Annotated in this window: 53 protein-coding genes (2 of these 53 running past the window's edge); 36 read left to right on the top strand and 17 right to left on the bottom strand. The window is 71.6% G+C overall.

The genetic code is table 11. The features are described 5' to 3' along the window. The 3 genes from ACIQCJ_RS11865 to ACIQCJ_RS11855 form a co-directional block, all read right to left on the bottom strand. A protein-coding gene (locus ACIQCJ_RS11865) for a DUF2637 domain-containing protein (protein ID WP_402711253.1) crosses the window boundary here: on the bottom strand, positions 1-1,486 show its 5' portion. 188 nt of this gene lie to the left of the window's left edge; 1,486 of the gene's 1,674 nt are visible here — the first part of the coding sequence; the start codon lies at positions 1,484-1,486; the stop codon falls past the left edge of the window. Positions 1,487-1,649: 163 nt separating this feature from the next. After that, on the bottom strand, positions 1,650-2,357 hold the full coding sequence (locus ACIQCJ_RS11860; protein ID WP_355340604.1) for a DUF3558 domain-containing protein: 708 nt from the start codon (positions 2,355-2,357) through the stop codon (positions 1,650-1,652). Positions 2,358-2,394: 37 nt separating this feature from the next. Next, on the bottom strand, positions 2,395-3,306 hold the full coding sequence (locus ACIQCJ_RS11855) for a hypothetical protein (RefSeq protein ID WP_402711252.1): 912 nt from the start codon (positions 3,304-3,306) through the stop codon (positions 2,395-2,397). 168 nt (positions 3,307-3,474) lie between these two features. Here ACIQCJ_RS11855 and ACIQCJ_RS11850 point away from each other — a divergent pair, with 168 nt between their 5' ends. Further along, complete coding sequence (locus ACIQCJ_RS11850) at positions 3,475-4,668, top strand: RtcB family protein (protein ID WP_355340599.1); 1,194 nt, start codon at positions 3,475-3,477, stop codon at positions 4,666-4,668. A gap of 131 nt (positions 4,669-4,799) precedes the next feature. On the opposite strand, the gene ACIQCJ_RS11845 is transcribed toward ACIQCJ_RS11850, so the two are convergent. Beyond that, positions 4,800-6,527 carry a methyltransferase gene (locus tag ACIQCJ_RS11845; protein ID WP_402711251.1) on the bottom strand — a complete coding sequence of 576 codons (1,728 nt, stop codon included), beginning with the start codon at positions 6,525-6,527 and terminating at the stop codon, positions 4,800-4,802. 187 nt (positions 6,528-6,714) lie between these two features. Continuing rightward, complete coding sequence (locus tag ACIQCJ_RS11840) at positions 6,715-7,878, bottom strand: 4-hydroxybenzoate 3-monooxygenase (protein WP_402711293.1); 1,164 nt, start codon at positions 7,876-7,878, stop codon at positions 6,715-6,717. Positions 7,879-8,176: 298 nt separating this feature from the next. On the opposite strand from ACIQCJ_RS11840, the gene ACIQCJ_RS11835 reads away from it, so the two are divergent. After that, on the top strand, positions 8,177-8,725 hold the full coding sequence (locus ACIQCJ_RS11835; protein ID WP_402711250.1) for an isochorismatase family protein: 549 nt from the start codon (positions 8,177-8,179) through the stop codon (positions 8,723-8,725). A 92-nt stretch (positions 8,726-8,817) separates the two neighbouring features. Here ACIQCJ_RS11835 and ACIQCJ_RS11830 read toward each other — a convergent pair whose 3' ends face one another. After that, entirely contained in the window at positions 8,818-9,588 is a 771-nt protein-coding gene (locus ACIQCJ_RS11830; protein ID WP_391123983.1) for a GDSL-type esterase/lipase family protein, read from the bottom strand. A gap of 938 nt (positions 9,589-10,526) precedes the next feature. Between ACIQCJ_RS11830 and ACIQCJ_RS11825 the strand changes: the two genes are divergently transcribed. Then, positions 10,527-10,934: a nitroreductase/quinone reductase family protein gene (locus ACIQCJ_RS11825; RefSeq protein ID WP_402711292.1), complete on the top strand. Its 408-nt coding sequence runs from the start codon at positions 10,527-10,529 to the stop codon at positions 10,932-10,934. 21 nt (positions 10,935-10,955) lie between these two features. On the opposite strand, the gene ACIQCJ_RS11820 is transcribed toward ACIQCJ_RS11825, so the two are convergent. After that, on the bottom strand, positions 10,956-11,486 hold the full coding sequence (locus tag ACIQCJ_RS11820) for a MarR family winged helix-turn-helix transcriptional regulator (protein WP_402711249.1): 531 nt from the start codon (positions 11,484-11,486) through the stop codon (positions 10,956-10,958). A gap of 40 nt (positions 11,487-11,526) precedes the next feature. On the opposite strand from ACIQCJ_RS11820, the gene ACIQCJ_RS11815 reads away from it, so the two are divergent. Further along, positions 11,527-12,468, top strand: coding sequence for an EamA family transporter (locus tag ACIQCJ_RS11815; protein WP_391163527.1), 942 nt, complete (start codon positions 11,527-11,529; stop codon positions 12,466-12,468). Here ACIQCJ_RS11815 and ACIQCJ_RS11810 read toward each other — a convergent pair. Together ACIQCJ_RS11810 and ACIQCJ_RS11805 are read right to left on the bottom strand one after the other, a co-directional pair. Next, the gene (locus tag ACIQCJ_RS11810; protein WP_355340581.1) at positions 12,446-13,300 is read right to left on the bottom strand and encodes a hypothetical protein; all 855 of its coding nucleotides are present in this window, start codon (positions 13,298-13,300) and stop codon (positions 12,446-12,448) included. The two genes, ACIQCJ_RS11815 and ACIQCJ_RS11810, sit on opposite strands and share 23 nt — an antisense overlap. Beyond that, entirely contained in the window at positions 13,297-14,067 is a 771-nt protein-coding gene (locus ACIQCJ_RS11805; RefSeq protein ID WP_355340578.1) for an SDR family oxidoreductase, read from the bottom strand. Before ACIQCJ_RS11805 ends, ACIQCJ_RS11810 begins: the two co-directional genes overlap by 4 nt. Before the next feature lie 559 nt (positions 14,068-14,626). Here ACIQCJ_RS11805 and ACIQCJ_RS11800 point away from each other — a divergent pair. From ACIQCJ_RS11800 to ACIQCJ_RS11780, 5 genes are read left to right on the top strand one after another with little or no spacing between them, the layout of a single operon-like run. After that, entirely contained in the window at positions 14,627-17,548 is a 2,922-nt protein-coding gene (locus ACIQCJ_RS11800) for an alpha/beta fold hydrolase (RefSeq protein WP_402711248.1), read from the top strand. Next, entirely contained in the window at positions 17,545-18,504 is a 960-nt protein-coding gene (locus ACIQCJ_RS11795; RefSeq protein WP_355340572.1) for an NAD(P)-dependent oxidoreductase, read from the top strand. The genes ACIQCJ_RS11800 and ACIQCJ_RS11795 overlap by 4 nt, the downstream gene beginning before the upstream one ends. Continuing rightward, positions 18,491-18,892: a nuclear transport factor 2 family protein gene (locus tag ACIQCJ_RS11790; protein WP_355340569.1), complete on the top strand. Its 402-nt coding sequence runs from the start codon at positions 18,491-18,493 to the stop codon at positions 18,890-18,892. The genes ACIQCJ_RS11795 and ACIQCJ_RS11790 overlap by 14 nt, the downstream gene beginning before the upstream one ends. A 13-nt stretch (positions 18,893-18,905) precedes the next feature. Beyond that, positions 18,906-19,871, top strand: a complete 966-nt coding sequence (gene pheA, locus ACIQCJ_RS11785) for a prephenate dehydratase (protein ID WP_402711247.1) — start codon at positions 18,906-18,908, stop codon at positions 19,869-19,871. Between the two features lie 52 nt (positions 19,872-19,923). Continuing rightward, a complete protein-coding gene (locus ACIQCJ_RS11780; protein WP_402711246.1) occupies positions 19,924-20,958 on the top strand; it encodes a methyltransferase in 1,035 nt (344 codons plus the stop codon). A 243-nt stretch (positions 20,959-21,201) separates the two neighbouring features. Here ACIQCJ_RS11780 and ACIQCJ_RS11775 read toward each other — a convergent pair whose 3' ends face one another. Further along, positions 21,202-22,143 carry a LysR family transcriptional regulator gene (locus tag ACIQCJ_RS11775; RefSeq protein WP_355340561.1) on the bottom strand — a complete coding sequence of 314 codons (942 nt, stop codon included), beginning with the start codon at positions 22,141-22,143 and terminating at the stop codon, positions 21,202-21,204. 142 nt (positions 22,144-22,285) lie between these two features. Here ACIQCJ_RS11775 and ACIQCJ_RS11770 point away from each other — a divergent pair, with 142 nt between their 5' ends. From ACIQCJ_RS11770 to ACIQCJ_RS11755, 4 genes are all read left to right on the top strand, one after another. Beyond that, entirely contained in the window at positions 22,286-23,221 is a 936-nt protein-coding gene (locus tag ACIQCJ_RS11770; RefSeq protein ID WP_402711245.1) for an LLM class flavin-dependent oxidoreductase, read from the top strand. Then, positions 23,218-23,751: a hemerythrin domain-containing protein gene (locus tag ACIQCJ_RS11765; protein ID WP_355340555.1), complete on the top strand. Its 534-nt coding sequence runs from the start codon at positions 23,218-23,220 to the stop codon at positions 23,749-23,751. Before ACIQCJ_RS11770 ends, ACIQCJ_RS11765 begins: the two co-directional genes overlap by 4 nt. A 46-nt stretch (positions 23,752-23,797) precedes the next feature. Further along, positions 23,798-24,151 (top strand): DoxX family protein, encoded by a 354-nt coding sequence (locus ACIQCJ_RS11760; RefSeq protein WP_355340552.1) that lies wholly within the window; start codon positions 23,798-23,800, stop codon positions 24,149-24,151. Between the two features lie 160 nt (positions 24,152-24,311). After that, positions 24,312-24,788 (top strand): cupin domain-containing protein, encoded by a 477-nt coding sequence (locus tag ACIQCJ_RS11755; RefSeq protein WP_355340549.1) that lies wholly within the window; start codon positions 24,312-24,314, stop codon positions 24,786-24,788. 209 nt (positions 24,789-24,997) lie between these two features. Here ACIQCJ_RS11755 and ACIQCJ_RS11750 read toward each other — a convergent pair whose 3' ends face one another. Further along, positions 24,998-25,588: a hypothetical protein gene (locus ACIQCJ_RS11750; protein WP_223186742.1), complete on the bottom strand. Its 591-nt coding sequence runs from the start codon at positions 25,586-25,588 to the stop codon at positions 24,998-25,000. A 106-nt stretch (positions 25,589-25,694) separates the two neighbouring features. Here ACIQCJ_RS11750 and hemL point away from each other — a divergent pair, with 106 nt between their 5' ends. The 7 genes from hemL (at position 25,695) to ccsB (ending at position 33,699) form a co-directional block, all read left to right on the top strand. Beyond that, complete coding sequence (hemL, locus tag ACIQCJ_RS11745; protein ID WP_355340546.1) at positions 25,695-27,002, top strand: glutamate-1-semialdehyde 2,1-aminomutase; 1,308 nt, start codon at positions 25,695-25,697, stop codon at positions 27,000-27,002. Beyond that, positions 26,999-27,628 carry a histidine phosphatase family protein gene (locus ACIQCJ_RS11740; protein WP_355340543.1) on the top strand — a complete coding sequence of 210 codons (630 nt, stop codon included), beginning with the start codon at positions 26,999-27,001 and terminating at the stop codon, positions 27,626-27,628. The genes hemL and ACIQCJ_RS11740 overlap by 4 nt, the downstream gene beginning before the upstream one ends. Before the next feature lie 198 nt (positions 27,629-27,826). Then, positions 27,827-29,164: a hypothetical protein gene (locus tag ACIQCJ_RS11735; protein ID WP_391163518.1), complete on the top strand. Its 1,338-nt coding sequence runs from the start codon at positions 27,827-27,829 to the stop codon at positions 29,162-29,164. Positions 29,165-29,247: 83 nt separating this feature from the next. Beyond that, positions 29,248-29,856 (top strand): TlpA disulfide reductase family protein, encoded by a 609-nt coding sequence (locus tag ACIQCJ_RS11730; protein ID WP_355340537.1) that lies wholly within the window; start codon positions 29,248-29,250, stop codon positions 29,854-29,856. Position 29,857: 1 nt separating this feature from the next. Then, complete coding sequence (locus ACIQCJ_RS11725) at positions 29,858-30,646, top strand: cytochrome c biogenesis protein CcdA (protein ID WP_355340534.1); 789 nt, start codon at positions 29,858-29,860, stop codon at positions 30,644-30,646. 3 nt (positions 30,647-30,649) lie between these two features. Beyond that, entirely contained in the window at positions 30,650-32,581 is a 1,932-nt protein-coding gene (locus ACIQCJ_RS11720; RefSeq protein WP_402711244.1) for a cytochrome c biogenesis protein ResB, read from the top strand. After that, complete coding sequence (gene ccsB, locus ACIQCJ_RS11715) at positions 32,578-33,699, top strand: c-type cytochrome biogenesis protein CcsB (protein WP_355340528.1); 1,122 nt, start codon at positions 32,578-32,580, stop codon at positions 33,697-33,699. Before ACIQCJ_RS11720 ends, ccsB begins: the two co-directional genes overlap by 4 nt. Before the next feature lie 19 nt (positions 33,700-33,718). Here the strand turns inward: ccsB and ACIQCJ_RS11710 are convergent, their stop codons facing one another. Continuing rightward, complete coding sequence (locus tag ACIQCJ_RS11710; RefSeq protein ID WP_355340526.1) at positions 33,719-34,162, bottom strand: PLD nuclease N-terminal domain-containing protein; 444 nt, start codon at positions 34,160-34,162, stop codon at positions 33,719-33,721. A gap of 87 nt (positions 34,163-34,249) precedes the next feature. Here ACIQCJ_RS11710 and ACIQCJ_RS11705 point away from each other — a divergent pair, with 87 nt between their 5' ends. Together ACIQCJ_RS11705 and mqnP are read left to right on the top strand one after the other, a co-directional pair. Beyond that, positions 34,250-35,701 carry a menaquinone biosynthesis decarboxylase gene (locus tag ACIQCJ_RS11705; RefSeq protein WP_355340524.1) on the top strand — a complete coding sequence of 484 codons (1,452 nt, stop codon included), beginning with the start codon at positions 34,250-34,252 and terminating at the stop codon, positions 35,699-35,701. Between the two features lie 14 nt (positions 35,702-35,715). After that, a complete protein-coding gene (gene mqnP / locus ACIQCJ_RS11700; protein WP_355340734.1) occupies positions 35,716-36,633 on the top strand; it encodes a menaquinone biosynthesis prenyltransferase MqnP in 918 nt (305 codons plus the stop codon). A 77-nt stretch (positions 36,634-36,710) separates the two neighbouring features. Here mqnP and ACIQCJ_RS11695 read toward each other — a convergent pair whose 3' ends face one another. Next, positions 36,711-37,796 (bottom strand): hypothetical protein, encoded by a 1,086-nt coding sequence (locus tag ACIQCJ_RS11695; RefSeq protein ID WP_402711243.1) that lies wholly within the window; start codon positions 37,794-37,796, stop codon positions 36,711-36,713. A gap of 248 nt (positions 37,797-38,044) precedes the next feature. Then, positions 38,045-38,578 carry a rhomboid family intramembrane serine protease gene (locus ACIQCJ_RS11690; RefSeq protein WP_355340731.1) on the bottom strand — a complete coding sequence of 178 codons (534 nt, stop codon included), beginning with the start codon at positions 38,576-38,578 and terminating at the stop codon, positions 38,045-38,047. 214 nt (positions 38,579-38,792) lie between these two features. Between ACIQCJ_RS11690 and ACIQCJ_RS11685 the strand changes: the two genes are divergently transcribed. The 6 genes from ACIQCJ_RS11685 to ACIQCJ_RS11660 all read left to right on the top strand — a co-directional run bounded on the left by ACIQCJ_RS11685 (position 38,793) and on the right by ACIQCJ_RS11660 (position 43,029). Continuing rightward, positions 38,793-39,482 carry a UbiX family flavin prenyltransferase gene (locus ACIQCJ_RS11685; protein ID WP_355340518.1) on the top strand — a complete coding sequence of 230 codons (690 nt, stop codon included), beginning with the start codon at positions 38,793-38,795 and terminating at the stop codon, positions 39,480-39,482. A gap of 151 nt (positions 39,483-39,633) precedes the next feature. Continuing rightward, positions 39,634-40,089 (top strand): Lrp/AsnC family transcriptional regulator, encoded by a 456-nt coding sequence (locus tag ACIQCJ_RS11680; RefSeq protein ID WP_188281655.1) that lies wholly within the window; start codon positions 39,634-39,636, stop codon positions 40,087-40,089. A 68-nt stretch (positions 40,090-40,157) separates the two neighbouring features. After that, on the top strand, positions 40,158-41,321 hold the full coding sequence (gene mqnE / locus ACIQCJ_RS11675) for an aminofutalosine synthase MqnE (protein WP_391123817.1): 1,164 nt from the start codon (positions 40,158-40,160) through the stop codon (positions 41,319-41,321). Positions 41,322-41,365: 44 nt separating this feature from the next. Beyond that, positions 41,366-41,887, top strand: a complete 522-nt coding sequence (locus tag ACIQCJ_RS11670; RefSeq protein WP_355340512.1) for a GNAT family N-acetyltransferase — start codon at positions 41,366-41,368, stop codon at positions 41,885-41,887. Positions 41,888-41,975: 88 nt separating this feature from the next. Beyond that, on the top strand, positions 41,976-42,302 hold the full coding sequence (locus tag ACIQCJ_RS11665; protein ID WP_391051930.1) for a DUF4229 domain-containing protein: 327 nt from the start codon (positions 41,976-41,978) through the stop codon (positions 42,300-42,302). Positions 42,303-42,429: 127 nt separating this feature from the next. Further along, entirely contained in the window at positions 42,430-43,029 is a 600-nt protein-coding gene (locus tag ACIQCJ_RS11660; RefSeq protein ID WP_355340728.1) for a TetR/AcrR family transcriptional regulator, read from the top strand. Between the two features lie 54 nt (positions 43,030-43,083). Here ACIQCJ_RS11660 and ACIQCJ_RS11655 read toward each other — a convergent pair whose 3' ends face one another. Together ACIQCJ_RS11655 and ACIQCJ_RS11650 are read right to left on the bottom strand one after the other, a co-directional pair. Continuing rightward, positions 43,084-43,902 carry a MaoC/PaaZ C-terminal domain-containing protein gene (locus ACIQCJ_RS11655; RefSeq protein WP_402711242.1) on the bottom strand — a complete coding sequence of 273 codons (819 nt, stop codon included), beginning with the start codon at positions 43,900-43,902 and terminating at the stop codon, positions 43,084-43,086. Positions 43,903-43,913: 11 nt separating this feature from the next. Then, on the bottom strand, positions 43,914-45,188 hold the full coding sequence (locus ACIQCJ_RS11650) for a 3-oxoacyl-ACP reductase (protein WP_355340503.1): 1,275 nt from the start codon (positions 45,186-45,188) through the stop codon (positions 43,914-43,916). A 187-nt stretch (positions 45,189-45,375) separates the two neighbouring features. Between ACIQCJ_RS11650 and ACIQCJ_RS11645 the strand changes: the two genes are divergently transcribed. Next, the gene (locus ACIQCJ_RS11645) at positions 45,376-46,656 is read left to right on the top strand and encodes an acetyl-CoA C-acetyltransferase (protein ID WP_402711241.1); all 1,281 of its coding nucleotides are present in this window, start codon (positions 45,376-45,378) and stop codon (positions 46,654-46,656) included. A gap of 94 nt (positions 46,657-46,750) precedes the next feature. Then, complete coding sequence (locus tag ACIQCJ_RS11640) at positions 46,751-48,661, top strand: AMP-dependent synthetase/ligase (RefSeq protein WP_402711240.1); 1,911 nt, start codon at positions 46,751-46,753, stop codon at positions 48,659-48,661. Positions 48,662-48,755: 94 nt separating this feature from the next. Here the strand turns inward: ACIQCJ_RS11640 and ACIQCJ_RS11635 are convergent, their stop codons facing one another. After that, positions 48,756-48,959: a cold-shock protein gene (locus ACIQCJ_RS11635; RefSeq protein WP_330793863.1), complete on the bottom strand. Its 204-nt coding sequence runs from the start codon at positions 48,957-48,959 to the stop codon at positions 48,756-48,758. A 409-nt stretch (positions 48,960-49,368) separates the two neighbouring features. Between ACIQCJ_RS11635 and ACIQCJ_RS11630 the strand changes: the two genes are divergently transcribed. The 6 genes from ACIQCJ_RS11630 to ACIQCJ_RS11605 form a co-directional block, all read left to right on the top strand. Next, complete coding sequence (locus tag ACIQCJ_RS11630; RefSeq protein WP_355340492.1) at positions 49,369-50,220, top strand: menaquinone biosynthesis protein; 852 nt, start codon at positions 49,369-49,371, stop codon at positions 50,218-50,220. 104 nt (positions 50,221-50,324) lie between these two features. After that, positions 50,325-54,926 (top strand): RHS repeat-associated core domain-containing protein, encoded by a 4,602-nt coding sequence (locus tag ACIQCJ_RS11625; RefSeq protein WP_402711239.1) that lies wholly within the window; start codon positions 50,325-50,327, stop codon positions 54,924-54,926. Positions 54,927-54,936: 10 nt separating this feature from the next. After that, positions 54,937-55,251, top strand: a complete 315-nt coding sequence (locus tag ACIQCJ_RS11620) for a hypothetical protein (RefSeq protein WP_402711238.1) — start codon at positions 54,937-54,939, stop codon at positions 55,249-55,251. 13 nt (positions 55,252-55,264) lie between these two features. After that, complete coding sequence (locus ACIQCJ_RS11615) at positions 55,265-55,672, top strand: hypothetical protein (RefSeq protein WP_355340483.1); 408 nt, start codon at positions 55,265-55,267, stop codon at positions 55,670-55,672. Between the two features lie 18 nt (positions 55,673-55,690). Further along, positions 55,691-56,005 (top strand): hypothetical protein, encoded by a 315-nt coding sequence (locus ACIQCJ_RS11610; RefSeq protein ID WP_355340480.1) that lies wholly within the window; start codon positions 55,691-55,693, stop codon positions 56,003-56,005. Between the two features lie 53 nt (positions 56,006-56,058). Further along, positions 56,059-56,241, top strand: the 5' portion of a protein-coding gene (locus ACIQCJ_RS11605) for a hypothetical protein (RefSeq protein ID WP_391050442.1). 471 nt of this gene lie beyond the right edge of the window; only the first 183 of its 654 coding nucleotides appear in the window; the start codon lies at positions 56,059-56,061; its stop codon lies beyond the right edge, outside the window.

Below are 56,241 nucleotides of genomic sequence, written 5' to 3'. Positions count from 1 at the left end.
CGTCCTGCGAGATGCCGTCGGGGAATTCGAGGCCCGAGACGAATTCCGGCGCCGGAGGCTGCTCCGGCTCGGGTGCGGGCACCGCTTCCGGCTCCGGAGCGGCGTACTGCGGCTCGGGGCCCTGCTGGAAGCGCTGCTGCGCGGCGGCGGCGCTGCCGTTCAGTCCGGAACCGCCCAGCGGGCGCGACCGGTTGGGGCCGGCCGGGACCATGATCTGCGGCTGCTCCGGCTCCGGCTGCTGCTGGATCTGTTGGCCCTGCTGCCCCTGCTGCTGGGCCTGTTGCATCTGCTGCGCCATGAACGCCTGCTGCTCGCGCTGGGCCTGGAGCTGGGCGGCGGCGAACCACGGGCTGTCGTGCGCGCCCGGCATGTCCTGCTGGGGCCACTCCTGCGGGTACGGCTGCTGGTTGTACTGCTGATACTGCTGGAACTGTTCGAACTGCCGCTGCTCGTACGCCTGTTGGTGCTCGAACTCCGACTGCGGCTGGAACTGGCGCCCGTCCTGCTGCCCCGCCTGCTGTCCGGACGGTTGTCCGCCCGCGAGTCCGTTCTGCTGGGCGCTTTGCTGCTGCCGGGCCGCCTCCGCGAGGGCCGCAGCCGCCTCGGCCGCGAGGTCGGGAACGCCGTTCGGGAGGGCGTGGCCGTTCACATGGCCGTTCACCGCCCCGTTCACCGCCCCGTTGACCGTCCCGTTCGCGGCGGCCTTCGACGGCGCCGCCGTCACCGGCTCCGCGGCCTCCGCCGCGATCGGCGCGGCCGACTCGGGCCCGGCCGTCAACTCCTTGGCGGGGCGCGTGATCTCGATGCCCGCCGCTTCGAGTCCGGCGTCGGCCGTCTCCGCCAGCGGCACCCCGTACTTCGCCAGCCGCAGCGGCATGATCGCCTCGACCGGGGCCTTGCGACGCCAGGCGACGCCGTACCGCGCCCGCAGCCGCGCCCGGTAGACCAGGCGGTCCTGCTCGCGCCGGATCGTTTCCTCGTACGACCGCAGTTCCCACAGCTTCATCCGGCGCCACAGCCGGAAGGTGGGGATGGGGGCGAGGATCCAGCGCGTGATGCGCACCGACTCCATGTGCTTGTCGGCGGTGATGTCGGCGATCCGCCCGATCGCGTGCCGGGCGGCCTCCACCGAGACCACGAACAGCACCGGGATGATCGCGTGCATGCCGACGCCGAGCGGGTCGGGCCAGGCGGCGGCGCCGTTGAAGGCGATCGTCGCGGCCGTCAGCAGCCACGCGGTCTGCCGCAGCAGCGGGAACGGGATGCGCAGCCAGGTCAGCAGCAGGTCGAGCGCGAGCAGGACGACGATGCCCGCGTCCACGCCGATCGGGAAGACGTTCGCGAACCAGCCGAAGCCCTTGTCCAGGGCGAGCGAGCGCACGGCCGCGTACGAACCGGCGAAGCCGATCCCCGCGATCACCACCGCTCCGGTGACGACCACGCCGATCAATATGCGGTGCGTCCGGGTCAAACGTATCGCGGCCACCCGCGACCCCTCCTACCCCTTGGCTCCAGCCTCACTGGCGGACCGGAGCCGTACCGGCTCCGGCGGGCCCCAGACTGCCATACGGGTGAGAAGGAGAGGCGCGGCGTTGACGAACGAACGCCGTACAAACGCGCGAATACCGGGGCGAGGGGAGCGGGAGTTGTTACGCGTTCGCCGCCGCGACCGCCGCGACGGCCTCCTTGGCCGCCCGTTGCGCACCGCTCTGTACGTCGCCGGCCGACGGGTTCTTCTTGCCCTCGAGGCCCGCGCCGTTGAACTCCACCAGGACCACGACATTGCCGCTGCGGACGACCACCGAGTCGTTCTGCGAGGTGACCTTCGCGACGGTGGCCTTGCTGACCACCGAGGCCGCCTGGTCGCCGAGGCCGGTGAGGGTGGCGGAGGCCGCGCCGGGGACCTGGTTCAACGTGCCGACCTGCTCGGTGTACCGCTTCTTCGCCTGGTCCTCGGCCGTGCCGAGCGCGGTGGAGGACGTGAAGCGCTGAAGGGTGACCGACAGCCAGCGGTACTGGTAGCCGTCCTTGCCGTTGCCCGTCCAGGAGCAGCCGGCGCGCGAGGTGATGTCGTCGGACTTCACCGGGGTGCCGCCGGGCGTCTTGGCCTTGGGCACCAGCGCGTTCACGGTGGCCTGCGTGATCGCCTTGCAGGACGCCGGGAGCGCGGCGAACTTCGCGGGCGCGAGGGTCGGGGTGGCCGAGCCGCCGGACGGGCCGGAACCCGTGGAGGAGGAGGCCGAGGACTTCGCGTCGGATGATCCCGAACCGGACGAGCATCCCGCGAGAGCCATCGCGGGGACGGCCGCACAGGCGAGCAGCAGAGCGAGGCGGGAGGCGGTGTGTCGACGTTCCATGGGGGTCACCCTAAAGGGCCGCGCTGTCGGCCCCCGGTCAGTCCTTGACTTTACTCAGGAGCTGCTCCGCGACCTGCTGGGCGCCTTTTTGCAGGTCAGCGCTGTCCGGTGGCGTACTGCCACGGGGTGACGACTCCGCGTAAGTGACGGTCACCAGGACGTTGGCGGTGCGGAAAACCAGTGTCACGTCGCGGCGGGGAGGCTGTGCGTGGGGCTTGAGGACGTCATTGATAAATGCGGCGTTTCCCACATCGGTGAGGCGGCGGGGGAGGAGGTCGGTGCCGCCGCCACCGGCCGTGCCGGAACTCGTCGCCGACCCCGTGCTCGTACCGTTGCCGCCGTTCGTACCGCTGCCGGTGGTGGAATTGTTGCCGTTCGTCGTACCGCCGGTCGGCGTGGCGGTCGTCTGCTGGCCGCTCGGGGTGGCGGAGGACGACAGCGGCGGGATCGAGGCGTCGGCCGCCTCGTTGGAGAAGTCGAGGTCGGCCTGGACCTCGTCGCTGACGGCCGGGTCGTACGACACGACGCGTTCGAGGTCGATCTTCAGGGTGTTCGACGTGCCGTCGGCCCGGGTGCCGCGCCAGGAGCAGCCGACCCGGCGGTCCGTGTCGTACGTGAGCGACTCCGAGCCCGCGACGTCGGGGACGGCGGGAACCAGGGACTTGAGCAGCTCCTGGCCGACGGCCGTGCAGGGGGCGGGCAGCGTCTGGTACTTGCCGGGCGGCGCGGGCGAGACCGTGCTCGCACTGCCGCCGCCCGCGAGCTGCGCCTTCTGGTCCGAGGCGGAACCCGCCGAGTCCCCGCCGCCGGTGCACGCGCCGAGCGTGGCCAGGGCCAGCGCCACCGCGGTCACGGCCGTGCCGACGGCGGCCGGGAGGCCGCGTCCCGCCGGAGCACGTCGCGTCGCCTGGGCACCTCGCGCCGCCGGGACACTTCGCGTGGACCGCACTGGGCGGGCCCCCTTCCCCTCAGGTTCTGCCGCTCCCGCGCGCTAAACCTTTGGCGTGAGCGGGTGCGCCGTGGACACAATGTCTACCGCAAGCTTCACCCAAACCACCTCTTGGGGCGGTTTTATCGCGTGAGGCATCCTTGATTTTGCCGTTTACGGGGGATTGTCATGTCTTATACCGAGGTGCCGGGTGTCCGGGTGCCGATCCGGATGTGGACGGACCCGACCACGGTCGAGGACGTCGCGATGCAGCAGCTCCGCAATGTCTCCTCGCTGCCGTGGATCAAGGGCCTGGCCGTCATGCCGGACGTCCACTACGGCAAGGGCGCCACGGTCGGTTCCGTCATCGCGATGCACGGCGCGGTCTGCCCCGCGGCGGTCGGCGTCGACATCGGGTGCGGTATGAGCGCGGTCAAGACCTCCCTGACGGCGAACGACCTGCCCGGCGACCTCTCCCGGCTGCGCTCCCAGGTGGAGCAGGCGATTCCGGTCGGACGCGGCATGCACGACGACCCGGTCGCGCCCGGCCGCTTCCACGGCATGGCGACCTCCGGCTGGGACTCCTTCTGGGACCGTTTCGACGGGCTCGCGGAGGCCGTGAGGTTCCGCGCCGACCGCGCGACCAAGCAGATGGGCACGCTCGGCGGCGGCAACCACTTCGTGGAGGTCTGCCTCGACGAGTCCGGCGCCGTATGGCTGATGCTGCACTCCGGCTCCCGCAACATCGGCAAGGAGCTGGCCGAGTTCCACATCGGCCAGGCGCAGAAGCTCCCGCACAACCAGGGCCTGGTCGACCGCGACCTCGCGGTCTTCGTCTCGGACACCCCGCAGATGGCCGCGTACCGCAACGACCTGTTCTGGGCGCAGGAGTACGCCAAGAAGAACCGCGCCATCATGATGGCGCTCCTCCAGGACGTCATCCGCAAGGAGTTCAAGAAGGCCCGGCCGACCTTCGACGAGGTCATCTCCTGCCACCACAACTACGTCTCGGAGGAGCGCTACGACGGCATGGACCTCCTGGTCACCCGCAAGGGCGCCATCCGCGCGGGCTCCGGCGACCACGGCATCATCCCCGGCTCCATGGGGACCGGTTCCTACATCGTCCGCGGCCTCGGCAACTCCGCCGCGTTCAACTCCGCCTCCCACGGCGCCGGCCGCCGCATGAGCCGGAACGCGGCCAAGCGCCGCTTCACCACCCGCGATCTGGAGGACCAGACCCGCGGCGTCGAGTGCCGCAAGGACTCCGGCGTCGTCGACGAGATCCCGGCCGCCTACAAGCCCATCGACCAGGTCATCGACCAGCAGCGCGACCTGGTCGAGGTGGTGGCCAAGCTGAAGCAGGTCGTCTGCGTCAAGGGCTGACGCGTCGGGCGCACGGCTCCTGGAGCCGTGCGCCCGTGGCGGGTTCCTTCCTACCGCTATGGGTACGGCTATGGCTTCGGCTACGGCTATGGCTATGGCTTCGGCTTCGGCTTCGTGTGCGGGGGCGCGGCTCAGGCCCTGCGGACGTGCAGGACGGTGCCGTCCAGGGGGAGGGGCGAGCGGCCGACAAGGGTGAGGCCCGCGTCGGCGAACAGCCGGGCGTAGTGGTCGGCGCGGCGTTCTCGACCGCCGACGTTGCACATCATGTGCAGGTCCCAGGCGGTGGCCAGGGAGGCCGAGCCGTCGTCGGGCAGGACGCGTTCCACGACGAGCAGTTCGGCGGTCGGGGACATCGCGCGGGCGCAGTGCCGCAGGATCTCGCGGCAGCGGTCGTCGTCCCAGTCGTGCAGGACGCGGGACAGAACGTAGACGTCGCCGCCCGCGGGCACGTCGGCGAAGGAGCCCGGGAGGAAGGCGCACCGCCCGGTGTGACCGGCCGCGCCGAGCAGGCGGCGGGCGGTCTCGACGGTGTGCGGGCGCTCCAGCAGGACACCGCGCAGGCGGGGGTGTGCGGAAAGGATTCGGCCGAGCAGTTCGCCGTTGCCGCCCGCGATGTCGACCACGGTGGCTCCTTCGGCTCCTTCGGCCGCCGCTTCGGCCGCCCTTCCGGCCGCCGCTCCGGCCGCCGCGACGAGGACCGGGTGGTCGGGCAGCGGGTCGAACATCCGGGCGCCGGCGGCCATCGACTGGTCGAACAGCCCGGCGAGTTCGGGATCGCGGGCGAAGTGCTCGAAGTGGTTCTCGCCGAAGTGCCGTTCGAAGGCGACCTGTCCGGTGCGCACGGTGTGGTCGAGCCCGGCGAAGGACGCGTAGAACGGCCCCCCGTACATCAGCGCCAGCGACCGCATCGACCCCTCGGCGTCCGCCCGCAGCAGCCCGCCGGCGTCCGTGAGCCGGAAGCCGTCGCGGTCCTCGCTCACCACGCCGAGCATGGTGAGGTACCGCAGCAAGGTGGCCAGGTTGGGTGCCAACGCGCCGACCGTGTGGGCCAGTTCGGGCAGGCCGACGCCCCGCTCCCCGTCCATCGCGTCCGCCGCCCCCAGCCGCGCGAACGCGGCCAGCGCCTGCGTCGTCCACGCCCCGGTCAGCAGCCGCAGCAAGGTCTCGGCGGGCTGCCGCGCCCGATGCGCCTCCAAGTGCGCGTCGAGCAGGTCGCGGTGGTCGCCCGGCACGTACAACTCCACCCGCCCGTAACCGGCCTTGGCCTCGGCGGGCGCGGCGAAGTAGAACACCGTGCCGTTCTCGTGCGGGTTGTAGCCGCCGCCGTCGGGCGTCGCGCCGTACTGCCCGAAGGCCGCGCACAGACCGCGCAGCATCAGCGGGTCCGGTGCCTTGACCTCGAAGGCGACATGCGTCTCGTGCTGCCGCTCCCGCTCGTACGCCGCGACCTCGCCGAGGCCGGAGCCCGGTGGCACGGTCAGCGCGAACACCTCGACCGTCCGCCGTACCCCGTCCCGGCACTCCACCGCCGGCCGCAGAATCGCGACGTCCAGCTCCGCCGCGCGCCGCTTGTGCCGTACGGCCAGCCGCTCGCGTACGACGACGCTCGGCGTCGGCGGCGCGTCCGCGACCAGCCCGCAGTCGGCGAGCGTGGCCTCCAACTCCGCCCGGCCGGACGGGAAGACGAGCAGCGCCGCGTGCGAGAAGGCGCAGCGCTCCGCCAGCGCCCGCAACTCCGGGCCGTCGAGCCCGGGAAGCAGGAGCCGGAGCAGCGTGGCGGTGTCCTGCTCCCTGACGAAGTCGACCGTCGCGCGCAGGCGGGACGCGTCGGACGTCTCGCCCGACAGTGCCGTGATCATGTGCGGGGGGACCCTCATTCGTTCCGGGGTTCGGTCGTCCGCGTACGGGTGTACGCGGACGGGTGTACGCGAGACGGGTGCGGGGATGCGGCGGTACGGGATGCGGCGGTGCGGGATGCGGCCGCACGTACGGGGATGCGTGAACGGCGTTGTGCGGGCGGGTGGTTGGGGCGGCGGGCCGGAACGGCTAGACGCCGACGTAATGCTCGGCGAACCAGTCCTGCTGGCTGCGCGACGTGCGCAATGAGGCGAGGCGGGCGCGGCGCAGGGAGTTGTGGAACAGCGACTCGCCGTCCGCGCCGGTCGGGCCGTGCAGCAGCCCGATCATCCAGTGCGAGAACTCCTGCGCCCGCCAGATGTGCGTCAGGCAGCGCGCCGAGTAGGCGTCGAGGCCGCGCGGGTCCCCGGCCGTGAGATCGGCGGCCAGGGCGTCGGCCAGGACCGCCGCTTCGAGTACGGCCAGATTGGCGCCCTTCGCGGCGGACGGGCTGATCAGACCGGCGGCGTCGCCGACGAGGAACAGCGCGCCGTGGCGCAGGGGTTCGAGCACGTCGGACTCCAGGTCGACGACGGACCGCTGGACGAACCGGCCGCGCCGCAGCGGCCCGAACTCCCGTGCCCGCATGCGCAGTTCCAGCTCGTCCCAGATCCGCTCCGCCGGCCAGGCGTCGGCCGGGGCGCCGCGCTCGTACTGGAGGTAGTAGCGGGTGACCTCGCTGGTCCTGGCCATGTGCCCGGCGAACCCGCGCTCGTGCACCGCGTATCCGACCGCGTCCAGGCTGGGCGGCGCCTCGGCGAGCAGACCGAGCCAGGTCACGCCGTGATCGCGGTGGTGGCGGACGGCGCCGGGCGGCAGCGAACGCCGGGCGGCGCCGTGCCGCCCGTCGCAACCGGCCACGTACCGCGCCCGCCACAGGCCCGGCCGTCCGTCGGCCTCGCGCACGACGACCTCGGGCCGCTCGCCGTCGACGTCGCGTACGGCCACGGCCTCGGTGCCGAAACGAATCTGCCCGCCCCGTTCCTGGAACCGGGTCAACAAGTCGCTCACCAGGTCCTGTTGGGGGTAGACGGTATGCGGTTCGCGCTGTCCGAGCGCGCCGTAGTCCAGCCGGAACCGGCCGTCCTCGGTACGGAACTCGCAGGTGCTGTGGGGCTGCCCGCGCCGCCGCAACCCCTCGGCGAGGCCGTGCCGTTCGAGAATCCGTACGGTGTTGGCCGCCAGGAATCCCGCGCGCGCACGGGTCCGCACCCGCGCGGCCCCGGCCCGTTCCAGCACGACGCAGTCGATCCCCCGGTCCACAAGGATGTTGCCGAGCACGAGGCCGGCGGGACCGGCCCCGAGGACGACCACGTCGGTCGCGCTGCCGCCCGTCCCGCTGGTGTGGTCGGCCGGTCGCCGCCGGCTCTTCCCGTCTGTCACGGAACCAGATACTAGGTGGCTGAAAATCGCCCTTCGTACCGGAATCACCTGAATGCGCGGCTCGATACGGCAAAGAGATCGTCGGGCCCGTTGTCAGTGGCGGGGGTTACGGTGGCGGAGACCGACACGGAGCGTGACGCCCGACGTGACGCCGGACGGGACGCAGGACGTGACGCTCTGTGCGACGCAGGGCGTGAGCAGAACGGCGCGTGAGCAAGGGGGAAAGACCATGACCACTCTCAAGAACCGGCCGCACACCGCACTCCTCGTGGTGGACTCGCAGGTGGGCGTGCTCGACGGCTGCCACGAACGGGACGCGGTGGTCGCCAACATCGCCGCGCTGGTCGCGCGGGCGCGGGAGAAACAGGCCCCGGTGGTCTGGGTCCAGGACTCCGGCGAGGACCGGACGAAAGGCAGCGAGCCGTGGCGGATCGCGCCGGAACTGGGCGCGGACGACGCCGAGCCGCACATCGACAAGGTGTACGGCGACTCCTTCGAGGACACCGACCTGGAGGAGGTCCTGGCCGGTCTCGGCGTCGGGCGCCTGATCGTCGTCGGCGGCCAGACCGACGCGTGCGTCCGCTCCACGCTGCACGGCGCGTTCGTGCGGGGATACGACACGACGCTGGTCGGGGACGCCCACACGACGGAGGATCTGACCGAGTGGGGCGCGCCGCCCCCGGCCCAGGTGATCGCCCACACCAATCTCTACTGGAGCTTCCAGGCGGCCCCCGGCCGCACGGCGGGGACGGTCCCGACGAAGGACGTCGAATTCTGAGGCCGCCGCCGCCGCGACGTGCGTACGCGAAGGCCCCCTGCCCGGTGGGGGGTTGAGCGGGCGGGGGGCCTTCGGCCGGGTCGGGGCGGGCGTCAGTCGTTGGCGTTGAGCACCGGCAGGTAGCCGCTGGAGTGGCCGGTCGCGGTCGGGTGGTACGACTCCCAGCTCGGCGAGATGACCAGCGAGTGGAGGTAGGCGTCGCCCGAGCACAGCTCGTGGCCCTTGAACGTCGAGCGGACGTCGCCGAAGGAGAAGCCGTGCGCGGCGGCGCGGGCCGCGGTGGTGGTGTCGAGCACGTCGGCGGCCTCGTCGATCTTGGCGTGCTTGGTGGCGCTGAGGCCGACGCAGAAGGTGTTGAGGGTGTACATGTCGGGGTAGCCCAGGACGACGACGTGCGCCGAGGGGGCCTTGGCGTGGATCGCGTTGTAGACCGCGTCGAGGCGGGCGGGCAGCGTGTTCCTGACGAAGTTCTCCGCCGTGTTCACCCGGTTGACGCAGTCGCTGTCGGAGCCGGTCACACAGGCGGTCATGACGTCGGAGAAGCCCGCGTCGTTGCCGCCGATGGTGATGGTGACCAGGCCGGTGGAGGAGTTGAGCGGGCCGAGCTGGTTGTTCAGCACGTCCGAGGTCACCGCGCCGGAACAGGCGGTGTCGGCGAAGGAGGACGGGGCGTGCGCGTTCTTCCACAGGTACGGGTAGGCGCTGAAGCTGCGGTGACAGTCGCCGCTGGCGCTGTCGTAGTTTCCCGCGCCGTTTCCGGCCGAGTACGAGTCGCCCAGGGCGACATAGGCGGGGCCTGCGGCGTGGGCCGGGCTGACGCCCACGAGGGCCAGGGCGGCGCCCATGACCAACGTGGCCAGCATGGAGAGGGACTTGGTGCGGTTCACGGAACCTCCATCGGCGGGACGATCGCTTCAGCGATCACTTCAGCAACGAGTTGCGCCGGGGTGCGCTGAGGTGGACATGTCAAGATGGCTCTGAGCGGTAGACCGCGATGGCGGTGACGGTGGGGGGTGAGGGTGGGGGGTGTGGGGGTGAGTGGGGGGACGGGGTAACGCTCTGATTTCTGGCTGCACAGGGTGTTGCATCAAGCGGCTCCAGCGTCAACGGCCCTGCTGTCGTAAGGATCTACGCGCGAAGAACGCCGCGGGAATCATCCCCAATGAATTGGCTCCGCCAAACATGCTCACGTCAACCCACACCACATCAGCACCATCCCGCCATCCGGCGACGGTTCCGTGTCCACCCTGTGCAACCCCGCCCCGGCCGGGTGCGTCCGCCGGAGGCGGGGGGTTGCCGAAGGGTCGGCGGTGGCTCGTCGGGCGGGGCGCCCGCGCCCGCCTTGCGCGATCCCGCCCCGGCCGGGTGCGTCCGCCGAAAGCGGCGGGTTGCCGAGGGGTCGGCGGCCTTCCGCTGGGCGGGCCCGCGCCCGGCGGGTGCGAACCCGCTGCCGCGTGTGGGGTGTTCGCCGGAGGCGGCGGGTTGCCGAAGGGTCGGCGGTGGCTCTTCGGGCGGGGGGCCCGCGCCCGCTCTGTGCAACCCGGCCCCGCCGTAGGCGGGGAATGCCGAAGGGGCGGCGGGCTTTCGCTGGGCGGCCCGCGCCCGCCCTTTGTGAGCCCGTTGGCGCGGGGGTGTTCGCCGATGGCGGGGCTTCGGCTGGGTGGGTTCGCGGTCGGGGGGTGGATCCGCCCACGGAGAAGTGCGGGCATTGCGCACGGCGGAGGAGCCGGGAATGACGGGGGGTTGAGGCGGGTGGGGGGTAGAAGGGGGGGGTGTTGGGTTGGTGCGGGTGGATGAGGGAGTGGTGGGTGTGGCGGGTCGTGGGCTGGTGGTCTGGGGGCAGCGGTGGGTGGTGAATCCGGTGGCGCGGCGGACGGCGGCGTTCACGCCGGGGGCGGCGGTGGTGGAGACGACCGGGCGGGTGAGCGGGAAGCCGCGGCGGACGCCGGTGGGGGGTGCGCTGGAGGGGACCACCTTCTGGTGGGTCAGTGAATTCGGCCGGCAGTCGCAGTACGTGCGGAACATCGAGGCGGACCCGCGCGTGCGCGTACAGATCAAGGGCAAGTGGCACGCCGGTACGGCCGCCCTCGTGGACGACGACGACCCGCGTGAGCGGCTGAAGCGGCTGCCGAAGTTCAACAGCGCGGCGGTCCGGGCGTTCGGGACCAACCTGCTCACGATGCGCGTCGACCTCGACCCGGAGGACTGAGTCCGCCACGGACCGGCCGGGTCACTCGCCGGGCGGTTCGACCCGGGCCAGCCACTTCGTCAGCAGGGCTTCGAGCTGCGCGGCCTCGTCGCCGGTCAGGGCGCCCAGCAGGCGGCGCTCATTGGCCATGTGGGCCGTGAAGGCGCGGTCGATGACCTCGCGGCCGTGCGCGGTGAGCGCGACCACCCGGCCCCGGCCGTCGAGTTCGCTGGGGCGCCGGGTCGCCAGACCCGCGCGCTCCAGGCGGTCGATCCGTTTGGTCATCGCGCCGGTCGTGACCATGGTGTGCTCGGCCAGCTCCGAGGGCGCCCGCTCGAAGGGGGCGCCCGCGCGGCGCAGCGCGGCCAGGACGTCGAAGTCGCCCTCGCCGAGGCCGTGTTCGCGGTAGACGACGCACAGCTCCTCGGTGAGGCGGCCCGCGAGCCGGTGCAGCCGGCCGATGACGCCCTGCGGCCGTACGTCCACGTCCGGCCGTTCGCGGGCCCACTCCCGCTGGATCCGGGCGACGTGATCGAGCGGTTCGGGCGAGTCCAGCGATCTGCGTGCGCTCATGCCCTCCACAATACCTTCCGAGGAAGCTACATTAGCTTCCATGGAAGCTAATGTGCGGTGGTCCCTCGTCACCGCCGTCGCCCCGGTCGCCTGGGGCACGACGTACTACGTCACCCGCGAGGCGCTGCCCGCCGACTACCCGCTGTACGGCGCGGTGCTGCGCGCCCTGCCCGCCGGGCTGCTCCTGCTGGCGGTCCGCAGGCGGGCGCCGCGCGGCGCGTGGTGGTGGAAGTCGCTGGTGCTCGGCACGCTCAACATGGGCGCGTTCTTCGCGCTCGTGTACGTCGCCGCGCAGCTCCTGCCGACCAGCGTCGCGTCCACCGTCATGGCCACCTCGCCCGTCGTGATGACGCTGCTCGCCTGGCCGCTGCTGTCCGAGCGCCCGCGCGCGCTGCCGCTGCTCGGCGCCTGCGTCGGCATCGCGGGCGTGTGCCTGATGGTGCTCGACGGCTCGGACGGCATCGACCCGCTCGGCCTGCTCGCGTCCGTCGCCGCCATGACCATGTCCTCGATCGGCTACATCCTGGCCAAGCGCTGGGGCGGCGCCGTGGACGTCCTGTCCTCCACGGCCTGGCAGCTCGTCGCGGGCGCGCTCGTCCTGCTGCCGGTCGCCGCCGCGGTTGAGGGCGCGCCGCCCGCCCTGGACGGCCGCGCGCTGCTGGGCTTCGGCTACGTCACCACGGTCGGTACGGCCGTCGCCTTCGCCGCCTGGTTCACCGGGCTGCGGCACCTCACGGCGGCCGGGGTCGGGCTGATCGGCCTGCTCAACCCGGTCACCGGCGTCCTGCTCGGGACGCTGGTCGCGGCCGAGACGCTGGGCGGGCAGCAGTGGGGCGGCCTGGCGCTCGTCCTGGCCGGTGTCCTGATCGGGCAGCCGGTGACGGCGCGGGCGGTACGGCTCGCGCGCCGCGTACGCCGTGCCCGCAGGCAACGTCATGAGGGCGACACGCGGCCCGCGGCTACTTCCGGAGCACGCCCATGATGTTCCGCGCCGTCTCGATCAGCGCGGGCTGGTACTGGACGAGGTCGGGGGAGAGCGGATAGCCGCCCCCGTCGAGGCCGTTGATGGTGTCCTCGGAGACGTTGACGTCGCTGTAGGCGTTGAGGGTGAGCGAGATGACCGCGCCGCCGTGCAGGATCTTCAGCTCCTGGCCCTCGTCGCTGCGCGTGAGGAAGTACGCCTGGTCGCCGAGTCCCGGCACCGACGAGACCTCGCTCGCGGCCTGGAGGCTGCCGGTCATCATCCGCACCTGGTCCTCGAACTCGACGCGGGGATCGGTCTTTTTGTGCAGGTCGACGGCGACGGCGACGATGTAGGACATCGTGGCGCCCCGCGCGTACGGCGCCTGGGTGGAGAAGTCGCAGGCGACCTGGTCGAGGGCGGGGCCGAGGTGCTGCATCGCGGGCGACGACGTCTCGGGCGTCTCCACCGAGAGCTTCCCCGGGCTGTTGGCCCGGACGGCGGCGGTCAGCGGCTGGAGGGTCGGGCCCTCGCAGGGGCTGTCGGCGATGTGGTAACCGTGCAGGTCCGGCAGGTCGCTGTGGCCCCGGTCGTACACGAACAGGCCGCCCGCCCACAGCGCGGAGGTGACGACGGCCGCGCCGAGCACCCACACCCACGGCGGTCGTACGCGGGAGGCGGCGGCCGGAGGCGGGGGCGGGCCGCCCTCGAAGTCCACGACGAGGTCGGCCGTGCGGCCCGAGGCGCCGGGACCGTCGGCCGTATCGGCGGCGTCGGGCGTGCCGAGCACCCCGTAGTCCGGCTCGCCGCGCTCGTGGGGTCCGCCGCCCGTCAGCTCCGGCTCGGATATCACTGCGGCTCCTCGCGGTGCACCTTGTAGTTGCTGGCCTGCGCGCGCGGGCGCAGCACCAGGAGGTCGACGTTCACGTGCGCGGGCCGGGTCACCGCCCAGGAGACGGTGTCGGCCACGTCGTCGGCGGTCAGCGGCTCGGCGACGCCCGCGTAGACGGCGGCGGCGCGGTCGGCGTCACCGCGGAAGCGGGTCAGGGCGAACTCGTCGGTACGCACCATGCCGGGCGCGATCTCGATGACGCGCACCGGCTTGCCGTTCAGCTCCAGGCGCAGCGTCTCGGCGATCACGTGCGCGCCGTGCTTGGCGGCCACGTAACCGCCGCCGCCCTCGTACGTGGCCAGGCCCGCGGTCGAGGACAGCACGACGACGGTGCCGTCGCCGGAGGCGGTCAGCGCGGGCAGCAGCGCCTGCGTCACGTTGAGCACGCCCAGCACGTTGACCTCGAACATCGCCCGCCAGTCGGCCGGGTCCGCGGTGGCCACCGGCTCGGTGCCGACGGCGCCGCCCGCGTTGTTCACCAGGACGTGCACCGGCGGGTACTGGTCCAGACCCGCCGCGAACGCGTCCACGGCCGCCCGGTCGGTGACGTCCAGCCCGTACACGGACGCCGAACTCCCCTGCTCCGTCAGCTCCTTGGCCAGCGCTTCCAGCCGGTCCGCGCGGCGCGCGGTGAGCACGACATGGAAGCCCGCCTCGGCGAGCTTGCGCGCGGTGGCGGCTCCGATGCCGCTGCTCGCGCCGGTGACCACTGCGGTACGGGGGCTCATGTGGTGCTGCCTTCCACGGACGGTGCCTGCTCGGTTCTGCTCCGGGGCCCCGGGCTCTGCTGTGGCCAGAGCCCTGCTGGGTGTTTTCCCTGGGCAGCAGCAGCATAAGCGGCCGGTTGTCCGGTACCGGGCGGCGCGGGTCGGCGGGTGGCGCTGTGCGGTCGGGCGGGTACGTCACGTGTTTTCGGCCAGCGCCGCCGCGTTGTGGCTCATCTCACGTGGAGCGCCGCCAACTGCGGAATTCATGCTGCGCGGCAGTCGCGTCAGGCTGCTTTGAGCCATGTCGCCCTGGCCGCCTTGAATGCGCGGTGAGCGACCTCCTAAAGTTCAACCATCGACCTCACCCAGCGTTTCCGGAAATAATCCGCGCTGGCCGGTTCTCTCAATGTCGAGTGTTTCCGGCAGTTTGCCTGAGGTACCTCCTTCGTTACCCCTGTGCTACATCGGTACGGTGTCGGCGTCACGCCTTCGCCGGTCAACTGTGCTGCTCAGAGGATTGCTTGCTGACACGGATTCCCTCGGTGAACCGGACAGTGCGACGAAAGGACCCGGCACAGTCATGTCCAATGCGCCGCGATTACGCGAGGCTTCGGAAAATCCCGCCGCCGACGAGAACGTCCGCAATATCGCGCACCTGCTGCTGCGCGCCGCGGAAAAGCACCAGGACTCGGGCATCCGCTACTGTCACGGAATGGCCGGTGAATCCACCCGGCTCCAGACCTACCCGCAATTAGTGGACGACGCGCGCCGGTCGCTCACCGGACTGCGCGCACACGGGCTGCGCGCGGGCGACAAGGTCGCGCTGCTGGTGGAGCGCCCGCACGAATTCCTCACCGTCTTCTGGGCCTGCCTGCTGGGCGGCCTCGTGCCCTGCCCACTGGTGCCGCTGCGCGGCGACCCGGAGCGCTGGGCGGCCCAACTGGCGCACGTCGACCAGTTGCTCGACAAGCCGCTGCTGATCGCCGACGAGGCGCTGGCCGCCGAACTCCCGCGCGTGCCGGGCCTGTCGGCCGTACCGCTGGAAGGGCTGCGCGGGCACGAGCCCGCCGTAGAGCTGTACGACGCGGAGCCCGGTGAGCTGGCGCTGCTGGTGCTGACCTCGGGCTCGACCGGCAACTCCAAGGCCGTGATGCTCACCCACGCCAACCTGCTGGCGTCGATGGCGGGCAAGAACGGCTTCCACCGCCTCACCCCCGCCGACACCTCGCTGAACTGGGTGTCCTTCGACCATGTCGCGGCGCTGCTGGAGTGCCACCTGCTGCCGCTATACGCGGGGGCGCTCCAACTCCACGTCGAGCCGCAGGTGGTGCTCAAGGAGCCGCTGGACTTCCTGCGGCTGCTCTCCCGCCACCGGGTCACCATGACCTTCACGCCCAACTTCCTGCTGGGCCTGGTCAACGCGGCCGTGAGCGGGGCGTCCTCGGTCACCGAGGGCCCGAGCGGCGGCGAGCCGCTCGACCTGTCCCGCCTGCGCCACATCATCAGCGGCGGCGAGGCCATCGTGTGTGCCACCGGCCGTACCTTCCTCGACGAACTGGCCCCGTACGGCCTGTCGTCCTTCGCGCTGTGGCCCGCCTTCGGGATGACCGAGACGTGCGCGGGCAGCGTCTACTCCACCGGCTTCCCCGAGCTGGACGCCGGGCAGGAGTTCGCCAACCTCGGGCTGCCCGTGGAGGGCCTGGCCATCCGGGTGGCGGACGAGGAGACCCACCGGCCGCTGGCGGAGGGGCAGGTCGGTGAACTCCAGCTCCGCGGGCCGATGATCACCGGCGGCTACTACAACAACGGCCAGGCCACCGCCGACGCGTTCACCGCCGACGGCTGGTTCCGCAGCGGCGACCTCGGCCGGATCGACAGCGGACGGCTCACCCTGGTGGGCCGCAGCAAGGACAGCGTCATCGTCAACGGCGTCAACTACTACAGCCACGACATCGAGACCGCCCTGGAGCAACTGGACGGCGTCGCGCGCTCGTTCGTCGCCGCCTTCCCCACCCGCGTGCCCGGCGCCGACACCGAACAGCTCGTCGTCGCCTTCCACCCCGAGATCCCCGCGGCCGACGAAGCCGGACTCTTCCGGCTGCTCACCGCCGTCCGCTCCACCGTCGTCATGCACTGGGGCTTCCGCCCCGCGCTGCTGCTGCCGCTGCCCGAGAGCGCCTTCCCCAAGACCAGCCTCGGCAAGATCCAGCGCTCCCTGCTGCGCAAGCGCCTGGAGAACGGCGACTTCGCCGCCGCCACCGCGGCCGTACAGGAACTGACCTCACGTCAACTCGGCGGCTACACCGCCCCCGAGGGCGAGACCGAGTGGCGACTGGCCGCGATCTACGCCGAGATGTTCGACACCACCGCCGACCGGATCAGCGCCACCGCCAGCTTCTTCGACCTCGGCGGCACCTCGCTCGACATCCTGCGGCTGCGGCTCAGTGTCGCCCGGCGCCTCGGCGTCGCCGACCTCCAGATCATCACCGTGCTGACCGCCCCCACCGTCCGCGACCTGGCCGCCAGGATCACCGCCGACCTCGCCGCCGGGGACACCACGACCGGCGAGCGGCCGTACGACCCGATCGTCCCCATGCAGCTCAGCGGCGGCAAGACCCCGCTGTTCTGCGTGCACCCCGGCGTCGGCGAAGTCCTCGTCTTCGTCAACCTCGCCAAGTACTTCGTGGCCGACCGGCCCTTCTACGCGCTGCGCGCCCGCGGCTTCAACCGCGGCGAGAAGCCCTTCGCCACCTTCGCGGAGATGGTCGCCGCCTACGTGGACGCGATCCGCGCCAAGCAGCCGCACGGGCCGTACGCGGTCGCGGGCTACTCCTACGGCGGCGCGGTCGCCTTCGAGATCGCCAAGGTCCTTGAGGCGCAGGGCGAACGCGTCGACTTCGTCGGCAGCTTCAACCTCCCGCCGCACATCAAGTACCGCATGGAGGAACTGGACTTCGTCGAGACCGCCGCCAACCTCGCCTTCTTCCTGGCCCTGATCAACAAGAAGCAGTCGCTGGAGATCCCCGGCACCCTGCGCGGGCTGCCCCGCGAACGGCAGCTCCAGCACTTCATCGACATCGCCCCCGCCGACCGGCTCGCCGAACTCGACCTGACGGCGGAGAAGTTCGCCGCCTGGGCCGAACTCGCCGACGGCCTCACGGACCTGGGCCGCGGTTACCAGCCGAGCGGCACCGTCCGCTCGATGAAGGTCTTCTACGCCGTCCCGCTGCGCGGCACCAAGCAGGACTGGCTGGAGAACGAACTGCGCCGCTGGGACGACTACACCACCGGGCCCAACGACTACATCGACGTACCGGGCGAGCACTACACGCTGATGGGCCCGCAGCACGTCGCCGCCTTCCAGGCCATCCTGCGCAGGGAGTTGGACCGCGCCATGGGCGACGCAGGCGCGGACGCGGACGCAGACGCAGACGCAGACGCGTACGCGGACGCGGAAACCGACACCGACACCGACACCGACACCGGGGACGTGACAGCGTGAAGGGCAAGAAGATCCTGGTCACCGGCGGCACGGGGCAGGTCGCCAGGCCCGTCGCCGAGGCGCTCGCCGCCGACAACGACGTCTGGTGTCTCGGCCGCTTCGGGACCCCCGGCGTCGCCGCCGAACTCACCGCGAGCGGCATCACCACCTTCCGCTGGGACATGGACGACCTCGGCCCCGACACCCTCAAGGGCCTCCCCGACGACTTCACCCACGTCGTCCACTCCGCCGTCCGGCGTGGCGAGGACGGCGACTTCAACGCGGCCGTCGCCGTCAACTCCATCGCCGCCGGGCGGCTGATGACCCACTGCCGCAGCGCCGACGCCTTCCTGTACGTGTCCACCGGCGCGCTCTACGCCCGCCAGACCCTCGACCACCGCTACACCGAGACCGACCCCGTGGACGGCAAGGCCGACTGGCTGCCCGCGTACCCGGTAGGGAAGATCGCCGCCGAGGGCACCGTCCGCGCCTTCGGCCAGGTGCTCGGCCTGCCGACCACCATCGCGCGGCTCAACATCGCCTACGGGCCCGGCGGTTACGGCGGCGTCCCGATGCTCTACTTCAAGCGGATGCTGGCCGGCGAGCCGATCCCCGTGCCCGTCGAGGGCCAGAACTGGTGCTCGCTCCTCTACACCGACGACCTCGTCCGCCAGGTCCCGCGCCTCTGGGAGGCCGCCGCCGTCCCCACCACGCTCGTCAACTGGGGCGGCGACGAAGCGGTCGGCATCACCGACTGCGTGCGGTACCTGGAGGAGCTGACCGGGGTCACCGCCACGCTCGTACCGTCCGAAGTCACCCGCGAGACCTACCAGTTCGACCCGGCGCTGCGCCGCGAGCTGACCGGCCCCTGCGAGGTCGGCTGGCGCGACGGCATCCGCCGCACCCTGGCCGCGATGTACCCCGGGCACCTGCGCGAGCACAGCGCCGGGGAGGTGGGCGCCGGTGTCCGGGCGTAGCAACTCCGAGGCGGTCCGGGCCGCTTACCGCGCCTTCGCGGAACGCGACGTCGAAGGGCTGCTCGCGATCCTGCACCCGGACGTCGACTGGGTGCACCCGGACGGGATGGACACCTACGGGCTCGGCGGTACGAAGAAGGGGCACGCGGGCGTGAAGGAGTTCCTCGCCCACGTCCCCACCGTGCTGGGCGGAATGCGCCTGGAGCCGCTGGAGTTCATCGAGTCCGGCGACCGGATCGTGGTCTTCGGAATCCGACAGGTCACCTCGCTGACCGGGCACACCGAGACCCTTCAGTTCGTCCACTCCTGGACGATGCGCGACGGCCGGGCCACCGCCATGGAGGACATCTTCGACACCGTCCTCTTCCACCGCCTCATCGAGAGCTGAGGGAGCGGCCCTCATGAGGTACGCCTATCTGGGGCCCGAGGGCACCTTCACGGAGGCGGCGCTGCGCTCCGCGCTCGGCACGCGGGTGCCGGGACCGGGACCGGGGTCGGGGCCGGGGCCGGTGCCGGTGCCGGTGCCGGTGTGCGAGCCGTACCCGACCGTCGCCGACGCCCTGGAGGCCGTACGGCGCGGCCACTGCGCCGCCGCGATGGTGCCGGTGGAGAACTCCCTGAAGGGCGTGGTGCCCGCCACCCTCGACGGCTTCGCCGCCACCGACGACCTGCACATCGTCGGCGAGACCGAACTGCGCGTCAGCTTCGCGCTGTTGGGCCTGCCCGGCGCCACTCTCGACGGCGTCGAGCGGGTCCGCAGCCACCCGCACGCGCTCGCCCAGTGCGGGCGCTGGCTCGGCCTGAGGCTCCCGAACGCCGTGACGGAGGCCGCCGGTTCGACGGCGGGCGCCGCCCGCGACCTGGCCGGGTCCGGCGACCCGCGCGTCGCGGCCGTCGCGGCGCCCGCCGTCGCCGAGCGGTACGGGCTGCGCGTGCTCGCCACCGACATCGGCGAGCGCGAGAACGCCGTGACCCGCTTCGTCATGGTCCGCCGCGCCGGGGTGCCGCCCGCCCGCACCGGCCGGGACCGTACCTCCCTGCTGGTGTCGGCAGGCGACGGCACACCGGCCGCGCTGCCCGGAATCCTGTCCGTCTTCACGGCGGGACGCGTCAGCCTCGCGTGGGTCCAGGCGTGGCCGACCGGGCTGCGCCTGGGCGACTACCGCTTCTTCGTGGACGTCGAGGGCCACATCGACGACCAGCGGGTCCGCCACGCCGTCGCCTCGCTCTCCGACGTCGGGGCGCGGGCCAGCTTCCTCGGGAGCTATCCGCGCGCGGGGGCTCGCGCCACCGCCGTTACGGCTGCCACGGCTCTCAGGCGCCGGGTGCCGCTGCCGTCACCGCCCTTCCCCGCCGTCGTGCTGTGACCCCTGTGACCCACCCGCCCGCGCCCGTACCCCACCCCAGGAAGGACACGCCGTGAGCACTGCGTCCCGCCCGCCCGTCGGCAACCCCCAGGACCGACTGGTCCAACTCGGCCTCGGATTCTGGCAGTCCAAGGTGCTGCTGACCGCCGTGGAGCTGGGGGTGTACTCGGACCTCGCGGCCCACGGCCCGGCCGACGCGTCCGCGCTCGCCGCCCGCCTCGGTCTGCACCCGCGCGGCGCCCGCGACTTCTTCGACAGCCAGGTCGCGCTCGGCCTGCTGGAGCGGACGGACGGGGTGTACGCGAACACGCCCGACACGGCGGCCTTCCTCGACCGCGCCCAGGACACGTACATCGGGGGCCTGTTGGAGATGGCGCAGGAGCAGTGGTACCAGTCCTGGGGGCACTTGACCGAGGCGCTGCGGACCGGTGAGCCGCAGAACAACGTCGGGGGAGCGGACGGCAATCCCTTCGATGTCCTGTACGCCGACCCGGAGTTGACCAGCCGCTTCCAGAAGGCGATGACCGGCGGTTCGCTCGCCGCCTCGCAGGCGCTGGCCGCCGCCTTCGCCTGGGCGGACGTCACGAGCGTCGTCGACATCGGCTGCTCCGAGGGCATCCTGCTCAACACCGTACTGACCGCGCACCCGCACCTGCGCGGCACCGGTTTCGACCTCCCGGCCGTCGCGCCCACCTTCCACGAGACGGTACGGCGCGCCGGGCTCGGCGACCGGCTCCGGTTCGAGCCCGGCAGCTTCCTCACCGACGCGCTGCCCACCGCCGACGTCGTCGTCTTCGGCCGCGTCCTGCACGACTGGGACCTCGACACCAAGCGGATGCTCCTGAAGAAGGCGTACGAGGCCCTGCCGGACGGCGGCTCCGTCGTCGTCTACGAGTCGATGATCGACGACGACCGCCGCGTCAACGCCTTCGGCCTCCTCACCAGCCTCCACATGCTCCTCGAAAGCCCCGGCGGCTTCGACTACACCGGCGCCGACTGCGTCCGCTGGCTGGAGGAAACCGGCTTCACCTCCTGCTCCGCCCAACCCCTCGACGGCCCGGTCGCCCTGGTGACCGGCCACAAATAGCCCTCCGGGCGGGCGTGCGCCGTCCGGCCCGCAGCCACATCGGCCCCCGCGCCGCGCGCGCCGCGCGACCGGCCTCAGCGGGCCCCTGCGGGCCGCGCCGCCCGCGCGGGTGCGCTGAGGCACCGGCCTCGATGCCTGCCCTGGCCTGTCCGGACTCGGGGCGGACGGCTGACCGGGCCGGGCACGTGCGGCCTGCGGGGGGCGTCGAGGTGCCGGGCGCGGTCTCGCAGGCCGGGGCGGCGGTCAGTGGGGGGTGGGGGCTGCGGGGGTCGGGGGGCGGGTGTTGACCAGGGACCTCACGGCAGTGAGCACGGCGGAGATCGAGGGGCAGGCGATCGTGCCGGTGCGGGCCACGAGGGTGACGTGGCGGGTGAGGGTGAGGGCGGCGGGGGTGACGCGGACGACGGGGAAGCCGGGGCGGTCGGGGACCAGGTCGGGGACGAGGGCGACGCCCCAGCCGTGGGAGACCAGGCCGAGGACGGCCTGCATGTCGTCGGTCTCGGCCACGGCGTCCGGGGCGAACCCGGCGCCGTGGCAGGCGTGCAGGGTCAGCCGGCCGAGCGCCGAGCCCTCGTCGTAGATCCAGGGGTCACGGGCGAAGTCGGCCAGCGGCAGAGGCTTCCCGGCCCCGCCCTGTTCCGCGAGCGGGTGGCCCGGCGGCACCGCGAGCCGGATGCGGTCGCCCGCGACCGGCTCCTCGGTCAGCCCCGGCACATCCGGCTCGGGGATCTGGTCGTAGCGGGAGGCGACGACCAGGTCGAGCTGATTGAGCCGCACGGCCTGCCGGGCCTCGCTCCTGCGGACGTCGTGCAGGGTGATCCGGAGGTTGGGATGGTCGCGCCGCAGCCCGGCCAGCACCGGCACGAGCAGCGCCGGGCCCTCGTGGAAGGGCATCCCGACCCGCAGGTCGCCGTAGACCTGTCCGCTGAATTCCAGCAACTCCGATTCAGCGGTCTCCAGTTGGGACAGGATGTCCTCGCCGTGCCTGACCAGCAACCGGCCGACGGCGGTCAGCGTCGCCTTGCCGTTCGTCCGGTCGAGCAGCGGCACCCCGGTCTCCGCTTCGAGCGCCGACAGGTGCTGGGAGACCGCCGACCGCGTGTAGTTGAGCGCCTGCGCGGCCCCGGCGATCGAGCCCCGGGCCTCCACCTCGCGCAGCAGCAGCAGTTTCCGTACGTCCAGCACGCCGCAGTCCCCCCGCCCCGTGGCACCGTCAGTTTTCCTGACGCCCAGCGTCAATTACCGTCACGCCAACGGTACAGCGGGGGCCCGCGGCCGACGGCTTTAATGACAACGACTTCACGCCGAACCCCCGGAGAGACCACTCATGTCCGAGCCCGTGACCGCACCCGCCCCGACGACCGCCGAGCGCGTCCATCCGCTGGAGTTCGGCATCGCGCTGAACCCGGAGGCCGCCCGGATCGACGAGCTGATCCGGCTCGCCGAACTCGCCGACAGCCGCGGCTTCGAATTACTCGGCCTCATGGACCACCCCTACATGGGCGCCGCCCTGGAGGCGTGGACGCTGCTGTCCGTGCTCGCCGCCCGCACCGAGCGCATCCGGCTCTTCCCCGATGTGGCGAATCTCCCGCTGCGCCCGCCGGCCATGCTCGCCAAGGCCGCCGCCTCGCTCGACCTGATCAGCGGCGGCCGGGTGGAACTCGGCCTCGGCGCCGGAGCCGCGGCCGACCACGGCGGAGGCGGCATGGGCGGCCCGCGCCGCTCGCCCAAGGTCGCCATCGACGCCCTGGAGGAGGCCGTCGCGGTCATCCGCCGGGTGTGGGCGGCCGGGGACACCCCCGCCGCGTACGAGGGCGAGCACTACCGGCTGGAGGGCGTCGTCCCCGGACCCGCGCCCGCGCACCCGATCGGCATCTGGCTCGGCGCGTACCGGCCCCGGATGCTGGAGGTCACCGCGCGCCTCGGCGACGGCTGGCTGCCGAGCTTCCCCTACCTCGACCCGGCCGCGGTCATCGCGCTCAACCACCGCATGGACGAGGCCGCTTCGGCCGCGGGCCGCGCCCCGTCCGACGTCCGGCGGCTCTACAACATCATCGGCCGGATCGACGGAAACGGCGGCGCGCCCTTCAACGAGGGCAGCGCCGCGTGGACGGAACGGCTCACCGAACTGGTCCTCGACGGCGGCGTCAGCGCCTTCGTCCTGACCCCGATGGCCGACCACGCCCGGCAGATCGAGACCTTCCACGCCGAGGTCGTCCCGGCGGTCCGCGAAGCGGTGAGCAAGGAAGGCGCGAACCGATGAGCACGCCCCAGACCCCGGGTACGGGCGGCGGCGGTACGGCCACCACGCCCGCGGGCCGCGCCATGGTCAGTACGCTGCTCGGCGCGCACGCCGCCCTGCGCCGCGACCTGGACTCGCTCGGCCAGGCCCTGCGGCTGCTCGCCGCGAAGGACCCGGCCGCGCTCGGCGAAGTCCACGCCCGCATGGACGACTTGACGCTGCGTCAGGCCGCCTGGCAGCTCAAGTCGTTCTGCGACATGTACTGCCAGACGGTGCACGCGCACCACTCCATCGAGGACTTCCGGATCTTCCCCGCCGTGCTGCGCATCGCCCCCGAGCTGCGTCCGGTGGTCGACAGGCTCACCGCGGACCACCTGGCGCTCGGCTCGCTGCTCGACGCGATGATCACGTCGGTCGGCGCGCTGCCCGACGCCGACTGGGCCACCGCGCAGGACGCCGTCCAGGCGCTCGCCGACCACCTCGCGGCCCACCTGGACCTCGAGGAAGCGCACATCATCCCCCAGCTCGGCCGGCTGTCGAGCTGGATCTGACGGCCGTACGCGTCCCCGTAAGCCTTCCCCTCACCCCGGAGCCCCGATGTTCGCCGTCACCGTCGTGCTGTCCCTCGTCCTGGCGCTGGTCTTCGCCGCGCTCGGCACCTTCAAGGTGATCAACCACCCGAAGGCCGCCGAGACCGCGGAGCACCTGGGCCTGTCCCTGTCCCTCTCCCGCGCCATCGGCCTGCTCGAAATCGCCGCCTGCGGTGGCCTGTTGATCGGTCTGGCCTGGGCCCCGCTCGGCGTCGCCGCCGCGGCCGGCGCCGTCCTGCTGCTGATCGGCGCCACCGGCACCCACCTCAAGGTCCACGACCCGGCACAGGTCGCCGCCTTCCCCGCCTTCCTCGCGGTGCTGTCGGTGATCACCCTGATCCTCCGCCTCAAGACGGCGTGACCGAAAACGGCGTGACCCGAGACAGCGGGACCGAACACGGCGTGATCAAGACGCTGAAGACGGCCTGATTACGGTGCCGCCGCCCCCGCGGGGTACGGTCGCCGCGACGGTACGGCGTCCGCCTCCGCGGGCGCAGCCGTAGTGGCGCAGGAGGTGTCATATGGGTCTACGTCCGCGTACCGCGCATGAACTGAGCCTTGAGCCCCATCCCGGAGGCGGCTGGTACGGCCGGGTCTACACCTCACCGGTCGAGGTGCCCGTGCCGGGTCTCGACGGTGTCCGGCCGACCGCCGTACTGATCCACTACCTGCTCAGCCCGGGGGAGCGGTCGTCCTGGCACCGGGTGAGCTCGGACGAGCTGTGGCTGTGGCGGCGCGGCGGCCAGCTCCGGCTGCGCCAGGGCGGCACCGGCGGGGCCCCGGTGGAGAACGGCTCGGCGGAGGCTTCAACGACCCTGCTGGGACCGGGACATGACTATCCCGTCACCCATCTCCAGATGCTCGTCCCCGCGGGCACCTGGCAGTGCGCCGAGCCCGCGCAGAAGCACGAGGTTCTCGTGAGCTGTCTGGTGACGCCCGGCTCGGGCCTGGCCGACATCGAGCTGTACGAGGAGTCGGCGGCGCGCGCGGGAAATTGAGCGCTTGAGGGTGCGATATCCCGTATTGCGGGGGGTATTTGGCGCATGCAAGCCGTTGCGGTGATCCGCCAGTCACCAGTTGGCCGGAAACGCGCAATCCGGGCGGCCCGGAGAAGGCGCGCGGTGGCGCGGAGTCGGGCGCGAGTGTGCGGCGTAGGTCCGCGAAGGCGGGGAAGAACGAGGAAGACGCGAGAGGAAGGGGCGGCCGGTCAGGGCCAGACGAGACAGTAGAGCTGGTGACCGGACTCCTCGCAGCGGCGGGCGAAATCCTGCCATTCATGGAGCATCTGGTAGATCACGAACGCGTCTCTCGGACCGCGTCGGTCCGGCACGGTGGACCATATGAAGGCGGCGGCGCCCAGCGATTCCTCGTTGGCGGTGCGCAGCGGCTCGACGACCGAGTGCGGCAGCCGTACCACCGCGTAGTCCGGGTGCAGCACCACCAGTTCGAGCGGCGGGACCTTGGCGGGGGGTATGCCCTCGATGCCGGTGAGGACCATCGCGGCCATCGTCTCCGGCTTGACCTTGGTGTACATGCCGTGGCCGAGTTCGTCGCCGCCGAGTTCCTCGGGGCGCATGGAGATCGGGACGCGTGCGGCGGTGGCGCCGTCGGGCGCACCGAAATACTTGTAGGTCACCCCCACTCGGCCACCCCTGCTCCTGCCCTCGCTCGCGGTTGAACGGTTTTCCGGTACACGGTCGGCGGGGTTCGCGGGACGGCGTCGCCTGCCGGTGGGACGGGCGCGTTCGGGCTCGTGCTCGCCCGGTCCTTCACCCGGTCCGCCACCGCGCTGCTGCATTCCACTACCCGACCATCCGCAGACCCAACCACGCAACCCGATCATCGTCTCAGATGCAGGGTTGAGACGTTGCCGCGCAACGCCAGGCATTTGAGAGCATGTGCGTGTGAGCTATCCGTACGAAGCACCAGTGTCCCAGGAACTCTTCGACCGCGCGGCGGCCGTGACACCAGGCGGTGTGAACTCCCCGGTGCGGGCCTTCCGCGCCGTGGGCGGCACGCCCCGGTTCATGGTGTCCGGCACGGGCCCCTATCTCACCGACGCCGACGGCCGCGAGTACGTCGACCTCGTCTGCTCGTGGGGACCGATGATTCTCGGCCACGCGCACCCCGAGGTGATCGCCGCCGTCCAGGCCGCGGTCACGCGCGGTACGTCCTTCGGCACACCCGGTGAGGGCGAGGTCGCGCTCGGCGAGGAGATGGTCGCGCGGGTCGAACCGCTGGAGCAGGTACGGCTGGTGTCGTCCGGCACCGAGGCCACGATGTCGGCGATCCGGCTCGCGCGCGGCTTCACCGGCCGGGCGAAGATCGTCAAATTCGCGGGCTGCTACCACGGCCATGTGGACGCGCTGCTGGCCGCCGCGGGATCGGGCGTGGCCACCTTCGGCCTGCCCGACACCCCCGGCGTGACCGGCGCGCAGGCCGGGGACACCATCGTGCTGCCGTACAACGACCTGGACGCCGTACGCGCCGCCTTCGCCGCGCACCCCGGCGAGATCGCCTGCGTGATCACCGAGGCGTCGCCCGGCAACATGGGCGTCGTCCCGCCGCTGCCCGGCTTCAACGCCGGACTCAAGCAGCTCTGCGCCGACGACGGCGCGCTCTACATCTCCGACGAGGTGATGACCGGCTTCCGCGTCAGCCGCTCCGGCTGGTACGGGCTCGACGGGGTGCGCCCCGACCTGATGACCTTCGGCAAGGTCATGGGCGGCGGTTTCCCCGCCGCGGCCTTCGGCGGCCGGGCCGACGTGATGAGCCGCCTCGCGCCCGCGGGCCCCGTCTACCAGGCGGGCACGCTCTCCGGGAACCCGGTCGCGACCGCCGCGGGCCTCGCGCAGCTCAGGCTCCTCGACGAGGCCGCGTACGCGCGCGTCGACGCGGTGTCGGTCGAGATCCGGGAGCTGGTCAGTGCCGCGCTGAGCAAGGAGGGGGTCGCGCACCGCGTGCAGACCGCGGGCAGCATGTTCTCCGTCTTCTTCACGGACGACGAGGTCCGTGACTTCGAGGACGCGAAGAAGCAGGAGGCGTTCCGCTTCACCGGCTTCTTCCACTCGATGCTGGCGCAGGGCGTCTATCTGCCGCCGTCCGCCTTCGAGTCCTGGTTCGTGTCGACCACCCACGACGAGCGGGCCGTGGAGCGGATCGCCGCCGCGCTGCCCGCCGCCGCACGCGCCGCCGCGGAGGCCCACGCATGAGCGAGATGACCGTTGTCCACGTGATGCGGCACGGCGAGGTGCACAACCCCGACGGCATCCTGTACGGGCGCGCCCCCGGCTTCCACCTGTCCGAGCTGGGCCGCAAGATGGCCGACCGGGTCGCCGAGCACCTGGCCTCGCGCGACATCACCTACGTCGTGGCCTCCCCGCTGGAGCGCGCCCAGGAGACCGCCGCGCCCATCGCCGCCGCCCACGAGCTGGAGGTCGGCACCGACGAGCGGCTGATCGAGGCGGCGAACGTCTTCGCGGGGAAGACCTTCGGCGTCGGCGACGGGGCGCTGCGCAAGCCCGCGAACTGGAAGTACCTCACCAATCCCTTCCGGCCGAGCTGGGGCGAGCCGTACGTCGACCAGGTCGTCCGGATGACGGCCGCGCTGGCCGCCGCCCGCGACGCCGCCCGTGGGCACGAGGCCGTCTGCGTCTCCCACCAGCTCCCCATCTGGATCGCCCGCAGCTACGCCGAGCGCCGCCGCCTGTGGCACGACCCGCGCCGCCGTCAGTGCACGCTGGCGTCCCTGACCTCCTTCACCTACGACGGCGACCGCATCGTCTCCGTCGGCTACAGCGAGCCCGCGCGGGACCTGGTCCCCGCCCGGCTCCTCTAGGACTCGCCGCCCCGCGCCCCGGCCGGGGCGCACCCGTCCACTGGGCGAGTGAAGAACCGGAGCCACCCGAGGGAACCTCGGCAAGTTTTGCCGCATGCCGCGTAACCGCGAGGAACTTGTGAACGTCATGGTGGGTGACCACTTTTCTGCCCACTCGGCCGTCAGGCCGGAGAAGCCGAGAGACGGGACCGTTCCACGATGTGCGCCATGAGCCGCAGGACCCTGTTGACCACTAGCGCTGGGGCGGCGGCGGCCGGGCTCGGCGTCGCCGGCTGCGGCACGGGGAAGGGGGTGAGCGGCGGCGGAGCGACGCCGGTGGCGAGCAAGACCGGCGAGAAGTCGGGGGCGAGCGGCCGCCAGGCCCCGAAGAAGACCGTGACCCTCATCGGCGACGGATCGACGGCGTACACCGGGACGCAGCCCAACCAGCCCAGGCCCGAGCGGCTGGAGCCCGGCCAGGCGCCGCCGCAGTTCGTGATCTTCTCCTGGGACGGCGCGGGCGAGGTCGGCAACGGCCTCTTCCCCCGCTTCCGCAAGCTCGCCGAGAACCACGGCGCGTCCATGACCTTCTTCCTGTCCGGGCTCTACCTGCTGCCGGAGGGCAAGAAGCTCCAGTACGCGCCGCCGAACAACCGGCAGGGCGCCTCGGACATCGGCTACCTCACCGACCAGCACGTCCGGATGACGCTGGACAACATCCGGCAGGCGTGGCTGGACGGCCACGAGATCGGCACGCACTTCAACGGTCACTTCTGCGGCGGCAGCGGCACCGTCGGCCGCTGGACGTCGGCCGACTGGAAGAGCGAGATCGACCAGGCCAAGTCGTTCGTGAAGAGCTGGAAGACCAGCACGGGCTGGCACGACCAGGACCCGCTGCCCTTCGACTACGAGAAGGAGCTGGTCGGCGGCCGGACCCCGTGCCTGCTCGGCCAGGACAATCTGCTGCCGACCGCGAAGGCGCTCGGCTGGCGGTACGACGCCAGCTCGCCGGGCGGCAACCAGGTGTGGCCCTCCAAGCGCGGCGGCCTGTGGGACCTGCCGCTCCAGCTCATCCCCTTCCCCGGACACTCCTTCGAGGTGCTGTCCATGGACTACAACATGCTCGCCAACCAGTCGCACGCGGCCACCAAGTCCGACCCGGCCAACTACCCGGGCTGGCGCCGGCAGGCCACCGCCTCGTACATCGCGGGCTTCGAGCGGGCGTACTCGACCAACCGCGCGCCGTTCTACATCGGCAACCACTTCGAGCAGTGGAACGGCGGGATCTACATGGACGCCGTTGAAGAAGCGTTCAAGCACGTCGCCGCGGCCCGCGACAAGGCGAACAACGGCGACATCCGCATGGTGTCCTTCCGGCAGTACGTGGACTGGCTGGACGCGCAGGACCCGGCCGTCCTGGACAAGCTCAGGACGCTGGAGGTCGGGCAGTCGCCCGCCGGCGGCTGGCGGGAATTCCTCGCCGCCCCCGCCGTGAGCAGCGGCGGGACCAGCAGCTCGGGCAAGGCGCCGGTCGGCGCCGGAACCGCGACTACCTGATCCTTACTTGGGGCAATTGCCGTTTTTGGGGTTGGCGTCGGGGGCGTGGAAGATCGCGCGAAGGCCCATGCGAAACTTTTCACATGAGTCCTACGCGCGCCCTCCGACGCCGCTTTCCCCGCAGTGCCGCGGCACTCGTCGGGGCCGCCGCGCTCGCGATGACGACGGCCGCCTGCTCGTCGACCTCGACCTCGGGGACCGACAACACCAACTTCATGGGCGGCACCGGCGAGATCAACGTCCTCAAGGCCGCCGACCGCAAACCCGCCCCCGACATCTCGGGCAAGACGGTCACCGGCGGCACGGACAGCCTGGCCGCGTACAAGGGCAAGGTCGTCGTCGTCAACATCTGGGGCTCGTGGTGCGCGCCCTGCCGCGCGGAGGCGCCGAACCTCGCCGAGGTCGCCAACGCCGACAAGGACAAGGGCGTGCAGTTCCTCGGCATCAACACCCGGGACCTGGACGTCTCCAACGCCGAACGCTTCGACAAGCGCTTCGAGATCCCGTACCCCAGCCTGTACGACCCCTACGGCTCGCTGATCCTGCGCTTCCCCAAGGGCAGCCTCAACCCGCAGAGCCTGCCCGCCACCCTCGTCATCGACCGGCAGGGCAAGCTCGCCGTCCGCGCGCTGAAGCCGCTCAGCGTCGAGGACCTGCACCAGATCATCGACCCGCTCATCGCGGAGAAGTGACGTGCAGGCAAGCGCCGCCGCCGCGGTCGTCACCCTGAGCGCCGCGACCGACCCCAACCAGACGGTGCTCACCGGGGCGCTGCTGGCCGCCATCCCGATCGCCATGTTCGCCGGGCTGATCTCCTTCTTCTCGCCCTGCGTCCTGCCGCTGGTCCCCGGCTATCTGTCGTACGTGACAGGCGTCACCGGCACCGACCTCGCCGAGGCCAAGCGGGGCCGGATGCTGCTGGGCTCGTCGCTGTTCGTGCTCGGCTTCAGCGCCCTGTTCGTCTCCGGCGGCGCCCTGTTCGGCAACTTCGGCGCGCAACTGCTCGTGCACCGGCAGATCCTCTCCAAGATCTTCGGCGGCCTCACCATCGTCCTCGGCCTGGCCTTCATGGGCATCGTCGGCGGCCTGACCCAGCGCGAATTCCGCTTCCACTACCGGCCCGCGCTGGGCCTGGCCGGGGCGCCGGTGCTCGGTCTGCTCTTCGGCCTCGGCTGGGCGCCCTGCGTCGGCCCCACTCTCGGCGCCGTCAACGCGCTGGCCTTCAACGACGCCAGCGCGGGCCGCGGGGCGCTGCTGATGGCGTTCTACTGCGCGGGCCTCGGTGTGCCGTTCATCGTGGCCGCCATAGCTTTCCGTCGTACGCTCGGCGCGTTCGCGTGGGTCAAACGCCACTACGTGTGGGTGATGCGCGCCGGCGGCGCGATGCTCGTCGCGGTCGGCGTCCTCCTCGTCACCGGCGTCTGGGACCACATCACCTACCAGATGCAGATCTGGTCGAGCAGCTTCACCCCAGGGGTCTGACCCATGAGCGTCACGGAGAAAACCGAGCGCGAGCCGCGCGAGGGCAACGACAAGGGCACGGGCGGCGAAGCGCCCCAGGAGCGCGACGGGCTGGGCGCCGCGGGCGCGCAGCTCAGCACCCAGCCCGTCGACACCCTGCGCAGCGCGCCCGCGATCGGCACCCTCGCCCTGCTGCGCTGGATGTGGCGGCAGCTCACCTCGATGCGGATCGCCCTGGTCCTGCTCTTCCTGCTGTCGCTGGCCGCCATCCCCGGCTCGCTGATCCCGCAGCACTCCGACGCGCTCAAGGTCGAGGCGTTCAAGAAGACCCACCCCGGCATCAGCCCGCTGTACGACCGGCTCGGGATGTTCCACGTCTACAGCTCGCCGTGGTTCGCGGCGATCTACATCCTGCTGTTCGTCTCCCTCGCGGGCTGCATCGTCCCGCGCACCTGGCAGTTCGTCGGCCAGCTCCGGGCCAGGCCGCCGGCCGCGCCGCGCCACCTCACGCGGCTGCCCGCGTACTCGACCTGGCGCACCGACGCCGAGCCCGAGCAGGTGCTGCACGCCGCGCACAAGGCGCTGCGCGGACGCCGGTTCCGTACCGCGCTGAGCGACGGCACCGGCAAGGACGGCAAGGGCGGCGGCGGTTCGGTCGCCGCGGAGAAGGGCTACCTGCGCGAGACCGGCAATCTGCTCTTCCACATCGCGCTCTTCGGCCTGCTGATCTCCTTCGCCGTCACCTCGCTGAACAAGGCCGAGGGCGGCAAGCTGATCGTCGAGGGCGACGGCTTCACCAACAACCTCACGCAGTACGACGACTTCTCGCCGTCCACCCTCTACACCGCGGACGACCTCAAGCCGTTCGGCTTCAAGCTCGACAGCTTCGACTCCGCGTACGAGACCAGCGGGCCCGACATCGGCAGCCCGCGGGTCTTCAAGGCCAACATCCACTACTGGGACGGCGCCGACGGCAAGCCCGTCAAGGGCACGATCGACACCAACCACCCGCTGAGCATCGGCGGCGAGAAGGTCTATCTGATCGGCCACGGCTACGCGCCGATCGTCACCGTCAAGGACGCCAAGGGCAATGTGGCCTTCCGGGGCCCGGTGCCGTTCCTGCCGCAGGACAGCAACATCACGTCCACCGGCACGATCAAGGTGCCCGACGCGGTCGGCAAGGACGGCAAGCCGCAGCAGCTCGCCTTCACCGGCTACTTCACGCCGACCGGTGACGCGGGCCAGGGCCCGCGCTCGTTCTTCCCCGGCCTGGAGAGCCCGCTGCTGTTCCTCAACGCCTACCACGGCGACCTCGGCATCGACGGGGGCGTCTCCAAGAACGTCTACCAGCTCGACACGACGAAGATGAAGCAGTTCAAGCTGGAGACCTCGACTCCCGGCATCAACGCCGTCGCGCTCAAGCCCGGCGAGGCCATCACCCTGCCGGACGGCGCGGGCAGCCTCACCTTCACCGGGGTCAAGACCTGGGCCAGTTTCCAGGTCTCCCACCAGTCGGGCAACGAGACCGCGCTGATCAGCGGTGTCGCCGCGATCCTCGGCCTGATGGGCTCGCTCTTCATCCAGCGCCGCAGGATCTGGGTGCGCGCCGTGCCCGGCCCCGACGGCACCACCGTGGTCGAGATGGGCGGCCTCGGCCGCAGCGAGTCGGTGCGGATCGCCGAGGAGATCGGCGACATCGCGCTCCAGCTCCAGCCGGAGGCCCCGGCCCTCCCGGACGAGGACGAGGACGAGGACCCGGTCGGGAATTCCGCCGGGAACGCCGAGACGGCCGCGAACGCCGAGACGGCCGGGAAGGCCGAGAACGCCGATAACGCAGCGAACGCAGCGAACGCTGAGAACACGGTCGAGAGCCCCGGCGAGGGCACCGGCCAACCGGACAATCCGGTCCCCGTAGAGTCAACCCCCCGGACAGACGACGAAGGAGCCCGCGCGTGAATATCGCGTCCGCGGTCAACGAGAACTTCGCGAACTACAGCAACTACCTGATCCGCTCGGCGATGTTCGTGTACGCGCTGGCCTTCCTCGCGCACCTCGCGGAGTGGGTCTTCGGCAGCCGCAGCAAGGTCGCCGTGCAGTCCGCGGCCCTCGCCGCGGAGACGCGCGAGGCCGAGGCGGCCAAGGCGGCGGCCCCCGCGGTCACCGTCAAGGTCGCCCAGCGCGGCGGCGCCACCACCACCCTGGAGCGCCCGCGCCCGAGCATCGTCCCCAAGGTCATCACCCGCGCCTCCGCCAGCGACCGCGGCATCGCCGACGGCCCCGGCGCCGCGGGCGACGACGAGAAGGGCGACCTCTACGGGCGGATCGCGGTGGCCTTCACCGCCCTCGCCTGGCTGCTGCACTTCGGCGGCGTCCTCTTCCGCGCCATCTCCGTACAGCGCCCCCCGTGGGGCAACATGTACGAGTTCTCCACCACCTTCGGCATGGTCGCCGTCGGCGCGTACCTGCTGCTGCTCGTGCTGAAGAAGAACGTCCGCTGGATCGGTCTGTTCCTCACCACGACGGTCCTGCTCGACCTGGGCCTGGCCCTGTCGGTGCTCTACACCTCCAGCGACCAGCTCGTGCCCGCGCTGCACTCGTACTGGCTGTGGATCCACGTGTCGTGCGCGATCATCTCCGGCGCGATCTTCTACCTCGCCGCGGTCGGCACGCTGCTCTACCTGTTCCGCGACCGCTACGAGACGGCGCTGGCCGCCAACCGCACGCAGAACAGCCGCTGGGCCGACGTCATGTCCCGGCTGCCCGCGGCGGCGAGCCTCGACAAGTTCGCGTACCGCATGAACGCGCTGGTCTTCCCGCTGTGGACGTTCACCATCATCGCGGGCGCGATCTGGGCGCAGGCCGCCTGGGGCCGCTACTGGGGCTGGGACCCGAAGGAGACCTGGGCGTTCATCACCTGGGTCGCGTACGCCTGCTACCTGCACGCCCGCGCCACCGCCGGGTGGAAGGGCCGCAAGGCCGCGTATCTGGCGCTGATCGCCTTCGCGTGCTTCCTGTTCAACTACTACGGCGTGAACATCTTCGTCACCGGCAAGCACTCGTACGCCGGGGTCTGATCCCCCGGGGCCGGATTCCTCACCGGTCGCCCGCAGGGTCCTCCTGGTCGCCCTCGGACGGGGCCGCGCCGCCGTCCTTGCCTTCCCTGTTCTGCTTGTTCAGTTCGCTGAGCGAGCGCAGGAACTCCGGATTGTCGTCCGGGGCGACCCACACCTGGCGGGTACGCGGCCGCGGCTCGTCGACCTCGCGCGGGTCCTCGTGCCGCCCGCGGGTCCCTTCGTGGTCCCGGTGCCACTCCGAGGGCGTGGCGCCCTCGGAGGTGCGCACCCGGACCGGGCCGCGCCGCCGGCCGATCAGCAGCCAGGCCACCGGTCCGATCAGCACCTCGCCGAAGAACAGGATGATCAGCACCCACACCAGCTTCGGCAGCCCGCGCACCTCCCGCTCGGGAGTGCCGAGGCAGTCCACGAAGGCGTAGATCCACAGCGCGATCACCATCAGGTACGGCAGGTACTTCAGCACAGAGGCCCCCCACGGAACATTGCTCAGGACGCCCAGCCTAACGAGGCGGCGCGTCCGACGCCGGAGCGGGATGGAAGACTGGGGCCCATGGCTTACGACGATCTCCGCTCGTTCCTGCGGGCCCTGGAGAAGGACGGCGACCTCCGGCGGATCAAGGCCGAGGTCGACCCGTATCTGGAGGTCGGCGAGATCACCGACCGGGTCAACAAGGCGGGCGGCCCCGCGCTGCTCTTCGAGAACGTCCGCGGCTCGGTCGCCCCGCTGGCGATGAACGTGTACGGCACCGACCGGCGCCTGCTGAAGGCGCTCGGCCTGAGCGCGTACTCCGACATCAGCGACAAGATCGCCGGGCTGCTCAAGCCGGAACTGCCGCAGGGCTTCGTCGGGATGCGGGAGGCGTTCGGCAAGCTCGCCGGGATGACGCACGTGCCGCCGAAGAAGATCAAGGACGGCCCCGTACAGGAAGTCGTCCTCACCGGCGACGACGTCGACCTCGACGCGCTGCCCGCCCTGTTCACCTGGCCGCAGGACGGCGGCTCCTTCTTCAACCTCGGCCTGACGCACACCAAGGACCCCGAGTCCGGGGTCCGCAACCTCGGCCTCTACCGGCTCCAGCGGCACGACCGGCGCACCATCGGCATGCACTGGCAGATCCACAAGGACAGCCGCAACCACTACCAGGTCGCCCAGCGCCGCGGCGAACGCCTCCCGGTCGCCATCGCCTTCGGCTGCCCGCCCGCCGTCACGTACGCCTCCACCGCGCCGCTCCCCGGCGACATCGACGAGTACCTGTTCGCGGGCTTCGTGCAGAACAAGCGGGTGGAGATGGTCGACTGCAAGACGGTGCCGCTCCAGGTGCCCGCGCACGCCGAGGTCGTGCTGGAGGGCTGGCTGGAGCCGGGGAAGACGCTGCCGGAGGGGCCGTTCGGCGACCACACCGGCTTCTACACCCCGCAGGAACCGTTCCCCGCGCTGACCGTCGACTGCGTCACGATGCGCAAGCGCCCGCTGTTCCAGTCCATCGTCGTCGGCCGCCCGCCGACCGAGGACGGACCGCTGGGCCGCGCCACCGAGCGGTTCTTCCTGCCGCTGCTGAAGGTCATCATTCCGGACATCGTGGACTACCACCTGCCGGAGGCGGGCGGCTTCCACAACTGCGCGATCGTCTCGATCGACAAGAAGTACCCGAAGCACGCGCAGAAGACGATGCACGCCGTGTGGGGCGCGCACATGATGTCCCTCACCAAGCTCGTGATCGTCGTGGACGCCGACTGTGACGTCCACGACCTGCACGAAGTCGCCTGGCGGGCGCTCGGCAACACCGACTACGCCCGTGACCTCACCGTCGTCGAGGGCCCGGTCGACCACCTCGACCACTCCTCGTACCAGCAGTTCTGGGGCGGCAAGGCGGGCATCGACGCGACCCGTAAGCTGCCGGAGGAGGGCTACACCCGCGACGGCGGCTGGCCGGAAATGGTGCTCTCCGACCCGGAGACCGCGGAACGGGTGACCAAGCGTTGGAAGGAGTACGGGCTGTGAGCGGCGAGGCGATCCTGGACGGAGGCAGCGCGAAGGCCGGGCCTCCCCGCGCGAGCGGCGGCGAACCGGTGCGGGCGTTCCTGCGGCTGGTGATGATCGAGCACTCGGTCTTCGCGCTGCCCTTCGCCTACACCGCGGCGCTGACCGCGATGTTCCTCGACGACGGCTCGGTGCACTGGCTGGAGCTGCTGCTGGTCACCGTCGCGATGGTGGGCCTGCGGACCTTCGCCATGGCGTGCAACCGGATCATCGACCGCGAGATCGACGCGCGCAATCCGCGGACCGCCGGGCGCGAACTGGTCACCGGCGCGGTCTCCGTACGGTCCGCGTGGACCGGCGCGCTGATCGCCGTCGCGGTCTTCCTCGGCGCCGCCGCGCTGCTCAACCCGCTGTGCCTGGCGCTCGCGCCGATCGCGGTGGTGCCGATGGTGGTCTACCCGTACGGGAAACGGTTCACCAACTTCCCGCACGCCATCCTGGGCGTCGCGCAGGCGATGGGCCCGATCGGCGCCTGGCTCGCGGTGACCGGCGCCTGGTCGTGGGACGCGGTGATCCTGGGGCTCGCGGTGGGCGTCTGGATCGGCGGCTTCGACCTGATCTTCGGCTGCCAGGACGTGGCGGCCGACCGCGCCGAGGGCGTGAAGTCCGTCCCCGCCCGCTTCGGCATCCCGGCCGCGCTGTACGGCGCGCGCGTCTGCCACGCCGTGACCACGGGCCTGCTGGTCTGGTACGGACTCGCCACCCACGCGGGCGTCTTCTGGTGGATCGGCCTGGCGGTCGTCGGCGCGGCGTTCCTCTACGAGCACTCGATCGTCCGGCCGCACGACCTGAGCCGCCTCAACCGGGCGTTCTTCCAGGTGAACGGTTTCATCGGGATCGCGCTCTTCGTGTGCGCGCTGCTCGACCTGAGCGTGCGCGGCCTCGGTCTGTAGAACCGCCGTCCTGGTGACCGGGCCGCGCACGTGAGGCGATGCGCGGGGCCGTGGGTCGTACGGCCCCGCGCGGGTGCCTACGAATCCAGGCCGGAGTCGTCCGCCGAGCTGTCGTCGTCGTGGCCGAAGGCGAACATGAACAGGCCCATCAGGTCCTGCGGGTTGAGGACCTTGGCGCCGGAGGGGGCGCCGACCGGGTCGGCGCCGCTGTTGACGTCGACCACCAGGGGCAGCTTGCCCTTGGCCTTGGTGTCGAACTGGGCGACGTCCAGGCTGATCCCGGCGAGTTTGCCGCCCTTGACGGCGACGTCCACGGCCACCGTCTTGTTCGGCACCTTCTCCAGGTCCGACGGCTTGAAGTCGGGGATCTGCCTGGTCAGCGAACCGAGGCTGCCTTCCAGCTCCTTGGCGAGCTGCCGCGCGGGCACGGTGACCTCGACGTGGTCGGCGCCGTCGTGGTTGCCCAGCTCCTTGAACTTGGCGTTGTTCACCAGCGCCTTGCGCAGCGCGTCCACGACCTGCTGCTGCGTCTTGGCGTCCAGGCCCTTGCTGGTGTCGGGGAGCGCGCCGAGCGGCGAGTCGCCGTCCTTGGACATGGACTTGGCGAAGGACTCGAAGGACTTCAGGTCCAGGCTGATCCAGTCGCCCTTGAGGGCGGACTTCACCGAGGCGAGCGAGGCGGGCAGTTCGTCGGCCATGCCGAGGAATTCGTTGAGCTGCGCCGCGTCCTTGCTGGAGGAGCCGATCAGCGTCTCGAAGCCCTTGAGGTCCAGGCGCAGGTACACCTTGTCGTTCACGGCCCGGACGTCGACCAGGCTCTTCTTGCCGGAGCCGTCGGCGCCGAGCTGGAAGGCGAAGGAGCTCTTGTCGCCGTCCTTGAGGTCCTTGAACGCCTTGTCGGCGCTGAGGGCGACCGCGACCCGCAGGTCGGCCAGCGTCTTGGCCGTCTCCTTGGTGAAGTCCTCCTCACCCTGGAGCGCGGTGTAGATCTGGTCCGCCGAGGCGTCGAAGCGCACCCCGAGGGTCAGCGACTTCTCGCCGTTGAGCTTCTCGAAAGCGTTCTTGACCTTCGTGTCCGGGCTGGAGGCCGCGGCCGTCCCGCAGGCTGCGGAACCGGCGGCGATCATGGCCACGACTCCGGCGGCGGCAAGGCCCTTGCGCATGGTGATGATGACGGACTCCTTGGACGTGACGGAAGAAAGTATGACTAGAAGGATAACTGTGCGGAGGCTGTGACTCGCGGGAGTTTCCGCCCGGCACGGGGCTGTTGGCGGGGGATCGGCGCACTTCAGCGCGTGATCACGGTCACGGGGTCGCGGGTGTCGCGGTGACCCGGTGTAGCGGTGACCCGGTGACGCGGACTGACGGCGTGACACCGTCCCGTCCCGACGCGGCCGTCGTGCCGTGGCCGTCACGCCGTGACGGCCACCGTCCGTTCGCGGAACAGGAACGCGGCCACCACGCCGCCGATCAGCCCGAACAGGTGCCCCTGCCAGGAGACTCCGCTCGCGGTCGGCAGCACCCCCCACAGGATCGAGCCGTAGACCGCGCCGACGACGACGCCGACCACGATGTCCAGCGCCCTGCGGTCCACGAAGCCGCGCACCAGCAGATAGCTGAACAGCCCGAAGACCAGCCCGGAGGCGCCCGCGGTGTTGGTGTGGGCCGGGGCTATCAGCCACACGCCGAGGCCGCCGATCACGATGACGGTGAAGGCGACGGCCAGATAGCGGCCGATGCCGCGCAGCGCGGCGATGAAGCCCAGGACGAGCAGCGGCAGGCTGTTGGAGGCCACGTGCCCGAAGCCGAAGTGGATGAAGGCGGACGGGACGACGTCGATCAGCTCGGCCGGCTTGCGGGGCACGATGCCGAGCGAGTCGAGACGGTGCCCGGCGATCACGTCGACCGCCTCGATCACCCACAGCAGCCCGACCCAGCCCAGCATGAGGACGCCGGCGGCCGTCACCCGGCCGCCCGCGCGCAGCGGTGCGAGCAGCGAGTCGGCGCGCCCTCCCGTACCGGCTGATCGTCCCGCGGTCTGTCCGTACGTCACCGAAGCCCCCCTCAGGTCCAGTGCTCTCCCGTGTGCACAACGTCCGCGCACGCCTCCCGGGTTCCCGCTCGCGCGGGTCGATCGCGGGGTCGTTAGGGTCGACCGTATGGACGACACCGAGCGCAGGCCGTGGGTGGTGGGCGTGTCCGGGGCCTCCGGGACGCCGTACGCCGCGGCCGTGCTGCGCGCGCTGCTGTCGGCGGGCGAGGCGGTGGACCTGGTGGTCAGCCGGGCCGCCCGGCTGACGCTGCTGGACGAGACCGGCGAGCCGTTCAGGGACGCGCACTGGCGCGAGGACCTGGCCCGCTGGCTGGCCCGCGGCGCCGACGGCACCACCGACATCACCCGCGACACCGGCCTCGCGGACCTGTCGGCCGTACGGTACTGGCCCGCGGGCGACCTGGCGGCGGGTCCCTCCTCCGGCTCGTACCCGGCCAAGGGGATGCTGATCGTGCCCGCGAGCACCGCGTGCGTGGCCGGGGTGGCGCTCGGTCTGTCCAAGGACCTGCTCCAGCGCGCGGCGAGCGTCACGCTCAAGGAGCGCCGCCCGCTGGTGGTCGCCGTCCGCGAGACACCGCTCGGCGGCCAGACGCTCCGTCACCTGGTGGCGCTGGACGACGCGGGCGCCGTGGTGCTCCCGGCCTCGCCCGCCTTCTACGCGGGCGCCACGCACATCCAGGACCTGGTGGACTTCGTGGCGGGGCGGGCGCTGGACGCGGCGGGGGTGCCGCACAAGCTGTACCGCCGCTGGCGCGGCGAGCTGGGCGGGGGCCTGGGCGAGGGATCGGGCGGCTGAGCCGCGCGGCGCGCGATTCCTGCGGGCCGGATGGTCCGGACCTGGGTGATTCGGGCATCGGAAGAGCAGATGCGCAGGGCGCACACCCGTTGATGCCTTAGATTCTTGTCCGGACAGCGCAGTCGCGGCACGAACGGGAGGGTCCATTCTGATGGACGCGGTGGACAGGCAGCTCATCCAGGCGTTGCGCGAGAACGGCCGGGCGTCGTACGCGGAGCTGGGCCGACTCGTGGGTCTCTCCGGTCCGAGCGTCACCGACCGCATCAACCGCCTCGAACAGGCCGGGGTGATCACCGGCTACCGCGCCACCGTCGCGCCCACCGCGCTCGGCCTCGGCGTGACCGCGCTCGTCGGCCTCCAGTTGAGTGACGCCGCCGACCACGAAGAGGTCGCCACCCGGCTGCGCGACCTGGACGAGATCGAGGACTGCTGGTTCATCGCGGGCGACGACTCGTACATGCTCAAGGTCAGGGTCGGCGACGTCGACGGCCTGGAGCGCACCATCCGTCGGCTGTCCGGCACCAAGGGCGTGGCCAGGACGCGTACCACGATCGTGCTGTCCACCAAGTGGGAGAACCGCGTCGGGGCGCTTCCCGAAGAGGCGTGAACGGGGGTGCCTCCCGGCCGATGGCCGGGGGAGTAGCCTCGGTGAGGTCGACTTGGTAGGAGGAGCAGATGGACGCTGGGCTCAAGCGCGAGCTGGAGGAGAAGGTCTACGCCGGTGAGCGGCTGACCCGCGAGGACGGCATCGCGCTCTACGCGTCCGACGACCTCGCGTGGCTGGGCGGCCTCGCCCACCACGTGCGCACGCGGAAGAACGGTGACGTCGTCCACTTCAACGTCAACCGGCACCTCAACATGACGAACGTGTGCACCGCGTCGTGCGCGTACTGCTCCTTCCAGCGCAAGCCGGGGGAGAAGGACGCGTACACGATGCGGATCGAGGAGGCGGTCAAGCTCGCCAAGGCGATGGAGGGCGACAACCTCACCGAGCTGCACATCGTCAACGGCCTGCACCCGTCGCTGCCGTGGCGCTACTACCCGCGCTCGCTGAAGGCGCTCAAGGAAGCCCTGCCGCAGGTGTCGCTCAAGGCGTTCACCGCCACGGAGATCCACCACTTCGAGACGATCTCCGGCATGTCGGCCTCCGACATCCTGGACGAGCTCATCGACGCGGGCCTGGAGTCGCTGACCGGCGGCGGCGCCGAGATCTTCGACTGGGAGATCCGCCAGCACATCGTGGACCACCGCACCCACTGGGAGGACTGGTCCCGGATCCACCGCCTCGCGCACTCCAAGGGCCTCAAGACCCCCTCGACGATGCTCTACGGCCACATCGAGGAGCCGAAGCACCGCGTCGACCACGTCCTGCGGCTGCGTGAACTCCAGGACGAGACCGGCGGCTTCCAGGTCTTCATCCCGCTGCGCTACCAGCACGACTTCGTGGACATGAAGGACGGCAAGGTCCGCAACACCCTCCAGGCCCGTACGACGATGGCCTCCGGCGCGGAAGCGCTCAAGACCTTCGCGGTCTCCCGGCTGCTCTTCGACAACGTGCCGCACGTCAAGGTCTTCTGGGTCATGCACGGCCTGTCCACCGCGCAGCTCGCCCTCAACCACGGCGCGGACGACATGGACGGCTCGGTCGTCGAGTACAAGATCACGCACGACGCCGACGACTACGGCACGCCCAACAAGCTCACGCGGGACGACATCCTGGACCTCATCCGCGACGCGGGGTTCCGGCCGGTCGAGCGGAACACCCGCTACGAGATCATCCGGGAGTACCCGGGCCCCGACGAGTCGCGCCGGGAGTCGCCGCAGCCGATGCGGGTGTGACGCCGGTGACAGCGCTCCGCTTTAGTAATGGGTAAGCTGCCCTTATGGGTCTTACCTGTGAGCTTGATCCGCTCATTGACGACGAACTGACCGACGGCATCCTCGCCCTGTGGACCGATGTGTCCAACGCGGGGGGTGCCGTCGGTTTCGTGCCTCCCGTCACCCCGGACGACGTCCGTCCCGACATGGACCGGTCACTGGCCGCCGTCCGCTCCGGCGAACGCCGCCTGCTCGTCGGCCGCGACGAGGACGGGCGCGTCGCCGCCACCGCCTTCCTCGCGTACAACAGCCACCGGCTCATGACGCACTGGATCTGGCTCTACACACTCATGGTCCACCCCTCCCACCAGGGCCGCGGCCACGGCCGTACGCTCATGGCCGCCGTCGAGGAAGCGGCCCGCGGCTTCCACGGCATCGAGGCCGTCCGCCTCACCTGCCGCGGCGGCACCGGCGTCGACCTCTTCTACGCCGCCTGCGGCTACAAGGAGGTCGGCCGCATTCCGGCCGCCATCCGGGTCGCCCCCGGTGACGACCGCGACGACATCGTGATGCTCCTGACGCTGTGACGTCGGCGCGACGCTCCGAGGGGCGGCCGGTGCTCCGGGTCGCACACCCTCTTCCTCCGGCGCGGAGGCGGCGTGCTTCACTGAAGGCATGTTCCGTTACACCGCACTGCGCTTCGGCCTCATCGTCGCCTCCTTCGGCGTCATCTGGGGGCTGGTCCGGCTGCATGTCCTGCCAGCGGGGCTGGGGGACTCGAACTACCTGTGGGTGGTCCTGCTCGCGCTGATCGTGTCGGCGCCCCTGAGCTGGGTGCTCCTGCGCGGAGCCCGCGAGCAGGCGGCCCGTCAGGTGTCCGACCGGGTGGAGCGCACGCGGCTGAACCTCGCCGCGAACATCACCATGGAGGACGAGGCGGACGACGCCGCGCGTGACTCCGCCCGCGAGACCGCGCGCGACGCCGAGCCGCACACCGCCTGACGCCTGCCCCTTAGGCTTGCCCCGGGGTGGCCCTCGGGGTGTCCCCCCGGGGGGAGTCGCAAGGGGAGAGGTGGGGCCGGTGGCTGTGCGGGGCAAGAGGGTGCCGCGAGCCGTACGCGAGCAGCAGATGCTGGACGCGGCGGTGGCGACCTTCGCGCGGCGCGGGTACCGCGCCGCGTCCATGGACGAGATCGCCGAGGCGGCCGGGGTCAGCAAGCCGCTCGTGTACCTCTACCTCAACTCCAAGGACGACCTCTTCACGGCCTGCATCCGCCGCGAGGCCGAGGCGCTGAAGGCGGCCGTGCGCGCCGCCGTGGAGCCCGGCGCCGCGGCCGACCGGCAGCTCTGGAGCGGGCTGCTCGGCTTCTTCGAGCACACCGAGGCCCATCCGGACGGCTGGACCGTCCTCTACAGCCAGGCCCGTACGGTCGGTGAGCCCTTCGCGGCCGAAGTGGCCGTGATGCGGGCGGAGATCGTCGCCTTCGTCACCGAGCTGATCGCTGCCGCGGCGCGGGACGGTGGGGCGTCCTGTGACGAGGCTCTTGCCGACCGTGAGGTCGCGGGTCTGGCGCACGCGCTGGTCGGCGCGGCCGAGTCGTTGGCGGGGTGGGGGGCGGCGCACCGGGGGGGTGCCTCGGGCAAGGAGTCCGCCGCCACGCTGATGAATTTCGCGTGGGCCGGGCTGTCCAACCTCATGGCTGGGCGGCGTTGGGTTCCCGGCCCGTAGGGCTCTGTCTTGCCCGCCCCGCCCGGCCCGTAGGGCAAGACAAAGACAACGAACCTACGGGCCGGAGACGACCCCGGTGAGATGGAGACGCCCGGGCGAGCGGACCTCGAAGGCCCCGCCGGCAGCCCCGTACGTGACAGTCCCAGGCAAAAGCACCGGCGCGTGAAAGACGGCCTCAAGCCCCTCCGCCTCCGGAACCTCGGCAGCACACCGCGCAACCGTCCACATGCCATGCGCGATAGCCCGCGGAAACCCCAGCATCCGCGCCGTCACCGGATAAAGGTGAATCGGGTTGTAGTCCCGCGACACCCTGGCATGCCGCCGCCCGAGATCGGCGGCCAACCGCCACTCGCCCACCACGGGCAACGGCGCCCGGTCGCCGCCCCCGCCCCCGCCAACACCCCCAGAAGCCGAGCCGCCCCCCGCCCCGCCCCCATGCCGGGCCAGATACGTGCTGCGGTCCTCCCACACCACCTCCCCGTCCACCCGCGCCTCCGTCACCAGCTCCACCTCCGTACCCCGCCGGTGCCCGCGCAGCCCGGCCGCGTAGGCCGTGATGTCGGGCCGGTCGGCGGCGGTCAGCGGCGCGCGGGAGACCAGCGAGATCGAGGTGTGGACGAGGCCCAGCATCGGCAGCGGAAAGGCGCGGGAGGCCATGATCCGCGCGGCCAGCGGAAAGCCGAGGACGTGCGGGTACGTGAGCGGGAGCGGGCCCGCGCCGGAGGCGGGGAAGCCGCAGACCGAGGCGTAGGCGGCGAGCCGCGCCGGGTCGACGCGTACGGCAGGCGCGGTGAGCCGGACCGGCGGCACGGGGGCGGTCGCGGAGGGCCGTTTGCCGATGCCGGTCACCACGCCCCGGCCGAGGGTCAGCATGAGGGCCATGGTCAGGCCCCCAGCAGGGACTGCCCGCAGACGCGGACGACCTGCCCGGTGATCCCCCCGGAGGCCGCGGCCGAGAGCCAGGCGACGGTCTCGGCGACGTCGACGGGAAGGCCGCCCTGGCCGAGGGAGTTCATCCGGCGGCCCGCCTCGCGGATGACGAGGGGAACGGCGGCGGTCATCCGCGTCTCGATGAAGCCGGGGGCGACGGCGTTGACGGTGATGCCGCGCTCGCGCACCTCGGGGACGGCGGCCAGGGCGCGGACGAAGCCGATGACGCCCGCCTTGGACGCGGCGTAGTTGGTCTGGCCCGCGTTGCCCGCGATGCCGCTGATGGAGGCGGTGGCCACGATCCGGCCGTGGGCGTTGAGGGCGCCGGACTTCAGCAGGTGGTCAGTGGTGCGCAGCACGCTGCCGAGGTTGACGTCCAGGACCGGGTCCCAGCGGTCGGCGGCCATGTTGGCGAGCTTGCGGTCACGGGTGATGCCCGCGTTGTGGACGAGTACGTCGAGGCCGTCGGGGGCCGCGGCGGCGATCCGTTCGCCCGCGTCCGGCGCCGTGATGTCCAGCGGCAGCGCGCTGCCGCCGAGCCGGGCGGCGACGGCGGCCAGCGCGTCCGCGGCCTGCGGCACGTCGAGGCAGACGACGTGCGCGCCGTCCCTGGCCAGCGTCGCGGCGACCTGTTCCCCGATGCCGCGGGCCGCGCCGGTGACGAGCGCGACGCGCGCGCCCTCGCGCGCGGCGGCCTGCGTCCCGGACACCGCCGGGCCGACCTCGATGACCTGCCCGCTGACGTACGCCGACTTCGGCGACAGCAGGAACCCCAGCGCGGCCTCGGCGTCGGCACCGGGCGCCAGTCGTACGAGCTGTACGGTCCTGCCCCGGCCGACCTCCTTGCCGAGGGAGCGGGTGAAGCCTTCGAGCGCCTGCTGGGCGGCGGCCTGGTGCGGGTCGGCGGGGTCGATACGCGCGCCGAGTACGACGATCCGACCGCAGGCGGCGAGCGACCGTACGAGCGGGTGCAGGGCGGCGTGCACGGCGCCGAGCCCGGCCGGTTCGGCGATCCCGGTGGCGTCGAGGACGACGGCGGCGTACGGAGCGGCGGACGCGGGAGCCGGAGCGGGTACGGCCTCGCCCGCCGTCAACCGCAGCACGGGACCGTCGAGTCGGGGGTGCTCGGCGGACCAGCGCAGCAGCGGGGTCGGCTGGGGCAGGCCGAGGCGGCGGGTGAGGAAGCGGCCGGGGGCCGTGCCGGTCAGACGAAGGTAGCGATCGGCCATTGGCCTTCTCCTTACTCTGGAGTAAGTTTACCGGCGGTAAGGCTACTGGTGAGTCACCGTTCCAGCAAAGAGTTCTGAGGTCCAGCACAGAGTTCTGAGGTCCAGCACAGAGCCCTGGGTTCCGGCAAGGAGCCCGGGGCTTCGGCAAAGAGCCCCGAGCCGCCCTCGGGGAGCCCTGGGAGATCGCATGCAGACCCTCCGCCGTGTCGCCGTCGTCGCGGGCAACCGCGTCCCCTTCGCGCGCTCAGACGGCCCGTACGCCACCGCCTCCAACCAGGACATGCTCACGGCCGCCCTCGACGGCCTCGCCGACCGCACCGGCCTGCGCGGCCAACGCGTCGGCGAGTTCGCCGCGGGCGCCGTCCTCAAGCACAGCCGCGACTTCAACCTCGCCCGCGAGACCGTGCTCGGCAGCGTCCTCGACCCGACGACCCCCGCGTACGACATCCAGCAGGCGTGCGGCACCGGCCTCCAGGCCGTCTTCGCGGTCGCGGCCAAGATCGCCCTCGGCGTCGTCGACTCCGGCATCGCGGGCGGCGCCGACACCACCAGCGACGCGCCGCTCGGCGTCAACGACGACCTGCGCCGTATCCTGCTCGCCGCCCGCCGCGCCAAGTCCGCCGGCGCCAGGGCCCGCGCGCTGACCGCCGTACGGCCCCGGCACCTCGCGCCCGACGTCCCGCGCAACGCCGAACCCCGCACCGGCCTGTCCATGGGCGACCACGCCGCGCTCACCGCCGAGCGCTGGGGCATCACCCGCCAGGCGCAGGACGAACTGGCCGCCGCCAGCCACCGCAACCTCGCCGCCGCGTACGACCGCGGCTTCCTCGACCCGTACGTCACCCCGTACCGCGGCCTGGACCGCGACCAGAACCTCAGGCCCGACTCCACCGTCGAGAAACTGGCCGGGCTCCGCCCGGTGTACGGCGGCCCGGACGGCACCATGACCGCGGGCAACTCCACGCCCCTCACCGACGGCGCGGCCGTCGTCCTGCTCGCCTCCGAGGAGTGGGCGCGCGAGCGCGGGCTCGAACCGCTCGCCTACCTCACCGCGTACGAGACCGCGGCCGTCGATTACGTCGGCGGCGAGGAGGGGCTGCTGATGGCCCCCGCCTACGCCGTGCCCCGCATGCTCGCCCGCGCCGGGCTCGGCCTCGCGGACTTCGACTTCTACGAGATCCACGAGGCGTTCGCCTCCCAGGTCCTCGCCACGCTCGCCGCCTGGGAGGACAAGGACTACTGCGCGGAGCGGCTCGGACTCGACGGCCCCCTCGGCGCCGTCGACCGCGCCCGCCTCAACGTCGCCGGGTCCTCCCTCGCCACCGGGCATCCCTTCGCCGCCACCGGCGCCCGGATCGTCGCCACCCTCGCCGGGCTCCTCGCGGAGCGCGGGGGGACGGGCCGCGGCCTCATCTCCGTCTGCGCCGCCGGCGGCCAGGGCGTGACGGCCGTCCTGGAGCGCCCCTGACCCGCGGTCCGCTGACGAAAGACGGTTCCGCCGGCACAGCGCCTTGCTCACCCCCCCGGCAGGGGGAAACCCTCACCACGTCTGGAGCCGCAGCATGCCGACACGTACCAGCGGGGAACCCGAGACCCTCAAGGACGGCGACCGAGTCGTCCAGGCCGGGGTCCCGCCCCTCGTACCGCCGCCGCAGAAGGGAAGCCTGGCCGACATCCCGTTCACGAACGCGGCGGAGGCCCCGAACGACCCCGTGCTGAGCAGGAAGGACGTCCGGGCCCAGTGGCACGACGTCACGGCACGGGAGTTCAGGGACCAGGTGGTGTCCGTCGCGAAGGGCCTGATCGCGGCGGGGCTGAAGCCGGGCGACCGGCTGGCGATCATGGCGCGGACGACGTACGAGTGGACGCTGACGGACTTCGCGGCCTGGGCGGCGGGCCTGATCACGGTGCCGATCTACCCGACGTCGTCCGCGTCCCAGACGGCGTGGATCCTGGCGGACTCGGGCGCGGCGGCGTGCGTCGTGGAGAACGTGGAGCAGAGCCGCCTGGTGAGCGGGGAGCGGCGCGGGCTGCCGGACCTGCTGCATCTGTGGCAGCTCGACGCGGGCGGCCTGGCGCAGCTCACGGCGGAGGGCCGGACGCTGCCGGACGCGCTGGTGGAGGGGCGGCGGGCGACCCTGACGCCCGGGTCGGTGGCGACGCTGATCTACACCTCGGGCACCACCGGCCGCCCGAAGGGCTGCGTCCTGACGCACGGCAACTTCTTCGCCGAGGTCGACAACGCGATCGAGCTGCTGCACCCGGTGTTCACCTCGGTGAGCGAGGAGCCCGCCTCGACGCTGCTGTTCCTGCCGCTCTCGCACGTCTTCGGGCGGATGGTCGCGATCGGCTGCCTGCGCGCCCGGGTACGCCTCGGGCACGCGCCGAGCATCGCGACCGAGGACCTGCTCGCCGACCTGGCCGGGTTCCGTCCGACGTTCCTGCTGGCGATCCCGTACGTCCTGGAGAAGGTCTACAACACCGGCCGCGCCACCGCGGAGAAGATCGGCCGGGCGGCGTCCTTCGACCGGGCCGCCGGGATCGCGCAGCGGTACGGGGAGGCCGTCGTCGCCCGGCAGGCCGGTGCGGGCGGCGGCCCCTCGCTCGGACTGCGGCTGGCGCACGCGCTGTACGACCCGCTGGTCTACCGGCGGATACGCGCCGCGCTCGGCGGCAAGGTGCGGTACGCGATCTGCGGCGGATCACCGCTGGGCAAGCGGCTCGCCGCCTTCTACGCGGGCGCGGGCGTGATGGTCTTCGAGGGGTACGGCCTGACGGAGACGACCGCGGCGGCCACCGTGACCCCGCCGTTGCGCCCCCGGCTCGGCACGGTCGGCTGGCCGCTGCCCGGCACGGCGGTACGGATCGCGCCGGACGGCGAGGTGCTGCTGCGCGGCGGCCAGATCTTCGCCGGGTACTGGAACGCGCCCGGCGGCGTACCGGGGCCGGCCGTGGCACCTCCCGGACAGGACTCCGGGGGCGGCTGGTTCCCGACCGGGGACATCGGGGCGCTGGACGAGGCCGGTTATCTGACGATCACCGGCCGGAAGAAGGAGATCCTCATCACGGCGGGCGGCAAGAACGTCGCCCCGGCGCCGCTGGAGGACCGGCTGCGGGCGCATCCGCTGGTCGGCCAGTGCATGGTCGTCGGCGACAACCGGTCCTTCGTGGCGGCGCTGCTGACCCTGGAGGCGGACGGCCTCGGGCACTGGCAGCGGATGCACCACAAGGAGGGGCTGCGGCCCGCCCAGCTCGTCGACGATCCGGAGCTGCTGGCGGAACTCCAGAAGGCGGTGGACGACGCGAACTCCTCGGTGTCACAAGCCGAGTCGATCCGGAAATTCCGGGTGCTTCCGGTGGAATTCACCGAAGAGGGCGGACATCTCACGCCGTCGATGAAGTTGAGGCGTTCAAAGGTGGCGCGGGACTTCGCGGAGGAGATCGAGGAGCTGTACCGGAAGCGGCCTCGCTGACCCGTAAAAGGCAGGGGCCCCGCACGGAAGTGCGGGGCCCCTTGGTACTGCAGGTTCGGGCGATGTGATCTCTACCCTTGAGCTAGTCCAAGGACTAGCTGGGGGTGACGTTCTCCGCCTGAGGACCCTTCGGGCCCTGCGTGACGTCGAAAGTCACCGGCTGGTTCTCCTCGAGGGAGCGGAAGCCGGAGGCGTTGATCGCGGAGTAGTGAACGAAGACATCCGGGCCGCCGCCGTCCTGGGCGATGAAGCCGAAGCCCTTTTCAGCGTTGAACCACTTCACGGTTCCGGTAGCCATAAAGCCCTCCTTGGGCCCAAAGGGTTGCCCTGCTCCAGAACCTGCAACTGCGAAGTCTGAAAACTACAAAAGCCTGCGGGTTACATGCTCCGCAGGCTCTGTACTGCAAGGGAAACCAAACTGCAACTTGCGATGAGCGTAGCACGCAGGGTCGAGGCCGGGGAAGGGTCTCAAGATCGGTCTTTTCGAGCCCGTGGAAGGGGTCGCGGAGGGGGTGCCGGGGGAGGGCCGAGGGCGGCCCGTACGGCGGTCCCACGGCGGTTCCCCCACCGTCTCGCGGCGCTCGGCGCGGGACGGTTCGCCGACCGTCTCGGGGCGGTCGGCGCGGGCGTCCCGCGACCGTCACCGCGAGGACACCCCGAAGCCCCCCGGCGCGGTACGGCCCCGACCCAGGAGTAGCGTCCGACAGGTGGACACTTCTGAGCGTGACGCCGAAAGCGGCCGGACCCGCCCCCGGGTCGGCCACATCCAGTTCCTCAACTGCGTCCCCCTCTACTGGGGCCTGGCCAGAACGGGCGCGCTGCTCGACCTGGAGCTGACCAAGGACACCCCGGAGAAGCTGAGCGCCCAGCTCGTCGAGGGCGACCTCGACATCGGCCCGGTCACCCTCATGGAGTACCTGAAGCACGCCGACCAGCTCGTCGCCCTCCCGGACATCGCGGTCGGCTGCGACGGCCCCGTCATGTCCTGCGTGATCGTCAGCCAGCTCCCGCTCGACCGCCTCGACGGCCAGCGCGTCGCCCTCGGCTCCACCAGCCGCACCTCGGTCCGCCTCGCCGAACTCCTGCTCACCGAGCGGTACGGCGTCACGCCCGACTACTACCGCTGCCCGCCCGACCTCTCGCTGATGATGCAGGAGGCCCAGGCCGCCGTCCTCATCGGCGACGCCGCCCTGCGCGCCTCCCTCCACGACGCGCCCCGCCTCGGCCTTGAGGTCCACGACCTCGGCCAGATGTGGAAGGACTGGACGGGACTGCCCTTCGTCTTCGCCATCTGGGCCGCCCGCCGCGACTACTTCACCGCCCGCCCCGACACTGTCCGCGACGTCCACCGCGCCTTCCTCGCCTCCCGCGACCTCTCCCTCGAAGAGGTCGAGAAGGTCGCGGAACAGGCCGCCCGCTGGGAGTCCTTCGACCAGGACCTGCTCCGCCGCTACTTCACCACTCTCGACTTCTCCCTCGGCCGCGACCAGCTCACCGGCATCGCCGAATTCGCCCGCCGCGTCGGCTTCCCGCCCAGCGCCAAGGTCGACCTCATCTGACCCCGCTCCCCGGGCCCCAGGGAACCGGCCCCCTTGCGCGCACCGTCCCAGTGGGCATGATGCGTTGAGTCGAGGTTGTCGTACGGGGGCGGGGGTGTCTGGCGATGGCTCGTCCGACGGATTGGGATGTGCTGGATCTGGACCGGGATCCGGTGCCGGGTGATCCGTTCGAGGTGAGGGAACTCGCGCGGAAGCTGGGGGATTTCGCTGATGATGTCGCCTCGGCGCTGCGGTCGGTGCGGGGTCTGAGCGGTGACACCGTGGTGCAGGAGTGGGCGGGTCTGTCGGGGGACGCGTACCGGCGGCAGTTCGGGGATCTGCCGGGTGAGCTGGACAAGCTGGAGCGGTCCTACCGCCTCGCGTCCGGGGCTCTGGACGACTACTGGCCGAAGCTGGAGACCGCGCAGGGTGACGCGGACCGGGCGCTGGCGCAGGGGCGCACCGCCCGCCAGGAACTGGACACGGCCCGGTCGCAGCTCACGAACGCCGATGCGTGGGTGAAGCGGGCGCAGGACAAGTCGACGTCGTACCAGGAGGACCCGAAGCCGGACGTGCCGCCGCCGTCGGCGGAGGAGGTGCGTGCGGCGGCCCGTAATGCCACGGACGCTCAGAGCGCCCACACCACCGCCTCGACGGCTGTCCACAGCGCGCAGGCGAAGCTGGATGCGGCCAAGCAGCTGGCGGCCGACGCGGCCCAGTTGCGGGACGATGCGGCGTCGACGGCGCAGCACGCGCTGCATGAGGCGTCGGACGCGGGGATCAGGAACAAGCACTGGTGGGAGAAGGCGGTCGACTGGGTCGCGGACCACTGGGACGACATCATCGCGGTCTGCAAGGTGATCGTCGCGGTGCTGGGCATCGTCGTGCTGATCATCGGCGGCCCGCTGGCGTGGCTGGTCCTGGCCGCCGCCGTCCTGGTCCTGGCCGACACCGTCATGAAGTACCTCAAGGGCCAGGCCAGTTTGTGGGACGTGCTGTTCGCGGCGCTGGACTGCATCCCGATGTTCAAGGGCCTCACCACCGCCGGCGGCCTGTTGAAGATGGCCCGCGAACTCCCCGCCCTCCTCAAATCCGGCAAGGCCCTGGAGAACATCGCGAACAGCGTCCGCAAGGGCGTGACCGGTCTGCGGGAGATGGGCCGCGAGTTCCAGAAGCTCATCACGTGCGGCGACCCCGTGGACGTGGCCACCGGGCAAGTGGTCATGTCGGCAACGGACTTCAGGCTGCCGGGGATTCTGCCGGTCGTGGTGGAACGGCACCACCGGTCGACCTTCCGGGGCGGTCGCTGGCTCGGCCCGTCCTGGTCGTCGGTGCTCGACATGCGGCTGATCCTCGACGACGAGGGGGTGCGGTTCATCAAGGAGGACGGGACCGTCACCCATTACCCGGTCCCGCAGCCCGACACCGACGTTCTTCCGGTGGTGGGGCCGCTCTGGCCGCTGCGGTGGAACGGGGACCCGGCCGACGGGATGACCGTCCACCTGCCGGAGTCGGGGACCACGCACCACTTCTTCCCGCGCAAGGGAGCCGCGGAACTGCTGCTGCGCCGCACGGTGGACCGCAACGGGAACACCGTCGACGTCACCTACACACCGGGCGGTGTCCCGCTCACCGTGGAAAGCTCCGGCGGCTACCGGGTCGGCGTGGAGACACGGGACGGCCGGATCACGGCGATGCGGCTGCTGAGCGACACGCGCGAGCCGAGCCTGGTCACGTACGGGTACGACGACCGCGGCAATCTGAACCGGACGGTGGACGCCAACGGCGGCGCGTTCTCGCTGTATTACGACGACCAGCGCCGTGTCACCGGCTGGCGGGACGGCCGGGAGACCACGTACACCTACGAGTACGACGCCGGCGGGCGCTGCGTCCGCGCCCACGGCTCGGAGGGGATCCTCGACTACTCCTACGCGTACGCGCCGCAGGAGGGCCGGACGGTCGCCACCAACTCGCTGGGCGAGGCGACGGAATACCGTTTCAACGAGGCGTTCCAGCTGACCGGCATCACCGATCCGCTCGGACACACCTCCTCCTTCGACTGGGACCCGGCGCCGGGTGTCGGGGAACGCCTGCTGAGCCGCACCGACGAACTCGGCCGGACCACCCGGTTCCGCTACGACGAGGCCGGGAACGTCACCCTCACCGCACGCCCCGACGGGGCCACCACTCAGGTCGAATACGGCGCGTTCGGCCGGCCGGTCCTGGTCACCCACGCCGACGGGTCGACGGCGCGCTTCACGTACGACGAGTTCGGGAACCAGGTGTCCGCCACCGACCCGCTGGGCGTGACGACGCGGTTCCGCTACGACGCGCGCGGGGCGCTCGAAGCCGTGATCGACGGGCTGGGCACGGTGCAGCAGACCGTCGTCAACGACGCGGCGGGACTTCCGCTGACCGTGACGGACGGGACCGGCGCGGTGACCGAGGTCGAACGGGACGCGTTCGGGCGGGTGACCCTCAGCCGCGACGCGACGGGCGCGGTCACGCGGTTGGCGTGGACGCCGGAGGGAGGGCTGGCCCGGCGGGTGACACCGGACGGCGCCGTGGACGAGTGGACGTACGACGTCGAGGGCAGCCTGGCGGAGCACCGGTCGGCGACCGGTGGCGTCACCCGGTACGAGAACACGCACTTCGACCTGTGCACGGCACGTACCGAACCCGACGGCTCCCGCTACGAGTTCATGTACGACTCCGAACTGCGGCTCACCTCCGTCGTCGATCCGGGTGGCGACCGGTGGAGTTACACCTACGACGCGGCCGGACGGCTGACGGCCGAGACGGACTTCGCCGGGCGGTCACTCACCTACCGCTACGACGAAGCGGGGCAGTTGACGGAGCGGGTCAACGGGGCGGGACAGTCCATCGCCTTCCGGCGCGATGTCCTGGGCAATGTCGTGGAGCAGACGGCGGACGCCGAACGTACCGAGTTCCAGTACGACGTGCTCGGCCGCATGACCCGGGCCGTCGGGCCCGCCGCGGACGTGTCCTTCGAACTCGACCCGGCTGGACGGGTCCTGGCCGAACGGGTCAACGGGCGCGAGCTCAGGTCGTGGTTCGACGCACTGGGCCGACGCACGCGGCGCCGGACGCCCGCGGGGGCGGTCAGCACCTGGACCTACGGCGCGGGGAACCGGCCGACGCGCCGGGAGGTCGGCGGTCAGACCGTGGACATCGGCTACGACGCCGCCGGTCGCGAGTCGGTCCGCCGGATCGGCGCGGACCTGACCCTGACCTGGGACTGGCGGGACGAGGCGCGGGCCACCGCGCTGAGCGTCACCCGCGGCGCCGACGGCCGGCCGACGACCCGGACGTACGAGCACACGATCGACGGTTATCTGGAAGGCGTGACGGACTTCGACGGCGCCGCGGTGCGGTTCGGGCTCGACAGCCGTCGACGGGTGACCGCCGTGACGGGGGCCGACTGGAGCGAGTCGTACGCGTACGACGCCCGCGGCGCTCTCGGCTCGTCCAGGGTCGGCGCGAGCCGGGACGACGAGGCGGCGCACACGTACGACGCCGGGCCCCGGGTCCGGTCGGTGGGGCGGAGCACCTTCGTCCACGACGCGCAGGGCCGGATCGTCCAGCGCGTGCGCAGGCTGCTGTCCGGCGGGCGGCGGGCCTGGCACTACTCATGGGACGCGGCGGACCGGCTCACGGAACTGCGGACGCCGGACGGCGAGACCTGGCGGTACCGCTACGACCCGCTCGGCCGCCGGATCGCGAAGACGCGCGTGTCGGACGCCGGGGACGCCGACCGGCACACCGACTTCACCTGGGACGGCACCCGCCTGGCGGAGCGGACTTCCGACGGGACCACCGTGACCTGGGACTACGGTGACGACGACGTCCCGATCGCCCAGACGGTCCGGACGACGGACTCCGAGCGGCCGGCCGGGAGCGCGGAGCTGTCGCCGGGGGAGGTCGACGAGCGCTTCCACGCCATCGTCACCGACCTCATCGGCACGCCGACCGAGATGGTCGATCTCTACGGTGTCGTGGTGTGGCGGCGGCCGGGTCCGGCCCTGTGGGGCGGCGGGGACGGCGGCCGTGACGACGCCGCGGACTGCCCGCTGCGCTTCCCCGGGCAGTACTACGACGCGGAGAGCGGGCTCCACTACAACTACGAGCGCTACTACGACCCCGAGACGGCCCGCTATCTCAGCCCGGACCCGCTGGGCCTGGACGCGGGCACCGACCCCTACGCCTACGTCCTCAATCCGCTGAACTGGTCCGACCCGCGCGGCCTCAAGGGCAAGTGCCTGGTCGACCTCTACCACGGCACCACGGGCGGCGGTCTGCGAGGCATCCTCGCCAACGGCGTGGACACCACGTTCAGCACCCGTGCGATGGACTTCGGCAAGGGCGGCTTCTATGTCACCAACGACCTCGAACAGGCGCAGAAGTGGTCGCGCATCCTGGCCGGCCGCTCTGGCGACGTCCCCGAAGTGGTGCACTTCAAGGTGCCCAAGAGTGAGCTGGAGGCCCTGAGAAGTAAGGTCTTCAACGGTACGAGCGACGAGCTGGCCAACTTCATCCGGCACAACCGTATGGGCGGGGCCATGCACAATTACGAACTGGTCGAAGGGCCCATGCTGTTGAACCTCAAGGCGTTCCGGAAGGGCGCGGCGGGGGTCTTCGACGGGCATCAGATCGCCGTCTTCGGCTCGAAGGCGGCCGACCTGTTCACCCGTTCACTGGTGCGCTGAGGGAGGCGCTGTGTCCGAGGACGAGTTCATCATGCCGACGTCTCCCGAGGCGCTGGAGTCCCTGCGGGACATCACCGACGAGCTGGTCGGCCTGTTCGGCCTGTCGCGCGCCGAGGCGGTGGCCCGCGTCAACCAGGCGTGGGGCGGGCAGGACCTGGCGACAGGCCCCGACCTCCTCGGCCACGAGGACCCCGAGCACTGGGCCTACGGCCTGTACTACGAGGGCGATGTGCCGTACTGGGAACCGGAAGCGGACCGCACCCACTGGCACGTCCGCCCCGCCCCGCCCCGCGACTCCCCGGCCTGGCCCCGCGATGCCGACTGACTCGCGGGTGGGCGTGCGGGGTCCCAGTGACCAGACGATGGCGGCCATGCGGCGGCTCGCCGCGCAGGTGCGGGACGAGTTGGAGCTGGCCGGGCTGCCGGTCGCGGCCGGGGGGCACCGGCTGGTGGCGCGGGGGGCGCAGGTGGAGATCGACGCGCTGGACGACGACGACCCCGGCGTCGTCGTGTCCTGGCGCCCGCACCCCAGCCTCGCCGTGGCCGCGGACCGGGCGGTCGCGGCGCGGGACGAGGCCGCGGGCACGATGCAGCGCTTCGGAGAGATCGAGCAGGCCATGAGCCCGGCGCTCGCGGCCGTGCTGACGTCGGCGGGCTTCGTCCTCGACCCCGAGGACGACCTGCTGCGGGTCACGGCCGCGCCGCCCGGCGGCGGAACAGTGGGATTGTTGGAGCGGACGACCTGACGTGGGGAGGGGGATCGGATGGGTGGGGCTCCGGATCGGCTCGCGGTCGATCTGACCGGACTTGAGGACTTCGCGCGGACGTTGGACTCCGTGCGGACGACCATGAACGGGACGCGGAAACTCTTCAACTCGTACGAGGCCAAGCTGGGCTCGGACAAGGTGTCGGGGGCACTCGACAGCTTCGAGCACAATTGGAAGGACGGCCGCAAGGAGATCGACAGCCAGTTGGAGGGGCTGTCGAAGATGGCCGACACCGCGGTGCGCGAGATCAAGAAGGCGGACAAGGACCTCGCGGACCAACTCGCCAAGTCCGCCAAGGGAGACGGCAAGTGACGACCCCCGGCGCGGACGCCGACGACAGCGGACAGCCGCGGCCCGTACGGGTGATGCCCGTCGAGCGGGAGGGCTTCTCCCTCACGGTGCCCATGACGTGGTGGGAGTTCGACCTGCACCCGGCGACCCGCGACGAGAGCGTGCGCCGCACCATCGCGCAGCGCGTCAAGGAGAATCCGGCGCTGGCCGAACACCGCGACGTGCTGGCGCGGTTCCTGCGCAAGGCGGCGCGGGAC

This window comes from Streptomyces sp. NPDC093221 (assembly GCF_044753885.1).
In the GTDB taxonomy this organism is placed as follows: Bacteria; Actinomycetota; Actinomycetes; order Streptomycetales; family Streptomycetaceae; genus Actinacidiphila.
This window is presented reverse-complemented; position numbering and strand designations above follow the sequence as displayed.

What these genes read in the sequence shown, in the direction of transcription:
- mqnE (WP_391123817.1), top strand. Translation starts at nt 40,158, where the DNA reads ATGGACGCTGGGCTCAAGCGCGAGCTGGAGGAGAAGGTCTACGCCGGT.
- ACIQCJ_RS11625 (WP_402711239.1), top strand. Translation starts at nt 50,325, where the DNA reads ATGGCTCGTCCGACGGATTGGGATGTGCTGGATCTGGACCGGGATCCG.
- ACIQCJ_RS11755 (WP_355340549.1), top strand. Translation starts at nt 24,312, where the DNA reads ATGGGTCTACGTCCGCGTACCGCGCATGAACTGAGCCTTGAGCCCCAT.
- ACIQCJ_RS11805 (WP_355340578.1), bottom strand. Translation starts at nt 14,067, where the DNA reads ATGAGCCCCCGTACCGCAGTGGTCACCGGCGCGAGCAGCGGCATCGGA.
- ACIQCJ_RS11640 (WP_402711240.1), top strand. Translation starts at nt 46,751, where the DNA reads ATGCCGACACGTACCAGCGGGGAACCCGAGACCCTCAAGGACGGCGAC.
- ACIQCJ_RS11645 (WP_402711241.1), top strand. Translation starts at nt 45,376, where the DNA reads ATGCAGACCCTCCGCCGTGTCGCCGTCGTCGCGGGCAACCGCGTCCCC.
- ACIQCJ_RS11845 (WP_402711251.1), bottom strand. Translation starts at nt 6,527, where the DNA reads ATGATCACGGCACTGTCGGGCGAGACGTCCGACGCGTCCCGCCTGCGC.
- ACIQCJ_RS11705 (WP_355340524.1), top strand. Translation starts at nt 34,250, where the DNA reads ATGGCTTACGACGATCTCCGCTCGTTCCTGCGGGCCCTGGAGAAGGAC.
- ACIQCJ_RS11730 (WP_355340537.1), top strand. Translation starts at nt 29,248, where the DNA reads ATGAGTCCTACGCGCGCCCTCCGACGCCGCTTTCCCCGCAGTGCCGCG.
- ACIQCJ_RS11635 (WP_330793863.1), bottom strand. Translation starts at nt 48,959, where the DNA reads ATGGCTACCGGAACCGTGAAGTGGTTCAACGCTGAAAAGGGCTTCGGC.
- ACIQCJ_RS11750 (WP_223186742.1), bottom strand. Translation starts at nt 25,588, where the DNA reads ATGCAGCAGCGCGGTGGCGGACCGGGTGAAGGACCGGGCGAGCACGAG.
- ACIQCJ_RS11860 (WP_355340604.1), bottom strand. Translation starts at nt 2,357, where the DNA reads ATGGAACGTCGACACACCGCCTCCCGCCTCGCTCTGCTGCTCGCCTGT.
- ACIQCJ_RS11850 (WP_355340599.1), top strand. Translation starts at nt 3,475, where the DNA reads ATGTCTTATACCGAGGTGCCGGGTGTCCGGGTGCCGATCCGGATGTGG.
- ACIQCJ_RS11820 (WP_402711249.1), bottom strand. Translation starts at nt 11,486, where the DNA reads ATGAGCGCACGCAGATCGCTGGACTCGCCCGAACCGCTCGATCACGTC.
- ACIQCJ_RS11740 (WP_355340543.1), top strand. Translation starts at nt 26,999, where the DNA reads ATGAGCGAGATGACCGTTGTCCACGTGATGCGGCACGGCGAGGTGCAC.
- ACIQCJ_RS11680 (WP_188281655.1), top strand. Translation starts at nt 39,634, where the DNA reads ATGGACGCGGTGGACAGGCAGCTCATCCAGGCGTTGCGCGAGAACGGC.
- ACIQCJ_RS11735 (WP_391163518.1), top strand. Translation starts at nt 27,827, where the DNA reads ATGTGCGCCATGAGCCGCAGGACCCTGTTGACCACTAGCGCTGGGGCG.
- ACIQCJ_RS11720 (WP_402711244.1), top strand. Translation starts at nt 30,650, where the DNA reads ATGAGCGTCACGGAGAAAACCGAGCGCGAGCCGCGCGAGGGCAACGAC.
- ACIQCJ_RS11695 (WP_402711243.1), bottom strand. Translation starts at nt 37,796, where the DNA reads ATGCGCAAGGGCCTTGCCGCCGCCGGAGTCGTGGCCATGATCGCCGCC.
- ACIQCJ_RS11690 (WP_355340731.1), bottom strand. Translation starts at nt 38,578, where the DNA reads ATGCTGGGCTGGGTCGGGCTGCTGTGGGTGATCGAGGCGGTCGACGTG.
- ACIQCJ_RS11830 (WP_391123983.1), bottom strand. Translation starts at nt 9,588, where the DNA reads ATGCTGGCCACGTTGGTCATGGGCGCCGCCCTGGCCCTCGTGGGCGTC.
- ACIQCJ_RS11815 (WP_391163527.1), top strand. Translation starts at nt 11,527, where the DNA reads ATGGAAGCTAATGTGCGGTGGTCCCTCGTCACCGCCGTCGCCCCGGTC.
- ACIQCJ_RS11670 (WP_355340512.1), top strand. Translation starts at nt 41,366, where the DNA reads ATGGGTCTTACCTGTGAGCTTGATCCGCTCATTGACGACGAACTGACC.
- ACIQCJ_RS11655 (WP_402711242.1), bottom strand. Translation starts at nt 43,902, where the DNA reads ATGCTGACCCTCGGCCGGGGCGTGGTGACCGGCATCGGCAAACGGCCC.
- pheA (WP_402711247.1), top strand. Translation starts at nt 18,906, where the DNA reads ATGAGGTACGCCTATCTGGGGCCCGAGGGCACCTTCACGGAGGCGGCG.
- ACIQCJ_RS11835 (WP_402711250.1), top strand. Translation starts at nt 8,177, where the DNA reads ATGACCACTCTCAAGAACCGGCCGCACACCGCACTCCTCGTGGTGGAC.
- ACIQCJ_RS11770 (WP_402711245.1), top strand. Translation starts at nt 22,286, where the DNA reads ATGTCCGAGCCCGTGACCGCACCCGCCCCGACGACCGCCGAGCGCGTC.
- ACIQCJ_RS11760 (WP_355340552.1), top strand. Translation starts at nt 23,798, where the DNA reads ATGTTCGCCGTCACCGTCGTGCTGTCCCTCGTCCTGGCGCTGGTCTTC.
- ACIQCJ_RS11660 (WP_355340728.1), top strand. Translation starts at nt 42,430, where the DNA reads ATGCTGGACGCGGCGGTGGCGACCTTCGCGCGGCGCGGGTACCGCGCC.
- ACIQCJ_RS11685 (WP_355340518.1), top strand. Translation starts at nt 38,793, where the DNA reads ATGGACGACACCGAGCGCAGGCCGTGGGTGGTGGGCGTGTCCGGGGCC.
- ACIQCJ_RS11665 (WP_391051930.1), top strand. Translation starts at nt 41,976, where the DNA reads ATGTTCCGTTACACCGCACTGCGCTTCGGCCTCATCGTCGCCTCCTTC.
- ACIQCJ_RS11610 (WP_355340480.1), top strand. Translation starts at nt 55,691, where the DNA reads ATGGGTGGGGCTCCGGATCGGCTCGCGGTCGATCTGACCGGACTTGAG.
- ACIQCJ_RS11800 (WP_402711248.1), top strand. Translation starts at nt 14,627, where the DNA reads ATGTCCAATGCGCCGCGATTACGCGAGGCTTCGGAAAATCCCGCCGCC.
- ACIQCJ_RS11650 (WP_355340503.1), bottom strand. Translation starts at nt 45,188, where the DNA reads ATGGCCGATCGCTACCTTCGTCTGACCGGCACGGCCCCCGGCCGCTTC.
- ACIQCJ_RS11765 (WP_355340555.1), top strand. Translation starts at nt 23,218, where the DNA reads ATGAGCACGCCCCAGACCCCGGGTACGGGCGGCGGCGGTACGGCCACC.